At 45.0% G+C, this 57,671-nt stretch carries 56 protein-coding genes and 1 other RNA gene (1 of these 57 running past the window's edge); 14 read left to right on the top strand and 43 right to left on the bottom strand.

Features of this window, described 5'->3' with window-relative positions; all coding sequences use genetic code 11:
• The 5 genes from L0991_00285 to L0991_00265 all read right to left on the bottom strand — a co-directional run.
• A protein-coding gene (locus L0991_00285) for an aspartate kinase (GenBank protein XGB63825.1) crosses the window boundary here: on the bottom strand, window positions 1-18 show its 5' end (the start). 1,164 nt of this gene lie to the left of the window's left edge; 18 of the gene's 1,182 nt are visible here — the first part of the coding sequence; its start codon is at window positions 16-18; the stop codon falls past the left edge of the window.
• Window positions 19-238: 220 nt separating this feature from the next.
• Entirely contained in the window at window positions 239-2,821 is a 2,583-nt protein-coding gene (gene alaS, locus L0991_00280) for an alanine--tRNA ligase (GenBank protein XGB62534.1), read from the bottom strand.
• Window positions 2,822-3,062: 241 nt separating this feature from the next.
• The gene (locus tag L0991_00275) at window positions 3,063-3,551 is read right to left on the bottom strand and encodes a hypothetical protein (GenBank protein XGB62533.1); all 489 of its coding nucleotides are present in this window, start codon (window positions 3,549-3,551) and stop codon (window positions 3,063-3,065) included.
• Window positions 3,552-3,734: 183 nt separating this feature from the next.
• Window positions 3,735-4,241, bottom strand: a complete 507-nt coding sequence (gene tpx, locus L0991_00270; protein XGB62532.1) for a thiol peroxidase — start codon at window positions 4,239-4,241, stop codon at window positions 3,735-3,737.
• A gap of 164 nt (window positions 4,242-4,405) precedes the next feature.
• Window positions 4,406-4,684 carry a hypothetical protein gene (locus L0991_00265; protein XGB62531.1) on the bottom strand — a complete coding sequence of 93 codons (279 nt, stop codon included), beginning with the start codon at window positions 4,682-4,684 and terminating at the stop codon, window positions 4,406-4,408.
• A 239-nt stretch (window positions 4,685-4,923) separates the two neighbouring features.
• Between L0991_00265 and L0991_00260 the strand changes: the two genes are divergently transcribed.
• Window positions 4,924-5,802: a winged helix-turn-helix domain-containing protein gene (locus L0991_00260; protein ID XGB62530.1), complete on the top strand. Its 879-nt coding sequence runs from the start codon at window positions 4,924-4,926 to the stop codon at window positions 5,800-5,802.
• 159 nt (window positions 5,803-5,961) lie between these two features.
• Here the strand turns inward: L0991_00260 and recA are convergent, their stop codons facing one another.
• Entirely contained in the window at window positions 5,962-7,002 is a 1,041-nt protein-coding gene (recA, locus tag L0991_00255) for a recombinase RecA (protein XGB62529.1), read from the bottom strand.
• 141 nt (window positions 7,003-7,143) lie between these two features.
• Window positions 7,144-7,638 carry a nicotinamide-nucleotide amidase gene (pncC, locus tag L0991_00250; protein ID XGB62528.1) on the bottom strand — a complete coding sequence of 165 codons (495 nt, stop codon included), beginning with the start codon at window positions 7,636-7,638 and terminating at the stop codon, window positions 7,144-7,146.
• 124 nt (window positions 7,639-7,762) lie between these two features.
• Between pncC and mutS the strand changes: the two genes are divergently transcribed.
• Window positions 7,763-10,324, top strand: a complete 2,562-nt coding sequence (gene mutS, locus L0991_00245; GenBank protein ID XGB62527.1) for a DNA mismatch repair protein MutS — start codon at window positions 7,763-7,765, stop codon at window positions 10,322-10,324.
• Window positions 10,325-10,411: 87 nt separating this feature from the next.
• On the opposite strand, the gene rpoS is transcribed toward mutS, so the two are convergent.
• From rpoS to rlmD, 13 genes are all read right to left on the bottom strand, one after another.
• Entirely contained in the window at window positions 10,412-11,392 is a 981-nt protein-coding gene (gene rpoS / locus L0991_00240; GenBank protein XGB62526.1) for an RNA polymerase sigma factor RpoS, read from the bottom strand.
• 98 nt (window positions 11,393-11,490) lie between these two features.
• On the bottom strand, window positions 11,491-12,393 hold the full coding sequence (gene nlpD, locus L0991_00235) for a murein hydrolase activator NlpD (GenBank protein ID XGB62525.1): 903 nt from the start codon (window positions 12,391-12,393) through the stop codon (window positions 11,491-11,493).
• A 34-nt stretch (window positions 12,394-12,427) separates the two neighbouring features.
• A complete protein-coding gene (locus L0991_00230) occupies window positions 12,428-13,054 on the bottom strand; it encodes a protein-L-isoaspartate(D-aspartate) O-methyltransferase (protein XGB62524.1) in 627 nt (208 codons plus the stop codon).
• Complete coding sequence (surE, locus tag L0991_00225; GenBank protein ID XGB62523.1) at window positions 13,055-13,798, bottom strand: 5'/3'-nucleotidase SurE; 744 nt, start codon at window positions 13,796-13,798, stop codon at window positions 13,055-13,057. It lies immediately after the preceding gene.
• 77 nt (window positions 13,799-13,875) lie between these two features.
• Complete coding sequence (truD, locus tag L0991_00220; protein XGB62522.1) at window positions 13,876-14,922, bottom strand: tRNA pseudouridine(13) synthase TruD; 1,047 nt, start codon at window positions 14,920-14,922, stop codon at window positions 13,876-13,878.
• A gap of 22 nt (window positions 14,923-14,944) precedes the next feature.
• The gene (gene ispF / locus L0991_00215; protein XGB63824.1) at window positions 14,945-15,424 is read right to left on the bottom strand and encodes a 2-C-methyl-D-erythritol 2,4-cyclodiphosphate synthase; all 480 of its coding nucleotides are present in this window, start codon (window positions 15,422-15,424) and stop codon (window positions 14,945-14,947) included.
• 2 nt (window positions 15,425-15,426) lie between these two features.
• Window positions 15,427-16,128 (bottom strand): 2-C-methyl-D-erythritol 4-phosphate cytidylyltransferase, encoded by a 702-nt coding sequence (gene ispD / locus L0991_00210; protein XGB62521.1) that lies wholly within the window; start codon window positions 16,126-16,128, stop codon window positions 15,427-15,429.
• Window positions 16,128-16,409 (bottom strand): cell division protein FtsB, encoded by a 282-nt coding sequence (gene ftsB / locus L0991_00205; protein ID XGB62520.1) that lies wholly within the window; start codon window positions 16,407-16,409, stop codon window positions 16,128-16,130. Before ftsB ends, ispD begins: the two co-directional genes overlap by 1 nt.
• A gap of 484 nt (window positions 16,410-16,893) precedes the next feature.
• Complete coding sequence (gene eno, locus L0991_00200) at window positions 16,894-18,192, bottom strand: phosphopyruvate hydratase (protein XGB62519.1); 1,299 nt, start codon at window positions 18,190-18,192, stop codon at window positions 16,894-16,896.
• 80 nt (window positions 18,193-18,272) lie between these two features.
• A complete protein-coding gene (locus L0991_00195) occupies window positions 18,273-19,913 on the bottom strand; it encodes a CTP synthase (protein XGB62518.1) in 1,641 nt (546 codons plus the stop codon).
• A 150-nt stretch (window positions 19,914-20,063) separates the two neighbouring features.
• Entirely contained in the window at window positions 20,064-20,861 is a 798-nt protein-coding gene (gene mazG, locus L0991_00190; protein ID XGB63823.1) for a nucleoside triphosphate pyrophosphohydrolase, read from the bottom strand.
• A 228-nt stretch (window positions 20,862-21,089) separates the two neighbouring features.
• Window positions 21,090-23,312: a GTP diphosphokinase gene (gene relA, locus L0991_00185; protein XGB62517.1), complete on the bottom strand. Its 2,223-nt coding sequence runs from the start codon at window positions 23,310-23,312 to the stop codon at window positions 21,090-21,092.
• A gap of 135 nt (window positions 23,313-23,447) precedes the next feature.
• Window positions 23,448-24,767, bottom strand: a complete 1,320-nt coding sequence (rlmD, locus tag L0991_00180) for a 23S rRNA (uracil(1939)-C(5))-methyltransferase RlmD (GenBank protein XGB62516.1) — start codon at window positions 24,765-24,767, stop codon at window positions 23,448-23,450.
• A 165-nt stretch (window positions 24,768-24,932) separates the two neighbouring features.
• Between rlmD and barA the strand changes: the two genes are divergently transcribed.
• Window positions 24,933-27,746 carry a two-component sensor histidine kinase BarA gene (gene barA, locus L0991_00175; GenBank protein ID XGB62515.1) on the top strand — a complete coding sequence of 938 codons (2,814 nt, stop codon included), beginning with the start codon at window positions 24,933-24,935 and terminating at the stop codon, window positions 27,744-27,746.
• A 110-nt stretch (window positions 27,747-27,856) separates the two neighbouring features.
• Here the strand turns inward: barA and acpS are convergent, their stop codons facing one another.
• From acpS to rpoE, 11 genes are all read right to left on the bottom strand, one after another.
• On the bottom strand, window positions 27,857-28,237 hold the full coding sequence (gene acpS, locus L0991_00170; GenBank protein ID XGB62514.1) for a holo-ACP synthase: 381 nt from the start codon (window positions 28,235-28,237) through the stop codon (window positions 27,857-27,859).
• 57 nt (window positions 28,238-28,294) lie between these two features.
• The gene (gene pdxJ, locus L0991_00165) at window positions 28,295-29,032 is read right to left on the bottom strand and encodes a pyridoxine 5'-phosphate synthase (protein XGB62513.1); all 738 of its coding nucleotides are present in this window, start codon (window positions 29,030-29,032) and stop codon (window positions 28,295-28,297) included.
• Window positions 29,029-29,757, bottom strand: a complete 729-nt coding sequence (recO, locus tag L0991_00160) for a DNA repair protein RecO (GenBank protein ID XGB62512.1) — start codon at window positions 29,755-29,757, stop codon at window positions 29,029-29,031. The genes pdxJ and recO overlap by 4 nt, the downstream gene beginning before the upstream one ends.
• A gap of 104 nt (window positions 29,758-29,861) precedes the next feature.
• Window positions 29,862-30,833 carry a GTPase Era gene (gene era / locus L0991_00155; protein ID XGB62511.1) on the bottom strand — a complete coding sequence of 324 codons (972 nt, stop codon included), beginning with the start codon at window positions 30,831-30,833 and terminating at the stop codon, window positions 29,862-29,864.
• Window positions 30,826-31,503, bottom strand: a complete 678-nt coding sequence (rnc, locus tag L0991_00150) for a ribonuclease III (protein XGB62510.1) — start codon at window positions 31,501-31,503, stop codon at window positions 30,826-30,828. The genes era and rnc overlap by 8 nt, the downstream gene beginning before the upstream one ends.
• A 26-nt stretch (window positions 31,504-31,529) precedes the next feature.
• Entirely contained in the window at window positions 31,530-32,426 is an 897-nt protein-coding gene (gene lepB, locus L0991_00145; GenBank protein XGB62509.1) for a signal peptidase I, read from the bottom strand.
• Between the two features lie 245 nt (window positions 32,427-32,671).
• Complete coding sequence (gene lepA, locus L0991_00140; protein ID XGB62508.1) at window positions 32,672-34,465, bottom strand: translation elongation factor 4; 1,794 nt, start codon at window positions 34,463-34,465, stop codon at window positions 32,672-32,674.
• Window positions 34,466-34,597: 132 nt separating this feature from the next.
• Window positions 34,598-35,068: a SoxR reducing system RseC family protein gene (locus tag L0991_00135; GenBank protein XGB62507.1), complete on the bottom strand. Its 471-nt coding sequence runs from the start codon at window positions 35,066-35,068 to the stop codon at window positions 34,598-34,600.
• Window positions 35,065-36,027 (bottom strand): sigma-E factor regulatory protein RseB, encoded by a 963-nt coding sequence (gene rseB, locus L0991_00130; GenBank protein ID XGB62506.1) that lies wholly within the window; start codon window positions 36,025-36,027, stop codon window positions 35,065-35,067. Before rseB ends, L0991_00135 begins: the two co-directional genes overlap by 4 nt.
• Window positions 36,024-36,647 (bottom strand): anti-sigma E factor, encoded by a 624-nt coding sequence (locus L0991_00125; protein XGB62505.1) that lies wholly within the window; start codon window positions 36,645-36,647, stop codon window positions 36,024-36,026. Before L0991_00125 ends, rseB begins: the two co-directional genes overlap by 4 nt.
• A 26-nt stretch (window positions 36,648-36,673) precedes the next feature.
• Window positions 36,674-37,252 (bottom strand): RNA polymerase sigma factor RpoE, encoded by a 579-nt coding sequence (gene rpoE, locus L0991_00120; GenBank protein ID XGB62504.1) that lies wholly within the window; start codon window positions 37,250-37,252, stop codon window positions 36,674-36,676.
• Window positions 37,253-37,641: 389 nt separating this feature from the next.
• Here rpoE and nadB point away from each other — a divergent pair, with 389 nt between their 5' ends.
• The gene (gene nadB, locus L0991_00115) at window positions 37,642-39,258 is read left to right on the top strand and encodes an L-aspartate oxidase (GenBank protein ID XGB62503.1); all 1,617 of its coding nucleotides are present in this window, start codon (window positions 37,642-37,644) and stop codon (window positions 39,256-39,258) included.
• Window positions 39,259-39,346: 88 nt separating this feature from the next.
• Here nadB and L0991_00110 read toward each other — a convergent pair whose 3' ends face one another.
• Both L0991_00110 and L0991_00105 read right to left on the bottom strand, forming a co-directional pair.
• The gene (locus L0991_00110) at window positions 39,347-39,661 is read right to left on the bottom strand and encodes a hypothetical protein (GenBank protein XGB62502.1); all 315 of its coding nucleotides are present in this window, start codon (window positions 39,659-39,661) and stop codon (window positions 39,347-39,349) included.
• 61 nt (window positions 39,662-39,722) lie between these two features.
• Entirely contained in the window at window positions 39,723-39,983 is a 261-nt protein-coding gene (locus L0991_00105) for a succinate dehydrogenase assembly factor 2 (protein XGB62501.1), read from the bottom strand.
• Window positions 39,984-40,150: 167 nt separating this feature from the next.
• On the opposite strand from L0991_00105, the gene ygfZ reads away from it, so the two are divergent.
• The 3 genes from ygfZ to L0991_00090 all read left to right on the top strand — a co-directional run bounded on the left by ygfZ (window position 40,151) and on the right by L0991_00090 (window position 42,357).
• Window positions 40,151-41,122, top strand: coding sequence for a tRNA-modifying protein YgfZ (gene ygfZ / locus L0991_00100; protein XGB62500.1), 972 nt, complete (start codon window positions 40,151-40,153; stop codon window positions 41,120-41,122).
• A gap of 4 nt (window positions 41,123-41,126) precedes the next feature.
• Complete coding sequence (locus L0991_00095; GenBank protein ID XGB62499.1) at window positions 41,127-41,588, top strand: YbaK/EbsC family protein; 462 nt, start codon at window positions 41,127-41,129, stop codon at window positions 41,586-41,588.
• Window positions 41,589-42,150: 562 nt separating this feature from the next.
• Window positions 42,151-42,357 carry a DUF1107 domain-containing protein gene (locus tag L0991_00090; protein XGB62498.1) on the top strand — a complete coding sequence of 69 codons (207 nt, stop codon included), beginning with the start codon at window positions 42,151-42,153 and terminating at the stop codon, window positions 42,355-42,357.
• Window positions 42,358-42,465: 108 nt separating this feature from the next.
• Here the strand turns inward: L0991_00090 and L0991_00085 are convergent, their stop codons facing one another.
• Genes L0991_00085 through L0991_00075 form a run of 3 tightly spaced genes read right to left on the bottom strand, consistent with a single transcriptional unit; the run spans window position 42,466 to window position 45,479 of the window.
• Window positions 42,466-43,689: an FAD-dependent 2-octaprenylphenol hydroxylase gene (locus L0991_00085; GenBank protein ID XGB62497.1), complete on the bottom strand. Its 1,224-nt coding sequence runs from the start codon at window positions 43,687-43,689 to the stop codon at window positions 42,466-42,468.
• A 12-nt stretch (window positions 43,690-43,701) separates the two neighbouring features.
• Complete coding sequence (gene ubiH / locus L0991_00080; GenBank protein XGB63822.1) at window positions 43,702-44,880, bottom strand: 2-octaprenyl-6-methoxyphenyl hydroxylase; 1,179 nt, start codon at window positions 44,878-44,880, stop codon at window positions 43,702-43,704.
• Window positions 44,881-44,903: 23 nt separating this feature from the next.
• Window positions 44,904-45,479, bottom strand: a complete 576-nt coding sequence (locus tag L0991_00075; GenBank protein XGB62496.1) for a YecA family protein — start codon at window positions 45,477-45,479, stop codon at window positions 44,904-44,906.
• A 307-nt stretch (window positions 45,480-45,786) separates the two neighbouring features.
• Between L0991_00075 and zapA the strand changes: the two genes are divergently transcribed.
• From zapA to serA, 5 genes are all read left to right on the top strand, one after another.
• On the top strand, window positions 45,787-46,095 hold the full coding sequence (gene zapA / locus L0991_00070; GenBank protein ID XGB62495.1) for a cell division protein ZapA: 309 nt from the start codon (window positions 45,787-45,789) through the stop codon (window positions 46,093-46,095).
• An 11-nt stretch (window positions 46,096-46,106) separates the two neighbouring features.
• Window positions 46,107-46,290, top strand: a non-coding RNA gene (gene ssrS / locus L0991_00065) — 6S RNA.
• A gap of 6 nt (window positions 46,291-46,296) precedes the next feature.
• Window positions 46,297-46,896, top strand: coding sequence for a 5-formyltetrahydrofolate cyclo-ligase (locus L0991_00060; GenBank protein XGB62494.1), 600 nt, complete (start codon window positions 46,297-46,299; stop codon window positions 46,894-46,896).
• 101 nt (window positions 46,897-46,997) lie between these two features.
• Window positions 46,998-47,654, top strand: coding sequence for a ribose-5-phosphate isomerase RpiA (gene rpiA, locus L0991_00055; protein ID XGB62493.1), 657 nt, complete (start codon window positions 46,998-47,000; stop codon window positions 47,652-47,654).
• 260 nt (window positions 47,655-47,914) lie between these two features.
• Window positions 47,915-49,144, top strand: coding sequence for a phosphoglycerate dehydrogenase (gene serA / locus L0991_00050; GenBank protein ID XGB62492.1), 1,230 nt, complete (start codon window positions 47,915-47,917; stop codon window positions 49,142-49,144).
• 96 nt (window positions 49,145-49,240) lie between these two features.
• On the opposite strand, the gene L0991_00045 is transcribed toward serA, so the two are convergent.
• A complete protein-coding gene (locus L0991_00045) occupies window positions 49,241-49,954 on the bottom strand; it encodes an oxidative stress defense protein (GenBank protein XGB62491.1) in 714 nt (237 codons plus the stop codon).
• Between the two features lie 111 nt (window positions 49,955-50,065).
• Window positions 50,066-50,962: a LysR family transcriptional regulator ArgP gene (locus tag L0991_00040; protein ID XGB62490.1), complete on the bottom strand. Its 897-nt coding sequence runs from the start codon at window positions 50,960-50,962 to the stop codon at window positions 50,066-50,068.
• 142 nt (window positions 50,963-51,104) lie between these two features.
• Here L0991_00040 and L0991_00035 point away from each other — a divergent pair, with 142 nt between their 5' ends.
• Window positions 51,105-51,734, top strand: a complete 630-nt coding sequence (locus L0991_00035; protein ID XGB62489.1) for a LysE/ArgO family amino acid transporter — start codon at window positions 51,105-51,107, stop codon at window positions 51,732-51,734.
• 81 nt (window positions 51,735-51,815) lie between these two features.
• On the opposite strand, the gene mscS is transcribed toward L0991_00035, so the two are convergent.
• The 4 genes from mscS to epd all read right to left on the bottom strand — a co-directional run bounded on the left by mscS (window position 51,816) and on the right by epd (window position 56,671).
• On the bottom strand, window positions 51,816-52,682 hold the full coding sequence (mscS, locus tag L0991_00030) for a small-conductance mechanosensitive channel MscS (GenBank protein ID XGB62488.1): 867 nt from the start codon (window positions 52,680-52,682) through the stop codon (window positions 51,816-51,818).
• Between the two features lie 378 nt (window positions 52,683-53,060).
• A complete protein-coding gene (gene fbaA, locus L0991_00025; protein ID XGB62487.1) occupies window positions 53,061-54,137 on the bottom strand; it encodes a class II fructose-bisphosphate aldolase in 1,077 nt (358 codons plus the stop codon).
• A gap of 155 nt (window positions 54,138-54,292) precedes the next feature.
• Window positions 54,293-55,456 carry a phosphoglycerate kinase gene (locus tag L0991_00020; GenBank protein ID XGB62486.1) on the bottom strand — a complete coding sequence of 388 codons (1,164 nt, stop codon included), beginning with the start codon at window positions 55,454-55,456 and terminating at the stop codon, window positions 54,293-54,295.
• Between the two features lie 165 nt (window positions 55,457-55,621).
• Entirely contained in the window at window positions 55,622-56,671 is a 1,050-nt protein-coding gene (gene epd / locus L0991_00015; GenBank protein XGB62485.1) for an erythrose-4-phosphate dehydrogenase, read from the bottom strand.
• A 203-nt stretch (window positions 56,672-56,874) separates the two neighbouring features.
• Here epd and L0991_00010 point away from each other — a divergent pair, with 203 nt between their 5' ends.
• Window positions 56,875-57,111 carry a hypothetical protein gene (locus tag L0991_00010; GenBank protein XGB62484.1) on the top strand — a complete coding sequence of 79 codons (237 nt, stop codon included), beginning with the start codon at window positions 56,875-56,877 and terminating at the stop codon, window positions 57,109-57,111.
• Between the two features lie 91 nt (window positions 57,112-57,202).
• On the opposite strand, the gene L0991_00005 is transcribed toward L0991_00010, so the two are convergent.
• Window positions 57,203-57,671, bottom strand: a 469-nt coding sequence (locus L0991_00005; GenBank protein XGB62483.1) for a transketolase, incomplete at its 5' end; no start/stop codon positions are given.

Genomic DNA, 57,671 nt, shown 5'->3' with positions numbered 1-57,671 from the left:
CTGCACGATAAGAGGCATTTTCACCCGTCCTCACCTTCCCAAGACCAATGTCTATATATGACAAAAAAACACACGCTCCGCGTCATGGCGAAGCAATAAAAAATTAACCAAGAAGTCTAACGTTGACATTAGACTTCTTGGTTAATCTCAATCAAACCTGGTTTAGACACTCTTCCAATAGGCAAAATAAAAGATGCCCAATCAACTGATTGGGCATCTTTGTATCAATTACTTAAGCTTAAAGACGCTCTTCTAGCCAAGTACGTACAGATTTAAGCGCTTCAGGTAGTGCTTCAACGTCAGTACCACCCGCTTGAGCCATATCTGGGCGACCGCCGCCTTTACCGCCAACTTGCTCAGCAACCATCTTAACTAGGTCACCCGCTTTTACTTTGCCGATAAGGTCTTTAGTAACACCAGCAATCAAGCCAACTTTACCGTCTGCTACGTTAGCGATTAGGATGATACCGCTACCTACTTGGTTTTTAGCGTTATCAACCATAGTACGTAGGTTCTTGTTGTCTGCACCTTCAATAGCAGCAACCAGTACCTTAGTACCTGAGATCTCCTCTACTTTGCCCATGATGTTTGCACTTTCAGCTGCAGCCATCTTTTCTTTAAGTAGTTGGATTTCTTTCTCTAGAGATTTCGCTTTCTTAGCTGACTCAGCCAGTTTCTCTTCGTAAGCGTTAGCTTGAGCTTCTACTGCATCTAGTGCAGCTTCACCCGTTACCGCTTCGATACGGCGAATACCCGCTGCGATACCACCTTCAGAAGTGATCTTGAACAGGCCAATGTCACCAGTGTTACTTGCGTGGATACCACCACAAAGCTCAGTAGAGAAATCGCCCATAGACAGAACGCGAACTTCATCATCGTACTTCTCGCCAAACAGTGCCATCGCACCTTTTTCTTTCGCTGACTCGATGTCCATGATGTGAGTTTCAATTACATGGTTCTTACGAACTTGTGCGTTAACCAAACGCTCTACTTCTTTAAGTTGTTCAGGTGTTACCGCTTCAAGGTTAGAGAAGTCAAAACGTAGGTTGTCAGGCTTAACCAAAGAACCTTTTTGAGCTACGTGCTCACCAAGAACTTCGCGCAGTGCAGCGTGAAGTAAGTGAGTTGCAGAGTGGTTAAGTGAGATAGCAGCACGACGCTCAGCGTCTACTGTAGCTTCTACTTTATCGCCCTTCGCGAACACACCTTCAACTAGCTCACCGTGGTGTGCAAATGCGTTACCTAGTTTTTGAGTGTCCTCAACTTTGAAAAGACCAGACGCAGTTTTTAGCGTACCTGTATCACCACATTGACCGCCTGATTCCGCGTAGAATGGCGTCTCTTCAAGGATGATGATTGCTTTATCGCCCGCAGACAGAGAAGCAACCTCTTCGCCTTCAACGAACAGTGCAGAGATCTCACCAGCACCTTCTGTACCTGTGTAACCACAGAACTCAGTGTTAGTTTCCACTTTGATCGTCGCGTTGTAGTCAGTGCCGAATTGGCCCGCTTCACGTGCACGCTGACGCTGAACTTCCATCGCCTTCTCGAAGCCTTCTTCATCAATGGTGAAGTCACGCTCACGAGCTACGTCGTTAGTTAAATCAGCTGGGAAGCCGTAGGTATCGTAAAGTTTGAATACTGTTTCACCATCTAGCTCTTTGCCTTCAAGTGCGTCTAGTGCTTCGTTCAGGATAACCATGCCGCGCTCTAGTGTGCGACCAAAGTTCTCTTCTTCGATACGAAGTACTTTTTCAACAAGCTCTTGTTGCTTCTTCAGCTCATCTGCTGCAGAGCCCATCACTTCAGCCAGAACACCCACAAGTTTGTGGAAGAATACGCCTTGTGCACCAAGCTTGTTGCCGTGACGAACTGCACGACGGATGATACGACGTAGAACGTAACCACGACCTTCGTTTGAAGGCATAACGCCGTCAGCGATCAGGAATGAACAAGAACGGATGTGGTCAGCAATAACGCGTAGCGACTGGTTTGATAGGTCTTCGTAACCGATCGTTTCAGCCGTTGCTTTGATTAGCTTTTGGAATACATCGATTTCGTAGTTTGAGTGTACGCCTTGCATGATTGCAGAGATACGCTCAATACCCATACCTGTATCAACAGCAGGCTTAGGTAGCGGTTCCATTGTGCCGTCTGCGTGACGGTTGAACTGCATGAATACGTTGTTCCAGATCTCGATGAAACGGTCACCATCTTCTTCAGGAGTACCTGGACGGCCGCCCCAAATGTGTTCACCGTGATCGTAGAAAATCTCAGTACATGGACCACAAGGACCTGTGTCACCCATTGTCCAGAAGTTGTCAGACTCGAACTGTTTACCGCCTTCTTTGTCGCCGATGCGAACGATACGGTCAGCAGGTACACCTACTTTCTTGTTCCAGATATCGAATGCTTCGTCATCTGTCTCGTATACCGTTACCAATAGACGATCTTTTGGCAGTTGTAGAGTTTCTGTTAGGAATTCCCAAGCAAACGCAATCGCGTCTTCTTTGAAGTAGTCACCAAAGCTGAAGTTACCAAGCATTTCAAAAAATGTGTGGTGACGAGCCGTGAAACCTACGTTTTCAAGGTCATTGTGTTTACCGCCAGCACGTACACAACGTTGAGCCGTAGTCGCTCGAGTGTAGGCACGCTTCTCGGCGCCTAAGAAACAATCTTTGAATTGGTTCATACCTGCGTTAGTGAATAGCAGGGTTGGATCGTTATGTGGAACTAACGATGAACTGTCTACGATTTGGTGTCCTTTGCTCTCAAAGAACTTAAGGAACGCGTTGCGAACCTCATCAGTGCTCATGTACATGCAGCTCTTCCTGAAAATAGTCGAGTTAAAATTTTGCCGTATTGTAGATCATGGTTAAGGCTTCGACTAGTTTTCTTGCAGAAAAGACGCCCTTGGATAGGATTTTAGTTGGAATTAGCGAAAATGAAGAATATTCCACTAGGTTGTAACTAGTAGATATAAAGAAAAACGGTAGGGTGAATGTTTATGGGAAAAGCTTAAATAAACTCTGATAAGTAGGGAAGTGGATGATTTGGGAAGACTAGCGCTTAGTACAGATATGATTGAACTCTTCGCTGTTATTAGCTGAGAACAGGTAAAGAAAATCACCATCCAATTCAATATCGTATTGAATCGTAAACCCCTTATACAGTGCCTGATTACGATTGATCATGTCATTCGGATGTTTATGTCTGAAGTTCACTTCATTAAACACCATCTCTAAATGGTTGTCTTGCAATGTGTATTTCCCGACAAACACAACCTCTGCCGTTTCGACCACCCCGTGCTGATTCAGAGTTTGAATCCTATCGCTGACAAAAAAATCTTCGTCAGAACTAAACGAGTACAGCATAAATTCATTCAACTCAGAGTACCGCGCATACGATGGCGTAACAAAGCCCAAATGTTTGAGGTTACACGCCCACTGGCTACCTCTTAAAGAGATAGGTTGAGTGAGTAATACAATTGCCAGAATCAATGCACCTAACGCTGAAATCATGACAAAAATTGCAGGCTTAGATTTTATCAATGCGTGACACCTTGTATCTTATTTAATTCTCTACTTACTTGCCTATCATCCACAGCAAGCATCGGAATTATAAGCGTAGACTGAAACCTGCTAAGGTTCAGCAAAATATTGTAATCCATAAAGTTTCGCGTAAATAACGGTGAAGCCTTGGTGACCAAAATTCACCAAGGCCTCTCGCTATGATTAAGCTTTTAGAGCTTCAACAATAGCGTTGTAGTTTGGCTCTTCAGTCACTTCCGAAACCAGTTCGCTGTGCAACACTACATTGTTCGAATCTAGTAGAATAACGGCACGAGCTGACAAGCCAGATAGTGCATGCTCTTCAAACTGTGTACCGAATGTTTTTAATAGCTCTGGATTTTTGAATACCGATAGCTGCTCCACACCTTCCACACCTTCGCTCTCTTGGTAACGAGCAAGCGCAAATGGTAGATCGGTTGAAACCGTGTATACATCTACTGACTCTGATTTTAGCTCTGCTAGTTCAGAGATCACCTTAGTACTGCTTGAACATACTGGTGTATCAACGCTTGGGAACAAGTAGATCAGTTTAAAATCAGCTTGTTTTTCTGAAATCGTTAGTGGTGCTAGCGATACCGATGTCATTGCTGGTGTAGTAAGTACTTCACCTTTTTGTGGGAAGTCACCTGCTAGTGCGATTTTATCGCCCATAAATGTCACTGTGTTCATGTTTATTCCTTTCAATGTAATTCTTAAAATGGCTGTTCTAGCTGACTGTGTTGCTGTTATCTAAAGACACTCAAATTGAACATCTCTTATCTATATGTCATTCGTAATTTGCACCTGCGAAGTCAGTAAAAACGTTTATTAACCCTCGGGTGCAAATTCAACGCTTAGGCAGCTTCGATTACTTTTCGTATTTGATTGAGGATAGGAACCGCATCGTCGAAACCAACAGAAAGAGAGAAATCAATTTCTTGATCAATATTCTGCTGAGCAACCTTTAGTAAGGTCACCTTGTCGCAGCGTTCAAGGCTCTTCTCTTTATCGGCAAAAATCTTAGTAAGAGACTGAATAACATCCAGTTGAAAGGACTCTATGGAAGTGACGTCCTTATACTCTTGCAACAGCTGATTCACCGATTGAGAGTTTTTCTGTTTAATTTCTGGCATCCTAATTACCTTTAAAACAACGATTAGAAGTCAAGCTATCACCCAAGCTCGAGGCGGCATTACGTTAGCAACCAGCCATCGCTTCCACCACAAACCATTGCCAAACAAAAACATAACCACATAGCTAAATGTAATCTTTATATAACCAATGAGATTTTACAGTTACAGACAGCCCTCCTATGCTTAAAGTACCGCCCGCCAAAATGAACTTCATTTAAATTACTAAGCCCATGAATCAAATGCGTAGTATCACCGATTCCGTCACTATTGATATTGAGATAAGGACACTGACTCACCATCCAGCGGATATCACGGTCAGCATGCGCCCTCTACCGTTCAAGGTTCTGTTGTACTTGTTAAAGCACCAAGATAGATGCGTTTCGCGAGAGGAGTTGTTTGAAGAGTGTTGGCAAGGTGTGTTGGTTACCGATCAGTCCCTAACCAACACCATTAGTTATATTCGAAAAGTATTCAAAAAATTAGACACTAACGAGCTAGAGCTCAAAACAATCAGTAAGCAAGGTTACTTATTGGTGATCTCACCAAAGCAACAAGATTTGCAGGTTGAAGAAGTTAAATCTATCGTTGAGGCGGAAGTGCAACTTGAATTGGCGGATGCAGAAACTCGCATTGATGACGAAAAGATAAGCCCTGATTTACAGCAACCAGTCAGTAATCAAACAACGAAAACCAAGTTTCCTCGTCAATTTACGTTAAATTTATGTGCCCTGTGGCTTGGCATCATATTGGTCGCCTACTACTCCATTCATTACAACAAAGAGCGAGCGCCATTCTTGGATAAAGACAACTACCAGTCCTACCCTTTTGGCAGCGCCACGCTTTATGTTCATGACCAATCAAATACAATCACTGATCCCGAAATGACCTCATACATCAATAACCTCGAGCTATCGCAGTGCAATGTAAAAAGTATCTACATTCGTATCACTAACTCAGCTTTCCGAGACAACATCATTTCAATGTATGCTTTTGTTTTTACGAACAATCGAAAGAGCCAAAATATCTTCAAACAGAAGCTAGACGGTCTCAATATTTACCCATCCATTATTACTCCCTTACTGGAGTCCTTTTACTGTAAAGGCAAACCACAGCAATAAATGCTCTTGTCGCTCAAGAAATCAGTGGCTTAGCTTTGAGGGAGGTTTAGAGAGCGACCACCGCAATAAGAAACTGAGGAAGTGCTGTGTGTCAGCCAATAAAAAAGCCCCGCATACAATGCAAGGCTTCAAGTTCTTAGCTAAGAGTAACGATTTAGATTAAAACTCTTCGTTCTCTTCTTCTTTTTCTACTTCTTTCTCATCAAGAACAGCAGGAGTCAGTAGTAGTTCACGAAGTTTAGTATCTAGCTCTAGAGCGATCTCTGGGTTTTCACGTAGGAACTTACAAGAGTTCGATTTACCTTGACCGATCTTATCGCCTTTGTAGCTGTACCAAGCGCCGGCTTTATCAACTAGCTTGTTCTTAACACCTAGGTCAATCAGCTCACCCTCACGGTTAAAGCCCTGGCCGTATAGGATTTGAGTTTCAGCTTGTTTAAACGGTGCAGCAATCTTGTTCTTAACAACTTTAATGCGCGTTTCGTTACCAACGATCTCGTCACCTTCTTTGATAGAACCAGTACGACGAATATCAAGACGAACAGATGCGTAGAACTTAAGTGCGTTACCACCAGTTGTTGTTTCTGGGTTACCAAACATTACACCAATCTTCATACGGATTTGGTTAATGAAGATACACATACAGTTAGACTGCTTAAGGTTACCAGTCAGCTTACGCATTGCTTGAGAAAGCATACGAGCTTGAAGACCCATGTGGCTGTCGCCCATTTCGCCTTCGATTTCAGCTTTTGGTGTTAGTGCTGCTACTGAATCGACAACCAATACGTCGATAGCACCAGAACGCGCTAGAGCATCACAGATTTCTAGAGCTTGTTCACCAGTGTCAGGTTGAGAAACAAGAAGTGCATCGATATCAACACCAAGCTTTTGAGCGTAAATAGGGTCTAGTGCGTGCTCAGCATCAACGAAAGCACAAGTTTTACCTACTTTTTGTGCAGCAGCAATCAGCTCAAGTGTTAGCGTTGTTTTACCTGAAGATTCTGGACCGTAGATTTCAACGATACGACCCATCGGTAGACCACCAGCACCTAGTGCGATATCTAGAGATAGAGAACCAGTAGAAATCGTTTCTACATCCATTGTACGGTTGTCACCAAGACGCATGATAGAGCCTTTACCAAATTGTTTTTCAATCTGACCAAGGGCTGCGGCTAACGCTTTTTGTTTATTCTCGTCCATTACTATCTCCAGGTAATCGGTTGTCGTGAAACAAGCGATTTAGAATCTATTTCTAACCCACATAGGGGTGACTAATTGGCTTTCATTATACTGTTGATTCATACAGTGTCTATACCTGTATGAAAATAATTTGTACAAATGTTACTTGTCTTCCATTGATAGGTAATCATAAATAACTTGCAGGGCATGGTGGGTGGCTTGTTGGCGTACTTGTGATCTGTCACCATCAAATACATGCGTTTCCACTTTATTCCAACCACTTAGCGCTTTCCAAGCAAAGCATACTGTACCAACGGGCTTGTCTTCAGTACCGCCGCCAGGGCCTGCAATACCACTAATTGACACAGCGATGGTTCCGTTCGAATGCTCTAGTGCACCTTTAGCCATTTCGATGACGACAGGTTCACTGACCGCACCAAATTCCACTAAGGTTTCTAGCTGCACGCCAATCATCTCTTGTTTTGCTTCATTGCTATAAGTGACAAAAGCGCGGTCAAACCAAGCCGAACTGCCCGCGATATCAGTCACCGCACTTGCTACACCGCCACCAGTACAAGATTCGGCAGTCACCAACACCTGATTGTGCTCTGCAAGCAACAGTCCGAGTTTTTCACTAAGATCTTGAGTCATCTGCATTGTCAGCTTCCCTTTATTTACCATTAGAACATTTGGATGCGCATCTTTTCGCTTCAGCCGCTTTTCGCACGAAACGCTTTCACGTATCCTAAGCCGCAATAGAAATAAACGAAAGAAGTTAACTGTGAAAGCCGATCAAAAACATACTCCCATGATGCAGCAGTACCTAAAACTGAAGGCAGAAAACCCAGAAATTCTGCTATTCTACCGCATGGGCGATTTCTACGAGCTTTTCTACGATGACGCAAAAAAAGCGTCTCAACTCCTCGATATTTCACTGACTAAACGCGGCTCTTCAAATGGTGAGCCAATCCCAATGGCCGGCGTCCCATACCATGCCGTTGAGGGATACCTAGCTAAGTTAGTGCAACTCGGCGAATCCGTAGCAATTTGTGAACAGATTGGTAATCCAGCACTTTCAAAAGGCCCTGTAGAGCGAGCGGTAGTACGTATCGTGACACCGGGTACCGTAACCGATGAAGCACTGCTTTCTGAACGCGTCGACAACTTAATCGCCGCTATTTACCACCACAACGGTAAGTTTGGTTACGCGACGTTAGACATTACCTCTGGCCGATTCCAACTGTGTGAACCTGAAACCGAAGAAGCAATGGCAGCAGAACTGCAGAGAACCTCTCCGCGTGAGTTGTTGTTCCCTGAAGATTTCGAACCCGTTGAATTAATGGCAAGCCGCACAGGCAATCGTCGTCGTCCAGTATGGGAATTTGAATTAGATACCGCTAAGCAGCAGTTGAACCAACAGTTTGGCACTCGTGACCTTGTTGGTTTTGGCGTTGAAGGCGCAAAACTTGGCTTGTGTGCAGCCGGCTGCCTTATTCAATATGTAAAAGATACTCAACGTACTGCGCTTCCGCATATTCGTTCACTGACAATGGACAAGCAAGATCACTCGGTAATCCTTGATGCTGCGACTCGCCGTAACCTAGAGATCACGCAAAACCTTGGCGGTGGCACTGACAACACTCTCGCTGAAGTGCTGGACCACACTGCAACCGCAATGGGTAGTCGTATGCTTAAGCGTTGGTTACATCAACCAATGCGTAATATCTCAGCACTCGATCAACGCCTAGACGCGATTGGTGAGATGAAAGATTTGGCGCTATTCACTGAGCTGCAGCCAACACTGAAACAGATTGGTGATATTGAACGTATTTTGGCTCGATTGGCACTTCGCTCGGCTCGCCCACGTGATATGGCGCGACTTCGTCAAGCGATGGAATACCTACCAGAACTTGCAGAAACGCTAACCCAACTTAAGCATCCATACCTGACTCAACTTGCTCAGTATGCTTCTCCTTTGGATGAAGTATCGGAGCTACTAGAGCGCGCCATCAAAGAGAACCCACCTGTGGTTATCCGCGATGGTGGTGTTATCGCTGAAGGCTACAATGCCGAACTAGACGAATGGCGTAACCTAGCTGCTGGTGCAACTGAATTCCTTGATCAATTGGAGCAAGAAGAGCGTGAGCGCCATGGTATCGACACACTTAAGGTTGGCTACAACAACGTACACGGTTTCTTTATTCAGGTAAGCCGCGGGCAAAGCCACCTTGTGCCGCCACACTATGTTCGCCGTCAAACACTAAAGAACGCTGAGCGCTACATTATTCCTGAGCTAAAAGAGCACGAAGACAAAGTTCTAAACTCTAAGTCGAAAGCTCTGGCTATCGAGAAGCAATTATGGGAAGAGCTGTTTGATTTGCTACTGCCACATTTAGAGCGACTACAAAACATCGCCTCTTCTGTGTCTCAGCTTGATGTACTGCAGAACTTAGCTGAGCGCGCTGATACTCTTGATTACTGCCGTCCGACTATGACGGAATCTGCTGGCGTCCAAATCCAAGCAGGCCGTCACCCTGTGGTTGAGCAAGTGATGGATGAACCATTCATTGCTAACCCAATTGACCTTAACGACAAGCGTAAAATGCTGATCATCACAGGTCCAAACATGGGTGGTAAATCGACTTACATGCGTCAAACAGCACTTATCGCGCTAATGGCACATATCGGTTGTTATGTTCCAGCAGAGAGCGCAACCATTGGCTCTATCGACCGCATCTTTACTCGAATTGGTGCATCGGATGATCTCGCGTCTGGTCGTTCAACCTTCATGGTTGAGATGACAGAAACGGCTAACATTCTGCATAACGCGACGCCAAACAGCCTGGTACTGATGGATGAAATCGGTCGAGGTACTAGTACTTACGATGGTCTATCTCTAGCTTGGGCAAGTGCAGAGTGGTTAGCGAATCAAATCAATGCGATGACACTGTTTGCGACGCACTACTTTGAGCTAACCGAACTACCAAACCAGATTCCAACACTGGCCAACGTTCACTTAGACGCAGTAGAGCACGGTGACAGCATCGCCTTCATGCACGCAGTTCAAGAAGGCGCAGCAAGTAAGTCTTACGGCCTAGCGGTTGCTGGGTTAGCTGGCGTACCAAAGGCAGTGATCAAGAATGCTCGTGCGAAGCTGACACAACTTGAAGCGTTGAGCATTGAGTCTCCTACATCGAAGCCAAGCGGCGTTGATATTGCGAACCAACTTAGCCTTATCCCTGAGCCAAGTGAAGTAGAACAGGCATTAGCGAACGTTGATCCTGATGATCTGACGCCACGCCAAGCACTGGAAGAGTTGTACCGCTTGAAGAAACTTCTCTAATCAAAGGCAAGTATCTTTAAGCCCGATAAAAACAAAAACGCTGACATTAAGTCAGCGTTTTTTTGATGCGATATAAATGGATATCGTTTAGTCGTTTTCAACGTTGAACAGGTTTTCCATGTTCAAACCTTGCTTGATAAGGATCTCACGTAGACGACGAAGACCTTCAACTTGGATTTGACGAACGCGTTCACGAGTCAGGCTGATTTCACGACCAACTTCTTCTAGCGTTGACGGTTCATAGCCTAGTAGACCAAATCGACGTGCAAGCACCTCTTTCTGCTTAGGATTCAGCTCATCAAGCCAGAAGATCAGTGAGTTTTTGATATCGCTATCTTGAGTCGAAACCTCAGGATCTGAGTTGTTCACATCTGGAATAATGTCCAGTAGTGCTTTCTCACCATCACCGCCAATTGGCGTATCTACCGAGCTCACTCTTTCGTTTAGACGAAGCATCTTACTTACGTCACCAACAGGTTTATCAAGCTTAGAAGCAATCTCTTCCGCTGTTGGTTCATGGTCAAGTTTCTGTGATAGTTCTCTTGCAGTACGCAGGTAGATATTCAGCTCTTTCACAACATGAATTGGCAAACGGATAGTGCGAGTCTGATTCATCAAAGCACGCTCAATGGTCTGACGAATCCACCATGTCGCGTAGGTAGAAAAACGGAAGCCACGCTCTGGGTCAAACTTCTCTACGGCGCGAATCAAACCTAGGTTACCTTCTTCGATTAGATCAAGAAGTGCTAGACCACGGTTGCTATAACGACGAGAAATTTTAACGACCAAACGCAGGTTACTTTCGATCATGCGTTTGCGTGCTGCTTCATCACCGCGTAGAGCTCGACGCGCATATAGCACCTCTTCTTCTGCGGTTAGTAGTGGTGAGAAACCGATTTCGCCTAGATACAGTTGCGTCGCATCTAAACTCTTGGAAGTAACTTCTGTTTCTTCTTTAACTTCGGCTTTCTTAGTAGCAGTTCGCTTCTCTTGTTCAAGTGTTTCCGATTCCGTGGTTACTTGGTCAAGATCGAACTCTTCTTTGATTACTGCATTGCTTATACTCATAACGCCTCCCCCTGGCGAAATTAGCATGACATTACAACTTCATATGTCGCTAAATGACTGTGTCACTCAATACAATACGTGATTAGTTGGTATTGTATTTAAGGTAAATATCGTTTTGGATTGACGGATTTACCTTGGTAACGAATCTCAAAGTGCAGCCTAACACTGCTGGCTCCGGAGCTTCCCATTGTTGCAATCTTCTGCCCTGGTTTCACACTTTGCCCTTCAGATACTAATAGTCGGTCGTTATGCGCGTATGCACTTAAGTAATTATCATTATGCTTCACAATCACTAGATTGCCGTAGCCTCGTAATGCATTACCCGAATAAACAACCGTTCCCCCTGCAGTAGATACTATTGGCTGACCTCGCTGTCCTGCTATGTCTATGCCTTTATTTCCTTGTTCGCCTACAGAGAAATTCTTAATTACTCTCCCTTTTGTTGGCCATAACCATTTGGATATTTTATCACTTGTTGGTTTGGTGGACGGTGTAACATTCTGTTTACCTTTAGACCCAACATACTCCTTTGATTTGGATTGTTCAACCTTCTTTGGTGGATCTTTTTTCGCCACTTTGGCTGTAGTTTGAGCTGGCGCAGGTTTAGAGTTTTTGCTCTGTTGCGGGGTAGCTTTAGGTTTACTTGCAGTCGACGCAGCAACAGGGGCGGCAACTGCTGCAGCTGCAACCGTTGTCTTACCATAGGCTGGTGCATTATAGCTAGGACGCCACAACTTAAGCTTCTGTCCAGGGTGGATGGTATAAGGGGCTGCAAGTTTGTTATAGCTAATCAGATCTTGTACATCTTTATTGGTGACATACGCGATGAAATAAAGCGTATCGCCTTTTTTCACTTCGTAGTAACTGCCGCGATAGCTACCGCGATCAATCGATGAGTAGTTTTTACTTAGGCTTGAAACTGGCGCAGGCGAATTCGCTGCACACCCAACAAGTGCACAGCTAAGCAGTAAGGAGCTTCCTTTTAACAACTTCGAACGCATCGACTCTCTATCCACCTACACCATAAGTCTTTTATTAAGCTAGCTCACCAGGAACCAGAGGTACAAATCGCACCATCTCGATGACACTCGATAAAAACTCATCACCATGACGCACGATCTTCAATAACTGTTGTTCGTCATCACCAACCGGAATCAATAGACGACCGCCATCTTTCAGCTGTTGCAAAAGAGCTTGAGGAATAGACTCTGCAGCAGCGGTTACGATGATCGCATCAAAAGGCCCTTTAGAGGACCAACCTTGCCAGCCATCACCATGTTTGGTTGAAATATTATAAAAATCGAGCTGCTTTAGCCGACGCTTTGCGTCCCATTGTAGCGACTTTATTCTTTCAACCGAATAAACATGATCAACAAGTTGAGCTAAAACAGCAGTTTGGTAGCCAGAACCAGTTCCGATTTCCAAAACTCGGCTATCTTGTTGCAGCTCGAGTAACTCGGTCATTTTAGCAACAATATACGGCTGTGATATGGTCTGCCCTTGCCCGATAGGCAGTGCATTATTGTCATAAGCCTGATGATACATAGCCTGAGACAAAAAACTCTCTCTTGGAAGTTGGTAAATCGCATCCAGTACTTTTTGGTCTCGGATGCCATTTTCAATCAGAAAAGTAATTAAGCGTTCTGCTTGTGGGTTACTCACTTACTTCTCCCCTAACCATGTTGTCATAGCGCCTAAAGACTCATGTGCTGTCAGATCGACCTGCAATGGCGTTACCGACACAAAGCCATGCTCAATCGCATAGAAATCGGTACCTTCGCCCGCATCTTGCTCTTTACCTGGAGGGCCAAGCCAATAAATATCATGACCACGAGGGTCTTTTTGCTTAATCATATCTTCAGCATGGTGACGTGCGCCAAGGCGAGTGACCTGAGTCCCTGATAGCTGTTCTAAAGAGAGATCCGGCACATTGACGTTTAAAAGGCGGTTGGTTGGGATTGGTTTTGCTAAATGTTGTTCGACAATACGACGAGCAATCGCTGCCGCTGTCTTAAAATGTTTTTTACCAACCAGAGAAAATGCCACCGATTGAACACCGAGAAAGTGTCCTTCCATTGCTGCTGCGACTGTACCTGAGTACAACACGTCATCACCTAGGTTTGCACCATGGTTAATGCCCGTTAACACTAGGTCAGGCATATCATCCTTTAGCAGCTCATTTAATGCGAAATGCACACAATCGGTCGGTGTTCCCTGTACCGAATAGGTCTTTTCAGCAATCTCTTGAACACGTAAAGGCTGTTCTAAAGTTAATGAATTTGAAGCGCCTGAACGATTACGGTCAGGTGCTACAATGATAACTTCAGCAAGATCACGTAGTTCATCTGCTAGCTCATGAATACCTTGAGCATGCACACCATCATCGTTGCTGAGTAAAATCTTCATTCTGTATCCTTTCTTCATATTCCAGTGCTAAGTGACTTAAATACCAATATTAAGTCACTTAGTGCCAAGCAGAATCATTACTGCTCGTAGCTTCTCTCTACGTGTACTTCTTCGACTAATTCACGAACGATAGCTGTCGCAAAGCAGCCAGCATCAAGAGAGAACTTCAGAGTGACATTATCTTCACTCACTTCCCACGTTAGATCAGTCGGTTTCAGAGACGCTTCACGGCGGTCATGGCGCATACGGTTACCACGAATCAGAGCCATCAGATCCGGTTCAGCATCAAGGTGTTTCTGCTCTAAAGCTTGAGACTCATCAGTCGTTGGCAAAGCGTTATCACCGGCCAAAGCAACCGTCACAAATGCAGTACCATTCGCAACATCTTGGCTTACAGCTTCAAGATTGTCAGCCGTCACCGTTAGTTGAGCGCCATCTTTAACCACGATATCGCCAACCAATACCGATGCAAACACATCTTGCTCAATACGGTCAGAAAGGATTAAGTTGTAAATCCATGAACGAGCAGCCGAAAGATACAAGCTACGTTTATTCTGATTACGAGTACGAACATTATCACGACCCCAACGACGAGCTTCAGACAAGTTATTACCTTCGTTACCAAAACGCTGAGCACCAAAGTAGTTTGGTACACCCACTTGAGCGACTTTTTCTAGACGTTTTACGACATCATCGCAGTCTGTTACTTCAGACAAGGTCAACTCGAATTGGTTGCCAACTAAATCACCCGGACGCAATTTTTTGTTGTGTCGTGCTGTCGCAAGAATTTCGATGCTTGGGTACTGTGCTAAGAACGCTGAAAAGTCAGGCTCACCTTTAGGTAGGTGTACACTCAACCACTGCTCGGTCACTGCGTGACGGTCTTTCAAGCCAGCCCAGCTTACGTCTTTCGACTTAACGCCACAGGCTTTAGCCAACTCATTGGCTACGAAACTCGTGTTTTCACCTGTTTTACGAATGCGCACCATTAAGTGTTCGCCTTCACCCGTAAACTCAAAACCCAAGTCTTCGATAACGACAAAGTGTTCAGCTTTCGCTTTTAGTTTTGCTTTCGCAGTTGGTTTACCGTTTAGATAAGCCAATGAAGATAAAATATCTGACATGCTGTTCTTTTCGTGTTGGTGCTTATGCACTTTTGGTAATTAGGACCACCGCTTCACATGCGATGCCCTCTTTGCGACCCGTAAAGCCTAAACGCTCGGTTGTCGTTGCTTTTACGTTCACATTGCTGATGCTGGTTTCTAAATCTTGTGCAATGGCTTGGCACATAGAGTCTATATGAGGCGCCATTTTAGGCGCTTGCGCCATGATAGTAATATCGGCATTGCCAATCACATAGCCTTGCTCTTTTACTCGGCGGTACACGTCTTTCAATAACTCACGGCTATCCGCGCCTTTCCACTCATCGTCAGTATCAGGGAAATGACGACCGATATCGCCTGCGGCGATCGCCCCTAACAGCGCGTCACACAACGCATGAAGGGCAACATCACCGTCTGAGTGTGCGATAAGACCTTGTTCATAGGGGATGCTCACACCACCGATAATTACCGGGCCTTCACCACCAAACTTATGTACATCAAAGCCATGGCCAATACGAATCATCATTATTCCTTATTCTGACTTAAATAGAACTCAGCGAGCGCTAAATCTTCAGGCTGAGTAATCTTAAAATTATCTGAACGCCCGGCGACTAAAGCGGGCGAGAAGCCTTTCCATTCAAAAGCAGAGGCTTCATCGGTAATCGAAACGCCTTGTTGCAGCGCTTCGCTCAATACATTCCACAGAGGTTCCGCTCTGAACATTTGTGGTGTGAGGGCGTGCCACAAATCGGCTCGCTCGACAGTATGATCAATTTGCCCTTGAGCGCCTCGCTTCATCGTGTCTCGTACTGGGGCTGCTAAGATTGCCCCAACATCATGGCTCATCGCCCTCGATATTAACTTGTCGATATCACTTAGCTGAACACAAGGCCTTGCTGCATCATGCACCATCACCCAATCACCGAGCTGTTGCTTCTCGATATAATCTAAAGCAGAAAGAACGGAATCCGCTCTTTCACCTCCACCGACGACTCGAATCACTTGTGAATTCTGAGTAAGGGGTAGCTCTGGGTAGTATGGGTCATCATCACTGATTGCGACGACAATTTGAGAGACTTGAGGGTGAGCTAGGAGCTTCTCAACAGTATGCTCTAAAATCGTTTTACCATTGATCTCAAGATATTGCTTCGGACGGTCAGCCTTCATTCGGCTACCAACGCCCGCCGCAGGAACAACGGCAATCACGCTTTGAGGTTGAGTCAACATTAATGGGATTCCTCACCAATGATGCGATAAAACGTTTCGCCTTCTTTAACCATGCCAAGCTCATGACGTGCGCGTTCTTCTATCGCATCTAAGCCTTGGCGTAGGTCGTCGATTTCCGCAAACATCTCAGCGTTTCGAACTTTTAATTTTTCGTTAACTTGTTGCTGAACTTGGATTTCATTGTTCACACCGTAGTAATCAGAGATACCATTTTTACCGAGCCACAGTGTGTGTTGTAGCCAGCCAAACACTATGAGCAGTACTAAAGCAAAAATTCGCATAACACCTTTCGCCGGTTGAAAAAGAAGGAACTAGAATAAGGCACATATATACCATAATGAGCTTATTGGTGCGAGATATGTGGTGTCAGGGAATCAATAAGTCGGGGAATTATTGTCGTTAGGAACCAGTGATGAGATTCCTGATCCACGTCATTCCCAAGAACGAAGAGCCAATAAGTTGAGAACCTATCGCAGGGAACGCAAATAAGAGATTCCCTACTCCTTCCTTCGTCAGTCTAGGGAATGACGAATTTTAGGCAAAAAAACGCCCTACCGAAGTAGAGCGTTTCAAAAGCTTTAAGTTAACAATTCGCTAGGAATTATTGACCTTTAACGTTTTAAAGACCGCTTTCGTTGTAAAAAGGGGGGAGCTTTAGAACCTAGAGCTTCTTCCCGCCAATTTCTACAGACAAAAAAATGCCCCGCATTAGCGAGGCATTCAAAGCTTAGATTAACAATTCCTTTGGTTTAAAAACCAGAGAGATTATTGACCTTTAACTTCTTTAAGACCGTTGAAAGGAGCTTTAGAACCTAGAGCTTCTTCGATACGGATTAGTTGGTTGTACTTAGCAACACGGTCAGAACGGCTCATAGAACCAGTCTTGATTTGACCTGCAGCAGTACCTACCGCTAGGTCAGCGATAGTTGCGTCTTCAGTTTCGCCAGAACGGTGAGAGATTACAGCTGTGTAACCTGCGTCTTTAGCCATCTTGATTGCAGCTAGAGTCTCAGTTAGAGAACCGATTTGGTTGAACTTGATAAGGATAGAGTTAGCTACGCCTTTCTCGATACCTTCAGCAAGGATCTTAGTGTTAGTAACGAATAGATCGTCACCTACTAGTTGAAGCTTGTCACCTAGTAGTTCAGTTTGGTGCTTGAAGCCAGCCCAATCAGACTCGTCTAGACCGTCTTCGATAGAAACGATTGGGAATTGGTTAGCTAGCTCAGCTAGGTAGTGGTTGAACTCTTCAGAAGAGAAAGTCTTACCTTCGCCTTTCATGTTGTAGATGCCAGCTTCTTTGTCGAAGAACTCAGATGCAGCACAGTCCATAGCTAGAGTAACGTCTTTACCTAGTTCGTAACCAGCAGCTGCAACAGCTTCTGCGATAACTTCTAGAGCTTCAGCGTTAGACTTAAGGTTAGGAGCGAAGCCACCTTCGTCACCAACTGCAGTGCTGTAGCCTTTAGACTTAAGAACTTTAGCTAGGTTGTGGAATACTTCAGCACCGATACGTAGACCTTCTTTAAGAGTCTTAGCACCAACTGGTTGGATCATGAACTCTTGGATGTCAACGTTGTTATCAGCGTGCTCACCACCGTTGATGATGTTCATCATTGGTAGAGGCATAGAGAACTGACCAGCAGTACCGTTTAGCTCAGCGATGTGCTCGTATAGAGGCATGCCTTTAGCTGCAGCAGCAGCTTTAGCGTTCGCAAGAGAAACAGCTAGGATAGCGTTCGCGCCGAACTGAGATTTGTTCTCAGTACCGTCAAGGTCGATCATGATTTGGTCAACGTCAGCTTGAGCTTTAGCGTCTTTACCAACTAGAGCTTCAGCGATTGGGCCGTTTACAGCTTCAATTGCTTTAAGAACACCTTTACCTAGGAAACGTGATTTGTCGCCGTCACGTAGCTCAAGAGCTTCGCGAGAACCAGTAGATGCGCCAGATGGAGCAGCAGCCATACCTACGAAACCGCCTTCTAGGTGTACTTCAGCTTCTACAGTTGGGTTACCACGTGAATCGATGATTTCACGACCTAGAACTTTAACGATCTTAGACATTGAATGTTTCCTTCTCGTTGAATATATAAATGTCAAATTTAAAGGTAGCAGCACAACTTACGCTGCTACCTGTATTCCTTTTACTTCTCTAACTCGCCGCGCTGGAACTCACCAGCCGCTTTAACGAAACCTGCAAACAATGGGTGACCATCGCGAGGTGTTGAAGTGAACTCTGGGTGGAATTGAGCTGCAACGAACCATGGGTGGTTCGGGTTCTCAATAACTTCAACCAGTTTCTTGTCCGCAGATAGACCCGATACTTTTAGGCCCGCTTTTTCGATTTGTGGACGAAGATTGTTGTTCACTTCGTAACGGTGACGGTGACGTTCATGGATCGTCGCGCTACCGTATAGTTCGTAAGCTTTCGTACCTTTCGCTAGGTGACAAAGCTGTGAACCTAGACGCATTGTGCCGCCTAGATCAGATGTCTCTGTACGCTCTTCAACTTTACCTTCGCCGTCTACCCACTCAGTGATTAGGCCAACAACTGGGTATTTAGTCTCAGAACAGAACTCAGAAGAGTGTGCGCCTTCCATTTTCGCAACATTACGAGCGTACTCGATAAGTGCTACTTGCATGCCTAGACAGATACCTAGGTACGGTACTTTGTTTTCACGTGCGTATTGAGCAGCAAGAATCTTACCTTCAACACCACGGTCACCGAAGCCACCAGGTACTAGAATTGCGTCTAGGCCTTCTAGAATTTCTACGCCACGAGACTCAACGTCTTGTGAATCTACGTATTTAATATTAACGCTTAGGCGATTTTTCAAGCCTGCATGTTTTAGCGCTTCATTTACTGATTTGTATGCGTCTGGTAGTTCAATGTACTTACCAACCATACCAATCGTCACTTCACCCGTTGGGTTAGCTTCTTCGTAAATTACTTGTTCCCATTCAGACAGATCTGCTTCTGGAGCTGTAATGCCGAAACGCTTACATACAAGATCATCAGTGCCTTGAGCTTTAATAAGCTGAGGGATCTTGTAGATAGAGTCAACATCGCGCATAGAAATAACTGCATTTTCTTGCACATTACAGAACAGAGCAATTTTCTTACGCTCATTCGAAGGAATGTTGCGGTCAGAACGACAAACTAGGATGTCAGGCTGAATACCAATAGACAGTAGCTCTTTTACAGAGTGCTGAGTCGGCTTAGTTTTCACTTCGCCCGCAGCTGCTAGGTAAGGTACTAGCGTTAGGTGCATGAACATTGCGCGTTCACGGCCTAGTTCTACTGCTAGCTGACGAATCGCTTCCATGAATGGTAGAGATTCGATATCACCAACCGTACCACCAACTTCAACGATCGCGATATCGTGGCCTTCAGCGCCAGAAATAACACGCTCTTTGATAGAGTTAGTGATATGTGGGATAACCTGAATAGTTGCACCTAGGTAATCACCGCGACGCTCTTTTGCTAGTACGTCTGAGTAAACACGACCTGCAGTGAAGTTGTTACGCTTAGTCATCTTGGTGCGAATGAATCGCTCATAGTGACCAAGGTCAAGGTCTGTTTCAGCGCCATCTTCCGTAACGAACACTTCACCGTGCTGAGTCGGGCTCATAGTGCCTGGATCAACGTTGATGTAAGGGTCAAGCTTCATCATAGTCACTTTAAGACCACGAGCTTCTAAAATAGCCGCAAGAGATGCTGCAGCAATACCTTTACCTAGAGAGGATACAACCCCGCCAGTAACAAAAATGTAATTTGTCGTCATGTTTAACCTGAAATTGGTTGAATGAGGGAAATGGACTACTTCTGGACGGGATGAAAATATACCAGAAGCCCCTTATCGCCACAACGTGAAATCTATCACACTGCTATTTTTTATTTTTTGCTTCAAATCAATTCATGATAAAAGCTTTGGTTATCTTTTCTCCGCTACTTTTACCTCATCCCACATGGAATCAAGCTGTTGTAGTGAAAAATCGGTCAAACTTTTATCTTGTTGACGCACTTTTTCTTCCACCCCTTTAAAGCGACGTGAAAACTTCAAGTTGGCCTTATTGAGAGCTGATTCAGGATTTTTACCTAAATGTCGCACCAAATTCACCGTTGCAAACAGCAAATCACCCAACTCTTCTTCAACCAAATCTTCGTTTGGTGTCACTTGAAGCGCCTCTTCCAGCACCTCATCCATTTCCTCTATTACCTTGTTGGCAACTGGGCCAATTGAGTCCCAATCAAAGCCATATTTCGCTACCTGCTTTTGAATTTTTGTAGCACGTGAAAGCGCAGGTAGAGAGTTTGGTATTGAGTCTAGAATACTTTCTTGAGTTTTGCCTGCTTGTGCCTTTTCTTTGGCTTTTTCCGCTTCCCAGTTCGCATTGATTTCTTCGTCGCTAGCAAACTCGGCATCCGAGAACACATGAGGGTGACGGCGTGTTAGCTTCTCATTGATGCCATCAACCACATCAGAAAACTCAAACAGCCCCTGCTCTTTCGCCAACTGACTGTAAAAAATCACCTGAAACAGTAAATCGCCAAGCTCTTCTTGCAGATTCGACCAGTCTTTGTTGTGGATCGCATCCACCACCTCATAGGTCTCTTCGATAGTATGCGGGACAATTGTTTCAAAATTTTGTTTTAAATCCCAAGGACAGCCACCTTCTGGATCGCGCAGCTTAGTCATGATCTGTTCAAGTTGTTCAATCGGGTGATTCATCGTTTTCTTCCTATTACTGTCTTTGATTTTTAAATTTATAACGTCTTCTAAAACTAAAAAAGGCGAGCAGCCAAAACCACTCACCTTTCTTGATACTGTCTAATTCTCTAAATAATTGAAGCTGTGGCTAGGCGACAAGCAAGCGAGACTCCTGAGCATAGCTTGCCTATGTGATTGAGCGAGTGCGCGCAGTCAACAACGCCATCAGCTTCAAGTATGACGAGAATTTTAGCCCAAGCGTTTGACGCTCATAACATCTTTGATCTGCTCGACTCGGCTCGTCACTCGACTCAGAATCTCAATATTCGTCACTTCTAAATCGAAGTCCATTACCGATAATTGACGTTTGTAGTCGATACGACTCTTCATTGTCGTCACGCTGATCTTCTCGTTAGAGAACAGTGAGGTGATGTCTTTCAATAAACCATTGCGCTCTAGCGCTTCAACACGCAGCGTTAGGATGTAAGAACCGACAAAGCCATTGCCCCAAACGGTATCAATGATACGCTCTGGTGCGTGCAGGCTTAGTTCACTCAACTGCTCACAGTCAGCACGGTGAACCGAGATACCGCGACCTTGAGTGATGTAGCCTTTAATCACATCACCAGGAATCGGCTGACAACAGCGAGCAAGGTGCGTCATTAGATTATCAACGCCTTCTACTACCACTGCGTCTTTCTTAGGACGACTCTGCTGTGCTGGCTTGCTTTCCGACTCAAGCAACTTCTCTAATGCTTTCTTGTCTTCTTCTTCCGCCGTTGGCTTGTTGACTAACGCATTGATGTGATTAACCACTTGGTTAATACGCAAGTCGCCACTACCAATACCTGCGTAAAGCTCGTCTGGCGTATTCACGTTAAAGCGTCTTAGTGCGTATTGGTCGGCATCTTTTAGGGTTGCGCCTACTTTCGCTAGCTCAACTTCCAGGATGTCACGACCCGCTTCTAGGTTTTTCTCACGGCTCTGCGCGCGGAACCAAGCATTGATTTTCGCTCGAGCACGACCAGAGTGAACGAAGCCTGTGGTTGGGTTTAACCAGTCACGAGATGGGTTCGGCTCTTTCTGCGTGATGATCTCAACTTGGTCACCCATCGATAGTTTATGAGTGAACGGTACAATACGGCCCGCTACTTTGGCACCGATACAGCGGTGTCCGACCATCGAGTGGATGTGGTAAGCGAAGTCCAACGGGGTTGCGCCCATTGGTAAGTCGACCACGTCACCACGTGGAGTAAATGCGTATACACGGTCGTCGAAGACTTGGCTACGCACTTCATCCAGCATCTCGCCAGAGTCCGACATCTCTTCTTGCCAGTCGATAAGTTTACGCAACCAAGTGATTTTCTCATCGTAGCCACTACGCCCACCAGAAGAGCCTTCTTTGTACTTCCAGTGCGCCGCCACACCAAGCTCAGAATCTTCGTGCATCTGCTTAGTACGGATCTGAATCTCAATAGTCTTGCCTTCAGGGCCAAGGACTACGGTATGAATCGACTGGTAACCATTTGGCTTAGGGTTCGCCACATAGTCATCAAATTCGCTCGGTAGGTGTTTGTATTTGGTGTGTACTACCCCAAGACCGGCGTAGCAGTCTTGTAGCTGGTCAGCGATGATACGTACCGCTCGCACGTCAAAAAGCTCATCAAAGGCCAAGCCTTTCTTCTGCATTTTGCGCCAGATACTGTAGATGTGTTTTGGTCGACCGCTTACTTCAGCGTTGATGTTAGAACGCTGCATTTCTGCGGTTAAGTCATCAACGAAATCTGTGATGTATTGTTCACGAACGATACGGCGCTCAGACAGCTGTTTGGCAATCTGCTTATAAGTGTCTGGCTGCTGGTAGCGGAAGGCGTAATCTTCGATTTCCCACTTAAGTTGACCGATACCTAAACGGTTGGCCAGTGGTGCGTAGATGTTAGAACACTCTTTTGCTGCCGCTCGGCGCACAGCATCAGGGGCCTTTTTCACCTCGATGAGGTTACAGATTCGCTCCGCAAGTTTGATAACTACGCAGCGGAAATCGTCAACCATGGCCAATAGCATGCGTCGAACGTTATCCACCTGACCCGAGGCAGCACTGCCTTCAAGGGTTACGTTTAGCTGCCCTAAGGCCGCCATTTCTTCAACGCCGTCAATCAGCTTAACAATTTCTTTGCCGTAGCTTTCTTCGAAGGCTTCGCGCTCAAAAACGCCACTTGATACCACTGGGAAGAGTTGTGCTGCGACTAATGTTGCACGATCCATCGACAACGTGACCAAGATTTCAATCATCTCACGTCCACGCCATAGCAAGAGTGATGCTTGCTCGTGATCTTTTAATAGCTCTTCACAGTGAAGATAAACTTTATTCAGTTTATTTGAGGTTTTTGCGTCTTGCTTTAATGACGCAATCCAACTTTCTAGCTCAAACTGTTCGCTTGGGTTTAAATGTGCGCTTCGTACCGCAACCATCGTGCCTTCCTAGTTATTCTGTTTTATACCCAATTCAATATGACTAACTGGTTCCAAGTTAGTTCGACCATATTGATATCAGCGCAAGTATCCCTGCGCCTTTGTCATTCATTTTTAAGCCTTATTTACGGGCCTTTAAGCCTTGATAAAGAGAGCCATCGATTCGAGATGGCTGGTGTGTGGGAACATATCCAACATACCAAGTTTGGCTAATTGGTAGCCTTGCTTTTCTAAGCTCTCTGAATCTCTAGCTAGAGTAGCAGGATTACACGAAACATAAACCACACGCTTCGCTCCTAATGCTGAAATTTGATCAACAACACCACTCGCTCCAGCACGAGCTGGGTCCAGTAAGATTTTATCAAATTTCTCTTTTGCCCAAGCTTGTGCAGATAGGTCTTCTTCAAGGTTCGCTTGGTAAAATTCGGTGTTGCTCAACTGGTTCAATTTAGCATTCGATGAGGCTTGCTGAACCATCTCATCGACACCTTCAACACCAACCACAAAAGCTGACTGTTGAGCGATAGGCAGACTGAAGTTACCTAAGCCACAAAACAGATCCAGCACTCGCTCATCCGCTTTAGGTTCTAACCATTCAATCGCTTGAGCCACCATCTGCTGGTTGACCTTCTGGTTCACCTGAATGAAGTGGTTTGGCTCGAAAGGTAAGGTGACGCCTGTTTCGCTGTAGCTAGGTGCATCACCAACCAAACGGACCAACTTGTCGGTTTCTGGCATTGAGTACAGTATCGCGCCTTCTTCTTTCGCCAACGCAATCAATGCTTGCTCATCTCTTTCAATCAAAGGCTTGAGGTGGCGTAGCACCATTACCGGGCCAGTATCACCCAATACCAATTCAACGTGTCCTAAAGACGTAAGGTTGCTGAAAGTGTTGAGTAAATTTTTCAGCTTTGGCAGCAATACATTTAGGCGAGGATCAAGCACGGCACAATCTGTGATGTTTTCTATCTGCTTGCTCTGCTTCTTACGAAAACCGAACTGAAGCTTGTGCGTTTTCTTATCAACAAACAAGCTGATACGCGCACGACGACGGTAACCGGTTTCATCACCAACAATCGGTTGAGCCATCTCTGTCTCATCCGTCTTATATTGGTTCATCAAGTGCGTAAGAGATTGTGCCTTGTGTTCTACCTGAGATTGGTAACCAAGGTGCTGAAGGTGACAACCGCCACACTGATTAAAGTGTTTACAAAAAGGCTTTAGACGTTGCTCGCTTGGCTTCAGCAATTTGATGAGTTTCGCGCGTGCAAACTTACTTTTACTCTCAGTAAGCTGAATAACCACCTGTTCACCAGGCAATGCGCCGTCAATGAAAACCGGTTTGTTTTTCTGATAAGCGATGCCAGCGCCATTGTGATCCATTCGTTCAACCAAAACCGATTGATGCTTGGTCTCGAGTTGAGTTTTCTTTTTTGGTTGGAAAAAACGTGCCATTGCTTGTGCCTAATGTATCTTTTAATAAGTAATTGGTATCCAGGACTCACTATTCTGTCTTGGAATCATTGTCGAACGTCACGGCTTTGATTAAGCTTACCGTTCACTTAACCGCCATTGTGTGCGTTATTTTCCCATATCCAGACCTCGATGTAATTAAAGAACATGACCAGATATGGCTTAAGAGCCCGTGTAATTACCTTAACTCTAGCTCCAACCCTGATTATTGGGCTGCTATTGAGTGCATTTTTCTCATTTAACCGCTATCAAGACCTTGAAGGTCAGGTGGTCAACACAGGTACTAGCATCATTGAACCACTGGCAATTGCGAGTGAATCTGGCATGCAACTCGAAAGTCGAGAGTCTGTTCGTCAGCTAATTAGCTATGCACATCGAAAGAACTCTAAGCTGGTACGCAGTATCGCGGTGTTCGATGAACGCCATGAGTTATTTGTAACCTCAAACTTCCACCCTGATTTCGAAAGCCTGACTTATCCAAAAGATAAACCAATTCCGCATTTAAGCTCTTCTGACCTACTCGATAACACACTGATTCTTCGAACCCCGATTATTGCAGAAGGCCAGTACATCAACTCGGCTAACGGCCAGTCTCAAGCCAACCAAGCGATTGGTTATATTGCGATTGAATTGGACCTTTCTTCACTTCGTTTGCAGCAATATCAAGAAGTCTTCTCTGCCTTCTTAGTGTTGATTCTTGGATTGGGTCTTTCTGGTGTTTTTGCTTTCCGATTGATGCACGATGTAACTCAACCGATCACACACATGAAAAACATGGTGGACCGAATTCGCCGTGGTCACTTGGATGTCCGTATCGAAGGCAAAATGCACGGTGAGTTAGACTCGCTGAAAAACGGTATCAACGCGATGGCGGTATCGCTGTCGGAATATCACGTCGAGATGCAGCACAGTATCGACCAAGCCACTTCGGACCTGCGCGAAACTCTTGAGCAACTAGAGATTCAAAACGTTGAGTTAGACATCGCGAAAAAACGTGCACAAGAAGCGGCACGTGTTAAGTCTGAGTTCTTGGCAAATATGTCTCACGAACTAAGAACACCACTTAACGGTGTGATTGGCTTTACTCGCCAGATGCTTAAGACTCACCTGTCGAACAGTCAGACGGACTACCTACAGACCATTGAACGCTCTGCGAATAACCTACTCAGTATCATCAACGATATCTTGGACTTCTCGAAACTTGAAGCCGGTAAACTGGCGCTAGAAAACATTCCATTTGAGTTCCAAGCAAGCCTAGAAGAAGTTGTGAACCTTCAAGCGACCAACGCTCATGAGAAAGGTCTAGAGCTTACACTTAAGATTGATCCAAAAGTACCGGCAGGCGTTGTTGGTGATCCACTGCGTATCCAACAAATCCTGACCAACCTAGTGGGTAACTCAATCAAGTTTACCGAGCGTGGTAACATCGATATTAGCGTTGAGTTACGTTCACAAAGCGAAGACAACATCGAACTACAGTTCATGGTTCGTGATACGGGTATTGGTATCTCTGAGCGTCAGCAAGCGCAACTATTCCAAGCCTTCAGCCAAGCAGATGCAAGTATCTCTCGTCGCTATGGTGGTACAGGCCTAGGTCTGGTTATCACCCAGAAACTTGTGAGCCAAATGGGCGGTGAGATCAGCCTAACCAGTCGCCTACACCAAGGTTCAACTTTCTGGTTTACGCTAAGGCTATCAACCACCGATATGCCGATGACAGAGCTAATTGAGACTCAATGTCTGCAAGACAAGCAACTGCTGCTGATCGAGCCAAACATGCAAGCGGCTTCGATTACTCAACAAATCCTGACCCAAGAAGGCTTAGTCGTTACCTACCGTTCGGTGATGCCTGACGAATCAACCTCGTACGACTACGTACTGCTGAACCTCGCAGCTAACCAAGATTATCAATTTGATACGGTCAGCGGCTGGGCAATTGGCGCGAAGAAGATTGCTCAGAACGTGATCATTGGTACACCGAGTACCGAGCTCGCACTTGGTGAACAATTGATGAAAGAAGTCGATGTTCAATGCATCACCAAACCTCTTTCTCGTAAGAAGCTCCTGCAAACTCTGGTGTCGAACCAAGCGCCAACCTTGATTGCACCAGCAATTGAAACCCATTCAGAAGAGAAGCTACCACTGACTGTAATGGCTGTGGATGACAACCCAGCTAACCTGAAGCTTATCACCGCGCTACTCAAAGAACGTGTGGAAACAGTCATCAGTTGCACCAGTGGTCAGCAGGCTATCGACAAAGCCACTGAGACTCAATTTGATATCATCTTCATGGATATTCAGATGCCACAGATGGATGGTGTCACCGCTTGTCAAAACATCAAGAAGCTCGCCAACAACGCCAACACACCTGTGATTGCTGTTACCGCACACGCCATGACGGGCGAGCGCGATAGACTGCTAGAAGCAGGCATGGATGACTACCTGACCAAACCAATTGAAGAGCATGTGTTACAGCAAGTATTGATTCACTGGAGCCCAACCTCTGAGGTTGAGCACATCGAAAAGATCAATCCAGATCACCCTGCAGTATCAGCCGAGGTCGACAACAGCCAGGTGTCTGAAAGTAATGTTAGCGTGCATAAGAACATCATCATTGATTGGCAAGCTGCGATGAAGCAGGCCGCCAATAAAGAAGATCTCGCACGTGATATGCTGCAAATGCTGGTCGACTTTATCCCTGAGGTCTATGACGCGGCTGAGAAAGCGATCGAAGACACGGATTACCCTGTGGATCAGCTGATACACATCATCCACAAGATGCATGGCAGCAGCTCATACAGTGGCGTCCCAAGGCTTAAATCAGTCTGTGCCACGATAGAGAAAGAGCTGCGCTCAGGTACTTCAATTGAAGATATCGAGCCAGAACTTTTTGAACTTCAAGACGAGCTCGATAAGGTACAAGCGACCGCTGTTCACTACCTAAAACCAACCAGTGATTAAATCGGCTTAGCCTCGAATTCAAGGCAATAAAAAAAGCAGAGCATATAAGCTCTGCTTTTTTGTTTATGCTATTTACTCAGTAACGAGCGAACACCAGGATGAGTTAGAGATTACGACTCAAAGAGTACCGTCGCTACCGCATAATGACGCTCATCTGAAATAGTCAGGTGAATCGAAGTTGTGCCACTCGCTTGCGCAATTTCTCGAGCTTTATTGTGCAAGCTCAGCACTGGCTTGCCATGCTCGTCGTTCGAGATTTCGAAGTCATGAAAAGTAACACCCAATGCGATGCCTGTACCTAGCGCTTTTGATGCAGCTTCTTTAGCTGCAAAGCGCTTAGCGAGATAACGACCTTTTTGCTTTAGCTGTTGAAACACTTCAAATTCAGAGTCCGTCAGAATACGCTGAGCAAATGCCTCACCACTGCGTGATAATGCTTTTTCAACACGTTCAATTTCCGCGATATCTGTCCCAAGCCCTACAACAGCCATAATTACCCTTTAACTACTTATTGATGATGCCACTTAACAAACTAGATATTTAACAAACTAAATGTTGTTACGAGCGTTTTCCATTACAGCTTTCATGTCAGCGACGGCTTTGTTCAAACCATCAAAGACTGCACGTCCCATGATTGAGTGACCGATGTTTAGCTCGTAGATTTCTGGCAGTGCCGCAATTGGCGCCACGTTGTGGTACGTCAGACCGTGACCGGCATTCACCGTAATACCTAGATCATCTGCGTAGCTTGCGCCAGCCGCAATCTTTTTCAGCTCATCTTGTTGGTCTTCTTCTGTTTTCGCATCAGCGTAGTGACCCGTGTGAAGCTCAATGAACGGTGCACCACACGCTTTTGCTGCATCAATCTGTTCGCGGTCAGCATCGATAAACAGCGACACTTTAATACCAGCTGCAGATAGCTTTTGCGTAGCCGCTTTTACTTTCTCAAGCTGGCCAACCACGTCCAAGCCACCTTCAGTAGTTAGCTCTTCACGCTTTTCAGGAACAAGACAAACAAATTCAGGCTTAGTATCTAGTGCAATCTGAACCATCTCATCCGTCACTGCCATTTCTAAGTTCATGCGAGTTTGGATAGTTTCAGCCAGAATACGTACATCGCGATCAACGATGTGACGACGGTCTTCACGCAGGTGAATGGTGATGCCGTCAGCACCAGCGCGCTCAGCAATTTCAGCTGCGTGTACTGGATCCGGGTATTTAGTACCACGTGCATTACGTAGTGTTGCAATATGGTCGATATTAACGCCTAAAAGGATTGAGCTCATTTTCCAATACTCCGTGCTCTAGAAAGACCTGCTCTTGGCAAAAACAGTTCTCTACTTTTTAATGGTTTGCCGCCAAGATACGGCTTTAAGGCTATGCGTGTAAAGCGTTTTGCCGCTTTTAACTGCTCTTTAGTGATAAACCTACGTTCGCTGATCGCAATAAGTTCATCACCCATAAAAGTCAGGTTGTCTCGTCGCACTGAAGCAATGAAACCTTTCTGCTCTCGATAGCGATAAGTCATTGTTGGATCAATCGGTTCACCGGTACCTGCACAGTGTAAAAAGTCGACGCCATACCCCATAGCAGATAGCAGTGCCAACTCAAAACGACGCAGTGCTGGCTCTGGATTTTCATTATGCGCCAGCTCTGTTAAAGCATGAAGATAGTCGTGAAAAAGAGCAGGCATTGGCACTTCAGCCATCAGAACTCGACCAATCAGCTCGTTCACATACATTGCGGAATAGAGGTTAATGCCAGTGAGAGGCAAACCTAAACTGATAGGCTCAGCTTGACGCAGTGTTTTCATTGAGCTGTTCCCCGACCACTTGAGTAGTAGAGGCGTAAAAGGCTGCAACGCTCCTTTTAAGTTGGAACGCTTGCTACGAGCACCTTTCGACATCAACGTAACACGGCCAAACTCTTCACTGAAAATATCCAGTATTAAGCTCGACTCGCTATATGGTCTACGGTGCAATACAAAGCATCGCTGTAACCCTTCGCTCAATGATTTATCCTTCTTACAGATACAAAAAGAGAGAGTTCGCACTCTCTCTTCAACTCACTATTTTGATTTCACATCCAGTTAAGGAAAGTGAAGTTCAATCTAGATTATAGATCGTCGATGTAGCCTAGTGAACGAAGTGCACGTTCATCATCAGCCCAACCAGATTTAACCTTAACCCAAGTCTCTAGGTAAACCTTACGACCGAATAGCTCTTCCATATCGATACGTGCTTCGCGACCAATCGTTTTGATCTTCTCGCCCGCTTTACCAATCACCATTTTCTTCTGACCAGTACGTTCAACAAGAATTAGTGCGTTGATGTGGAAACCATCGTTGTCTGGGTTGTAGTCGAAACGTTCGATCTCAACCGTTACCGAGTAAGGTAGTTCATCACCCGTAAAGCGCATCAGCTTTTCACGGATAATTTCAGACGCCATAAAACGCTGCGAGCGATCCGTCACATACTCTTCTGGGAAGTGGTGTGTCGCTTTAGGTAAGTGTGCACGTACGTGCTTACGCAGTACATCAATGTTCTTACCTTGCTTCGCCGAGATAGGCACAACATCAATGAAGTCCATCTTCTTAGAGACTTCCATCATGTGCTGCATCACATTGGTACGGTCTTGAACGTTATCTACTTTGTTGATGCAAAGTACAACTGGGAAGTCAGTCTTCTTCAGCTTGTTCAGAACCATCTCATCGTCTTCAGTCCAGTGAGTACCGTCAACAAGGAAGAATACTAGGTTCACATCACTCAGTGAGCTGTTTGCCGCACGGTTCATCAAGCGGTTGATTGCACGCTTTTCTTCAATGTGAAGTCCAGGAGTATCAACGAAGATCGCTTGGTAATCACCTTCAGTTTCCACGCCCATAATACGGTGACGTGTCGTCTGTGGTTTACGTGATGTAATAGAAATCTTCTGTCCCAGAATATGGTTCAGAAGCGTCGACTTACCTACGTTTGGGCGACCTACAATAGCGATGAAGCCACAGTGTTGGTTTTCCGGTAGGCTAGGTTGTTTGCTATCAGATGAAAAGAATGCATCGATATCGAATTCTTGGTTGTTATCAGACATTGCTTAGTTGCTCTAATGCTGTTTCAGCAGCCGCTTGTTCTGCCTTGCGGCGGCTAGTGCCTTTACCGATAACAGGTTTATCCACACCTGCCACTTCACACTCAACCGTAAACTCTTGGTTGTGTGCTTCACCTTTAATATTAGTCACTGTGTAGACAGGTAGAGGATTTCTTCGACCTTGTAAGAACTCTTGAAGACGAGTTTTAGGGTCTTTTTGAGATACTCCAGGCTGAATAGCTTCTAGGCGAGATTGGTACCAGCTTAAAATAATGCCACGAACCGTCTCGGTATCACTATCTAAATAGATAGCGCCGATGATCGCTTCTACAGCATCCGCTAGAATAGAATCACGACGGAAACCGCCACTCTTCAACTCACCTGGACCTAATTTTAAGTAATCTCCTAGTTCGAATTCACGACCTAGTTCTGCCAATGTATGACCACGTACTAATGTTGCGCGCATGCGGCTCATATCACCTTCGTTTATCTTAGGAAAACGATGGTATAGATCATCAGCGATAACAAAACTTAAAATTGAATCGCCCAGAAACTCAAGACGTTCGTTATGCTTACCAGCGGCGCTGCGGTGAGTCAGCGCCAAGTGGATAAGATCGGCATCATTGAACTGATAGCCAATCTTTCTCTCTAGTTTATCAATTGGAGAATTCATGCTCTCTCGATGTGTTAATTGATCGATTAATGAATCCCACCGATGCGATTAAAACGCACACCAGTAGGAATCCATGTTGGAAGTACACTGTCTGAACCACGTTCGAATTCGAAACTAATCCAAATAGCAACGGCCTTACCAACAAGGTTTGCTTCAGGGACAAAGCCCCAGTAACGGCTATCAGCACTGTTGTCACGGTTATCACCCATCACAAAGTATTGGCCTTCTGGAACGACCCATTCGTTAACACCGTTACGAGGTTGATATGCTTGCACACGGTCACGACGCAGTGGGTTAACTAAGATTTGGTGCTCTACATCTCCAAGCTGTTCATTCAGCTGAATCAGAGGCACACCATCTTGAATAAATTGGCTCTCTTCAACGTTACTTAGTTTCACTGGTTCACAGCTACTTGTACCTTTCGCCTGGATACAGATTTCTTTACGACTGCTATAACGAATAGTATCACCTGGCAAACCGACAACACGCTTGATGTAGTCAATGTTTGGCTGAGGCGGGTACTTAAATACGATTGAATCACCACGTTCTGGCTTGCCTGTTTCTACCAATTGAGTGCGCCATACTGGGTCTTTAAGACCGTACGCGTACTTCTCTACCAAGATGAAATCACCAACTAAAAGCGTTGGCATCATCGAGCCAGATGGGATTTGAAACGGTTCATAAATAAATGAACGCAAGATCAAAACAAATGCAATTACCGGGAAAATGGACACACTGTTCTCAACCCACCAAGGCTGAGCCGTAACTTTTGCGCTGGTTTCAGCGTCTAGGCCATTCGTTTGTGCTTCCACATCAGCAAGCTTCTGCTGGCGTTTCTTCGCCCACACAAACTTTTCCAATGCCCATACAATGCCGGTCACTAGAGTTACGATCACTAAGATAAGCGAAAATGTATTAGCCATTGATATCCCTTAAATTTCATTTCTTTAAAAATAACGAAAGTGAAAGAGTATAACTCTTTCACTCTGCTTAATATTTCTAATTTTTATCAATCACACTGACTAGATGCTTAAAATATTACGCAGGAAAAATCGCTTAGTTCGAGGCGCAAAGTGCAGTGACTAGTGGGCCTAATTACAAAACTTTGCAACAAAGAAATAAGCGATTTTAACCAGTAATATTTAGCAGTTAGTTAGTACGATTGATACTAGTCTTTGCCAACGTGAAGAATTGCTAAGAATGCTTCTTGAGGCAGTTCTACGTTACCGATCTGCTTCATACGCTTCTTACCTTCTTTCTGTTTCTTCAGAAGCTTCTTCTTACGACTCACGTCACCACCGTAACATTTCGCGATTACGTTCTTACGCAGTTGTTTAACTGTCGAACGAGCGATGATGTGGTTACCGATAGCCGCTTGAATCGCGATATCAAACATTTGACGAGGGATGAACTCTTTCATCTTCTCTACAAGCTGACGACCACGAGTTTGCGATTGATCTTTGTGTGTAATCATCGCTAGTGCATCAACCGTGTCACCGTTTAGAAGTACGTCTACACGAACCATGCTTGATGCTTCAAAACGTTGGAAGTTGTAATCCAGTGATGCGTAACCACGAGACGTTGATTTCAGACGGTCGAAGAAGTCCAGTACTACTTCAGCCATTGGAATATCGTACACAACCGCTACTTGGTTGCCGTGATAAATCATATCAACCTGAACACCACGCTTCTCAACACACAGTGTGATTACGTTACCTAGGTAGTCAGAAGGTACTAAGATATTACAACGTGCAATCGGCTCACGAATCTCGTTGATATCATTGATAGCAGGCAGCTTAGCTGGGCTATCAACATACAGTTGAGTGCCGTCTGTTTTTTCAACTTCGTATACTACGGTTGGTGCAGTTGTGATTAGGTCTAGGTCGTATTCACGCTCTAGACGTTCTTGGATGATCTCCATGTGAAGCATACCCAAGAAACCACAACGGAAACCGAAACCAAGTGCTGCTGAGTTCTCTGGTTCGTAGAATAGAGAAGCATCGTTCAGGCTTAGTTTACCTAGTGCATCACGGAAGTTTTCGTAATCATCAGATGATACTGGGAACAGACCCGCGTATACCTGTGGTTTTACTTTCTTAAAGCCAGGTAGCGCTTTTTCACAGCCGTTTTTAGCCAGTGTTAGCGTATCACCAACCGGTGCACCTAGGATGTCTTTAATACCACAAACAACCCAACCTACTTCACCAGTGTTTAGCTCTGTAGTATCGATTTGCTTAGGCGTGAAGATACCTAGACGGTCTACACCCCAAACTTGGCCGGTGCTCATTACTTTGATCTTGTCGTTCTTCTTCAGAGAACCGTTCTTGATACGAACAAGAGAAACAACACCAAGGTAGTTATCGAACCAAGAGTCGATGATTAGTGCTTGTAGTGGCGCTTCAGGATCGCCTTCTGGAGCAGGAATTGCTGAAACAATGTTTTCTAGAACATCGTCTACACCGATACCTGTTTTCGCAGAACAGCGCGTTGCTTCCATCGCGTCGATACCTACGATCTCTTCAATCTCTTCAGATACGCGCTCTGGATCAGCTGCTGGAAGGTCAATCTTATTTAGGATTGGCACAACTTCCAGATCCATTTCGATCGCTGTGTAACAGTTTGCTAGAGTCTGAGCTTCTACACCTTGACCAGCATCGACAACCAATAGTGCGCCTTCACAAGCTGCAAGAGAACGTGATACTTCGTATGCGAAGTCAACGTGTCCCGGAGTATCGATGAAGTTAAGTTGGTAAGTTTCACCATCTTTTGCGGTGTAGTTTAGTGTCACACTCTGAGATTTGATGGTGATGCCACGTTCACGCTCAAGATCCATCGAATCAAGGACTTGTGCAGCCATTTCACGATCGCTTAATCCTCCACAAACTTGGATTAGACGGTCAGATAGGGTCGACTTACCATGGTCGATGTGGGCGATAATCGAAAAGTTACGAATGTGCTTCATAATTTGGTGTGACAAACTCTTTAAATTAGGACGGTAAGAAAGCCGCAAAACTATTTAAAAATAGCTAACGGTGGCGGCATTTCAATCAAGTTGGCAGATTCTACCCAATTTAACAGCAAGACGCATCATAAATTAGACTAGCGGCTCACCGAGGATTCGAATCAATACGACTTCTTGCTTGGATTTGTCTTCCATCGGTTTAGCGAGTCGCTTCGCTAAAGCAATACCACCAGCAGTAAATAGGGCTGCGCTCAGTATAACAATCCCCTCGCCCCCTTGAAGTAAGGGTTGTAACAAGAGTTGTCCAATGCCAGCACCAATCATCAACATGAAAAGTGGGATAAGGTAAACAATAGCTGCAGACTGAAGTAGGCTTTTTTCAGGAAAGCCGATTTCTACAATCTGACCCGCTTTCACAAGGCTTTTGGTTTTTAATTGCCAAAACAAAGATTTGTTGCCAACCGCTTTGGTGACAATACCAGTACCGCAGCTTTTTTGTGAAGAGCAGCTGCTGCAACTGGTTTGTTGTTCGCAGCTCAATTGAACAAAGTATTGCTTACCTTTTTGTTCAACTGAGCTAACGGTAGCCAGCGCGGTCATCATTGCGCTGACACCTGATTATTGAAAGTAACTGATTGAGCGATACGCTTGGCCGTGGCTGGCGGGATATCACCTACGACAGACACTTCTCTGTCACCAATCACTAAACTGTGCAAAGTTCTACGCCCTTGACGTACCAACTGGCCTTTCAATGAGTGTTCGTCTTTGTCGGCGATATATACCGAAAAGCTAAATAATCCATCGCTGAAAAGCTGACTCTCGACCATTTTATCGGTCGCAGCCATTTGGTAACGGCTCAATTCTTTTGACTTAAACCCTTCTGGCACCCATGAAGCTTGCCAGTCGGTCTCACTCACCAAACCCTCAGGTAATGATAAAACCTTCGGCAGTTGCGCTTGGTTTAAGCCGCCCATAGCTTCCGCGATTTTATCGTTCACGACATAAGAGATAGTTCGGTACTGTTCCAGTATTTCACCATCACGGTCTAATAGGTCGGCACGTAGAGGAAGACTGGTTTTCTCGTCTACCCAAACCACGTATGAGTAGCGAAGGCCATCTTTTGGCACTACGCGTAATACTTGAGTCGTGCTGCCCGCTTCACGAGAACGCCCAACTTTTACAAAGTCGTAGTACTGGTTCAGAGATTCAATATCTCGATTGATCATCGGAATAACAGGCGCAACCATGCTGCCTGACTGGATCGTAAACGGCTCTGTACCCGGTTCGATGTAGCTCACTTCATTACCGCGACGAATCACTTCACGAACAGGGCCACTTAGATAAACAAGGTGTGCGAGTTGTTGGTCGTCGTTAACCGCATGGCGATAAACAAGAGGTTCAATACTGCTCTTCTTGATCAGTATGTAAGAGAGTTCGTAATTTAGATGCTGACTGGCCTCGTTCATTTGATGCAACAAGGCCTTTGCAGTTGTTTCCTCTGCAAAGGCTGTTGGAGACATCAAGCTGAACAGTGTCAGTGCACTGACCAGGATTTTCTTCATTCAATGTCCGATTCTAGATGTGCATCTTCCATAGGCGACGCATCACTGTTTAATCTTAGTTGTAGCTCATAATCTTCTAGCATTGCATGAACACGTTTACGCTGCTCTTGCAAATTTGCTTCAGACGCGGGTCTCTCTACCGACTCGCGGGTTAAGCTTACTGGCTCAGCGGATCCCGCAAATGGAATCGTCTGAAGTACAGGTAACTGTTCTGGTGTCGCTGGATCGCTGCCACCATATTGTTGAACACCTAATACAACCGCTAAAGAAACACACGCTGCCACAGCAACTTGTCCAAACTGTTGTAACCACGCTGGAAGCTGACGCTTCGCTTGCTGAGGTTTTGGTTGCTCTTCAATTGGAGCAACAGTAGGTTCAACATTCACTTGGTGCAGGTTTGGCATCGCACTGTGTGCAGGCTCATCTTCAAGCGCTGCTGCCACACTATCCGCAATGTTCCAATTTTTAGTTTCTGGCGCATCCCCACGCATAACGTCACCGATTAAGTGGTAACTCTGCCAGGTATTCATGCTTTCTTGATCAGACTCTAGATCTACAATGAGAGCTTTATCGATCGTTTCACCATCCATGAGTGCCGAAAGCTTTTCTTTATCAGCCATTATTTTCACCATAATTATTACAAGTTCTAGCGCTGCAAAAGAGGTTTAATTTTCTTTTCCACCGCTTCACGAGCTCGGAAGATACGCGAACGTACGGTTCCTACAGGGCAATCCATTACTTCTGCAATCTCTTCGTAGCTCAAACCTTCAAGCTCACGCAGCGTCATTGCAGTTTTTAAGTCTTCTGGCAGCGCTTCAATCGCTCCAAAAACGACTTGTTTCAATTCTTTTGACAGCGTTAAGTTCTCAGGGTTCGATATTTCTTTTAACGCGCTGCCTGTTTCGTAATATTCAGCATCTTCTGCATCTACATCCGTTGCGGGCGGTCTACGTCCCTGGGCAACGATATGATTCTTTGCGGTGTTCACGGCAATTCGGTACAACCATGTATAGAAGGCACTCTCGCCACGAAAATTAGGTATCGCGCGGTAAGCTTTAATAAAAGCTTCTTGTGCTACATCAGGTACATCACCGGAATTATTCACGTATCGAGAGATAAGGTTACAAACTTTGTTTTGATACTTAACCACTAGTAAGTTAAATGCTTGCTTATCTCCACTCTGAACTCGCTCAATCAACACTTGATCGGTTAGCTGCTCGTTCATTCGAGCGGGTACTCCTATTGTTATAACCCTCACCTTCACAGATATGGGTACTAATTATGCGAAATGTAGTATTGACACCACCGTCTACAAGAGCACTATTGTGACTAAGCCAAATACCGAAAGTTCCAACTTTCTTAAAATTATTTGCCATTATTGTTTCACAATGTGATGTAATAAAAATAGCTATCCCTATCAATTTGGGGAAACTAGAGCAAAAGCAATGGTATTGAGCAATTAAATATTTCTAGATAGCTGTCTATATCTTGATTTTGCATGGCGTTTTAGGACGACTCTGAGGGGATTATAACAGTCTTACCGCAACTCCTAAAACAAGACAAAGTCAATTGAGAGTAGACAACTCGACTATAGCCCGGGATTTAATAAGTTTTATGAACGCAAACCGTGAACATCAATGTGATGTATTAGTGGTAGGAAGTGGTGCGGCAGGCTTGTCATTAGCCTTACGCGTAGCAGAACATGCAAAAGTAATTGTATTAAGCAAAGGACCACGCAGCGAAGGATCGACGTATTACGCACAAGGCGGTATCGCTGCGGTGTTCGATGAGTCGGACAGTATTGAGTCTCACGTTGAAGATACTCAAATTGCCGGGGCTGGGTTATGTGAAGAAGATACAGTTCAATTCATTGCTGAGAATGCTAAAGAGTGTGTGCAATGGCTGATTGATGGCGGCGTTCCATTTGATAAAGATGAGAACAGCACTGATGGTCAACCTAAGTATCACCTAACTCGTGAAGGTGGACACAGCCACCGCAGAATCCTGCACGCTGCCGATGCAACTGGCATGGCGATGCAGACCTCACTGCAAGATAACGTCAAGAATCACCCAAACATCGAGATCTTCGAGCGCCACAACGCGCTGGACCTGATCACTGAAGATAAGATTGGTGGATCGAAAGACAAGGTGATCGGTGCCTACATCTGGAACCGCAACCAAGAACACGTAGAAACCGTACGAGCTAAATTTGTTGTGCTTGCTACTGGCGGCGCATCAAAAGTGTACCAATACACTTCTAACCCAGATGTCTCTTCTGGTGATGGCATTGCTATCGCTTGGCGTGCGGGTTGTCGTGTAGCAAACCTAGAGTTCAACCAATTCCACCCGACTTGCTTGTTCCACCCAGAAGCACGCAACTTCCTACTAACGGAAGCACTTCGTGGCGAAGGCGCTTACTTGCGTCGTCCGGATGGTACACGCTTCATGAAAGACTTCGATGAGCGTGGTGAATTGGCGCCTCGTGATGTCGTTGCTCGCGCAATCGACTTCGAAATGAAGCGATTAGGTGCAGACTGCATGTACGTCGACATCAGCCACAAGCCTGAAGAGTTCATTACTGCGCACTTCCCAATGATCCATACTCGTTTGATGGACTTGGGTATCGATATGACCAAAGAGCCGATCCCGATTGTACCGGCTGCGCACTACACCTGTGGTGGTGTGATGGTCAATAAAGATGGTCAAACGGATCTGCAAAACCTCTACGCAATTGGTGAAGTAAGCTACACCGGTCTTCACGGTGCGAACCGTATGGCATCAAACTCACTACTAGAATGTGTGGTTTACGCATGGTCGGCAGCAAAACACATCGTAGAGAACATTGAACAGTCTCAATTGTGTGCGGAGCTTCCTGCATGGGATGAAAGCCAAGTCACCAACAGTGATGAAGAAGTTATTATCCAGCACAACTGGCATGAACTTCGTCTATTCATGTGGGATTACATGGGTATCGTACGTACAGACAAGCGACTTGAGCGTGCAATGCGTCGTATTCAGATGTTGCAGCAAGAGACTCACGAGTATTACAGCAACTTTAAGGTGTCGAACAACCTTTTGGAGCTGCGTAACCTACTTCAAGTCGCTGAGCTAATGGTTCGCTGTGCAATGCAACGCAAAGAGAGCCGCGGCCTGCACTACACATTGGATTACCCAGAGCTGGCTGAAGACAGTGGCCCAACGATTCTGACACCAGAGAAACGTCAATCGTAACTTGGCGCATTCGTCATTCACGAAAAGTAATCAAACGAAAGGGAGCCTAGTGCTCCCTTTTCTTTTAACTCATGACTTGTCGATTACTTTAGCTTAGCGAGCGCATTCGTTGTAAGTTCGCCAAAAAGTGCCGATACTCTTGCTCTTGGCAACTGTCTCGCCATAGTAGTACCGAGTGACCACATTCAAATTGTAATTTTACGAAGAATTGCGCCCAAATCTGATCGACCGACTTTAAGCTGTATGTACTGCCATTCAAACGCACTTCACCATCATCCTTATAATCAAGACATCCTTGAGCGCTGGTGATAAGCATGTGATTGGCACGAAACAGATTGAAGGTTAAGTACAGACAATAAAGGCTGACTGCCAGTGGAATAGAAGAGACAACGATAAAAAACAAAAGGCACCCGAAAACAGTGCCTTTTGTTAATAATGCGAAATACGAAGGGTTAAGCTGAAGCTTAACGAACCTTGCTGAGGTTGTGTGCGACAATTTTATCAACCATTGAAGCGTGACCTAGGTTTTCACTACGGCCGTGGCCCATCACCCAAGTAAACAGGTCTGGATCATCACACTCTAGTAAAGAAACAAACTCGCGCTGTTCCTGCTCTTGCAATGAATCAAAACACTCTTCGAAAAATGGCATGATGACTACATCAAGTTCTAACATGCCGCGACGGCAACCCCATTTAATTCGTGCTTTCTGCTCTGCAGTGTACATTGGCTATCCTCACCTATAATTTTTCTTTCTTGGAGTGTAACAAGTCATACGCTCTGCAACTACTATGTGGGTCACAGTCCCTATCTCCGCTCACAAAAAAACCTAGGCTGACAAAGAAACAGAACAGGATTAACATAGAGCCAAATAAAATTCTTAGGAAAGATAAAATGGATTGGAAAAACACCTTTCAGCCGCACGCTCATACGCAAAACGATTCGCTTCCAGAACTGATGATGACACACGTGTCAGACTGGAGTGCAATTACCATGGTAGGCGATGACAAAAAATCGTACCTACAAGGTCAAGTAACGTGCGACGTCGTGACTCTTCCTAATGATGAATCCACATTAGGCGCCCACTGTGATGCAAAAGGAAAGGTATGGAGTATCTTCCGCCTATTCCACCACAACGGTGGTTACGCGCTTATGCAGCCTAAGTCTGCGATTGAAGTTGAGCTCGTAGAAATCAAAAAATACGCAGTCTTCTCTAAGGTCGATATTGAGCAAACCAGCGATGTGGTTATCGGTGTGATGGGCGCTGCTGCGGATCAGTACATCGACTCTATCTCAGAGAGCCAAGGTAAAGTTCGTGCGATTTCAGGCGGTACAGCCGTTCAAGTTGCTGACAACCGCTGGGCTCTGCTTGTGACAGAACAAGCTGCAGAAGCATTGGTGACTAACAGCTCTGCGGAGAAAGTCTCAGAGGCGCTATGGCAGTATCATGAAATTATCGATGCTCAGCCTAATCTAACCAAAGCAGAGCAAAATGAGCATATCCCTCAGGCGCTTAACCTACAAGCGATTGGTGGCATCAGCTTCACCAAGGGTTGTTACACAGGTCAAGAAACAGTAGCTCGCGCTAAATACCGTGGCATGAACAAACGTGAAATGCGCATTGTTTCGGGCCCAACAGCGGAAGTGCTAACACTAGAAAGCCCTATTGAGCTAGAGCGCAGCGTTGGTGAAAACTGGCGTGGAGCGGGTCAACTGATCAACGTATATCAATTTGCTGACAACCAAGCAATTGGCCTAATGGTGCTACCGAACAACCTGGATGACGATGTTCAGCTGCGTTTGACAGCACAACCCGATCAAATCTGGAGTATCCAGCCACTGCCTTACAGCCTTGACGACGAGTAATTACGTGGAAACAGTGATTACACAATGGCTGGACCAACAGCAGGTGAGCTATCGCCTGCTGTTACAAAGTAAGCCAACCACCAGCATCGAAGAAACCGCGCAAGAACGAGGCATCGACCCATCTCAAATGGTGAAATGTATTCTGCTCAAAGACATGGGCAATCAATACGCGCTAGCGTGCACCGCTGGTGATCGCTCCGTCGATCCGAAGAAAGTGCGCTCAATTCTAAATTGCCGCCGCATGACCTGTGTCTCGTTAAGCGATGTAGAGTCTATTACAGGCTTTAAGCCCGGTTGTGTTGGCCCGCTTGCATTAAAGAGGCACATGCCGATCATCTTTGATCCTTCGATCCAGAACAATGCAACGGTGACCATCAGCTCTGGGGATCGAATGGCAGGTATCGCTTTGGATCCCAATGATCTCATGACGCTATGTACGCCGATCATCGCTGAGATCAGTCGATGATCGGATCAATACAGTGATTGATCGCAAACTCTTCCCCTAGTTTTCACTGGATACATATTTAGTGTGAAGCTCGTCATAAGATAACTAGATTAAAGTTAAATATTTAATCAAAATTAAAGCATAAGTAGTCACAGGTAAAAATCTGCGTTATTGTGAATTTACTGACTAGCCCCTAGGCAAATCAGTACAAGTGAATCCACTGAGTAACATCAGTATCCACTTTTGTGTAATGCATCTGTGACTATTCGCCCGTTTTAGACGGGCTTTTTTTTGTCTTAATTTTACAATTTGATTACACAAACAAAAAAATCCCGCCTATTCTTATACTTGTCACATTTAAGCTGCTTAATACCGAACAGGAAAGTTCACGGCAGTTCACTACTCAGTATTATTTTGGGGAGGAGCTCACGTAAAAATAGATATTTACTGTAGAAAGTGCTTAGAACAGCACAAATATCTAATTAACGTCAACGCTACTGCATATTACTCCATGCTTATCACAATTATTATCTCGGAGTTTTTCTATAATGTGCAGGCTAGGTAAATATAAGGATAATTAAAAATGAGACTGTTTAAGCGCTATACACCGAGTATGATTGCTAAACATGTAAGTCGACTTTTCAAAGGACGAATCTACATTTACGGCGTAGGGAAATTTGAGTTCGATAACGGCAAGCTAGTGCTGCCAGACCGAGCAGAGAAACGCCACTTTGAAACAGTGAAAGAAATAAATAGTGAAATTATGAAGCTGCGCTGTGCTTACGCATAATCAAATTATCTAGAGAATTCAAAACAAAAAGGGTTGGCTAACGCCAACCCTTTTTTCGTACCAATGATTCGAACGAAACTTTGGTGCGAAACATTAGAAACAAAGTCACTATCGATGAATCACAGGGGGCTTCGCTAAGTCAGGAAGGTTACCCGCTAGACCTAACGCTCGCTTCATGATTTCATCTTTCGCACAAGGAAGTTGACCTGCGAGCTTCATACCGATACCACGAATCAGCTTCTTCGCCGGATTATCGCCTTCAAATAGGTCTTTAAAGCCCTGCATCGATGCAATCATCTTCGCGGCTTCTGCTTTTCTCCAGCGCTCATAACCACGTAAGTTACGTTTGGTACCGATGTCCTCGCCCGCAGCCCAGAGCTTTAACAGCTCTTGCGCTAGGCTGGCAGCATCTAGCAAACCAAGGTTAACGCCCTGCCCTGCAAGCGGGTGAATGGTATGCGCAGCATCACCCACCAAAGCCACGCGCTCTATGGCGAAGTCTCTCGCGTATCGCATGCGCAGTGGGAACGCAAAACGCTCGCCAACCACTTCACACAAGCCTAGTTTAGAGTCGAACTCAGCTGTTAGCTGTTTATTAAACTCCGCATCCGACATAGATACGAGCTTCTCGGCACGATTTGGCTCAGTAGACCAAACGATAGAACTCATATTGCTCGGCTGCATTGGTAAGAATGCCAACGGGCCCTGTGGTGTAAATATTTGACGAGCCACACTATGGTGCGGTTCAGCAGTTTTAACGTTCGCAACAATTGCACTATGCCCGTAGTCCCAATGTGTTAGAGGGATATCTTGCTGCTTGCGAACCCAAGAATTAGCACCATCTGCGCCAACGACAAGCTTAGCCGTCAGTGCTTGACCGTTATCTAAAGTCAGCCATGCTTCGCTTTCACCAATTGCCATTGTTTTGCACGTCGCTGGCATGTATAGACTGACGTTTTCTTGCTTTTTAACCTGCTCAAGCAACGCCAATTGAATCACACGGTTCTCAACAATATGACCTAAATTAGGCTGCGCTAAACGCGTTGAGTCAAATTCAATGCGAGCGAAGCTATCTTGTTCCCACACTTCCATCGCTTGATAAGGTGCAGCACGTCTTTGCTCAATTCCCTGCCACGCACCTAGATTACGCAAAATCACTTCACTAGAACGGCTCAATGCAGAAACACGTACGTCAGGCAGTTCATTAAGCCCTTCGCTTGGTGCCTTACCTTCAATTACAGCCACTCTCAGATCACTGTCTTTCAAAGCTGCAGCAAGGGCTAAGCCAACCATGCCTCCACCAACAATTGCGATATCAACACTTTGCATCATTATTTTTCTACCTTATCTTTCTACTAGGCCAAGCGTATGACGCAAAAGTGGACCTTTAAGTGGTGGAAGGTTATCCATAACAGCTAACCCAAGGTTACGCCCGATACGAGCGGTTAAAAAGTCATTTGAGAATAGATGTACTAGGCTCGATGTCAGTGTAATCGTCGCCCCTCTATCCTGTTCTCTACGTTTTCTAAAGTTAACAAGACCAGTGTATCGACCAACATCATCCAACTGAGTACACAACTCTTCGGCTAAAGAAGCCACATCACGAATACCGAGGTTAAAGCCCTGACCCGCGATCGGATGAAGAGTTTGAGCGGCATTGCCGACAATCGCAAATCGATGAGAGATATTTTGCTGACGATGACGAAGAATCAGAGGATAGCTCGCACGCTTACCCACCTTATCTAAACGGCCTAATCGCCAACCAAAATCATTCTGCAGCTGTTCAAGGAACTGGCTGTCGTTTAAAGCCATGACTTTATCAGCTTGTTGTGGCGGTAAGCACCACACTAGCGATAGACGGTTGTCCGTCATCGGTAATAAAGCAACTGGCCCATGATGGGTAAAACGCTCAAAGGCGCGACCTTGATGAGGCTCGCTCGCCACAATGTTGGCAATGACAGCCACTTGCTCAAAGTCATGCTCACTCAACGAAATATTCAGTTGTTGGCAGCAGGTAGAGATCGCTCCGTCAGCTGCAACCAACAACTTAGTAGTAATGGTTTGCCCGCTGTTAAGGTCAATGGTCGTCAGTAAATCACTACGCTCAATTTTCGCTACTGAATCAGGGCACAACATCGTAATTGCCTCTTCTGACTCCAGCTTTTGCTGATAGATTCGACCGACATCCGCCAACTCGACCACATAACCAAGCGCATCAACCGCAAGATCTTCGCTGTAGATATCAGTCATTCCTGCATGCCCACGATCCGAGACATGAATATCTTTAATCGGGGTTGCTACTGGAGCGATCGATTGCCACAACTGCAATGAATCAAGGATCTGCACTGTGCCATAAGACAAAGCAATAGAACGAGAATCAAACCCAGGATGAGCTTGATGATCAACCTGATAAGGTTCCACTACCGCAATCGATAGCGAGCCTTGGCTTAGGTGATTCAAGGCAAGCGCCAAAGTCGCCCCTGCCATCGCACCACCAGCAATTACAACATCATACTGAGCCATCATAACCTCAAACTGGCAAACGATTAGTGAATGGTTGGAGCTACATCTTCAGATGGGCGTGCACCAAACTCAGCATGAATGGTTAATGCACACGCTTTTACGTGCTCAATAACGTGCTCTAGAAGTTGCGCTTGCTCTTCCAGATCATCATCTTCATCAATACCTAGCTTTGCCATCTCTTCAAGATCAGCCAGCGCTTCTTTAGTGCCTTCCGACGCCTTATTTAACTGAGCGCCAACTAGCCCTAAACCAGAGATAAAGTGGTTGATCCAATCAGACACACCGTCAGCTAAATCAAACAGGCTCGCACTTGCGTCTTCGTCAGGCAATAGCATAGACAATTCCATGCCTGAACCCGTGATCTCACTAGTGGTTACTTTCAATGTTGCTTCCGCTAACGTTAATGCGCGATCCGGCCAACCCATGCCTTCGTTGGTGTAATCAAAGATCAGTGGTTGCCAGCTCTTATCTGCTAGGCTTAAGCCTCCGCTTAACATACCCGTTAATAAGCCATGCATCTCAGCAGGGGTTACGGCTAGACTTGCCGATTGAAGTTCAGTCGCAACCGTTAGGTAGTCAGGTAAAGTAGTTTCGCTCATCAGATAGCTCGCTCAGTTATTCTTTATATCGATAGTATAATCGTACCACTTCACCCCAATTCTGGTAAGCATCGATCCCTAGCAATTGAAGGATGACTGACTACCAATTGTTCAATTTGCTGAATTACTGTGTGCTCAAGCTCTCATTTACAAACAGTCACTCTGAAAAGCTTGAATCTTAATAGCGGTTTACCTATAGTTTCTCCCTCAGAGGAGATTGCTTCCTCATCGGTACTTGCACTTTTTGTTTCAAGAAAATAACGAAGAGCAACAGCCTTAAAATAGCGCGTTAAAGAGTTCATCCATCATGAGTAATCAAGCGGTAGACGTTGAAATATTAGGAAAACTGACTCGAGTAAATTGTCCAGCAGGGCAAGAGGAGTCATTGATTGCAGCGGCGGCCGATCTTGATAATCGATTGAAAGAGATGGCTGAACGTACTAAGGTAACCAATGAAGTGAAGCTGCTGACTATCGCAGCTCTGAACATTTGCTATGAATTACAAACTAAGAAGTTTGAAGCAAATGACGAACAAAACGCACTGACCGAGCGAATGGAACAGCTCACAACATCGCTTTCAGATGTTCTCAGTAAGGTTAAGCACGGACAGCAATAGCGTACACAAAATTTACCCTGGAGTGTTTGTCAGAGGATTCACGTCCCCGAGCCGATAAGCAATCCCTAAGGGTTAGTACTTGAGTGCTATTGAGCATGCTCGGCCCGACCGAGAAGCCTACGGTAATCATTGCTGATCCGCCTTGAACTCGCTGGTTCAAGGGCCATCTATTCTCAACGGCACTTTGGGGTATCCCTTCTTATGAAGACGCTCACACGCAGCGAATTTCGCAAACAGATCCGCATCAAACGCAATTCCCTATCTAGCGAACAACAAACTCAATCCGGCATAGACCTAGTTAAGCAGTGCGCTCAACTTGATGACATTCAGTCTGCCCAACATATCGCACTTTATATCTCTATCGATGGTGAACTTGATACCCAACCTTTAATTGAATGGTTGTGGGCGCAAGGTAAGCAGACCTATTTACCTGTATTACATCCTTTCTCTGACGGGCATCTGTTGTTTTTGCACTATTCTCCGACAACCCCAACGGTATTAAATAAATACGGCATCGTTGAACCACAGCTTAATCAAACGTTGGTGAAACCTTGTCATCAACTCGACCTGATTCTTACCCCGCTGGTTGGTTTTGACTCTCATGGTCACCGGTTAGGCATGGGTGGTGGCTATTACGATCGTACTCTGGCGAAATGGTTCGAGACAGGACAAGGGGCTACACCAATTGGTTTGGCTCACGATTGCCAACATGTCGATACCCTACCAATTGAAGAGTGGGATGTTCCGTTACCTAAAATCGTGACTCCAAGTAAAACTTGGCAATGGGAAAACAACCATTAAAGCGCTATAATCGCGCCGCAAACGTTAACCTCGATACTCAAACGTTAACTTAATACGCGAAAGACTAATTCAAAGCGCAAGATCTTATTCAGGAGAATGGCATGACTCAAGATGAAATGAAAAAAGCAGCTGGTTGGGCAGCACTTAAATATGTTGAAGAAGGCAGCATTGTAGGTGTTGGTACTGGCTCTACGGTAAATCACTTCATCGACGCACTAGGCACAATGAAAGACAAAATCAAAGGTGCAGTTTCAAGCTCTGTTGCTTCAACGCAACGCCTAGAAGAGCTAGAAATCAAAGTGTATGAGTGTAATGATGTTGCTAAGTTAGACATCTATGTTGATGGCGCAGACGAGATCAACCCAACTCGCGATATGATCAAGGGCGGCGGTGCAGCTCTAACTCGTGAAAAAATTGTAGCGGCTATCTCTGATAAATTTGTATGTATTGTTGATGGCACGAAAGCTGTTGATGTACTGGGTAAATTCCCTTTACCGGTAGAAGTTATCCCAATGGCACGTTCATACGTTGCGCGTGAGCTAGTTAAGCTTGGTGGTGACCCGGTTTACCGTGAAGGTTGTACAACGGATAACGGCAACGTGATCCTAGATGTTTACGGCATGGCGATTGAGAACCCGAAACAACTAGAAGATATCATCAATGGTATCGCTGGTGTGGTAACAGTTGGCCTATTCGCACACCGTGGTGCAGATGTGGTTATCACAGGTACACCTGAAGGTGCAAAAATCGAAGAATAAATAATAGAAGATTGAGTTTTTCTGTTACTTCATTACATACGGTGCCCAAGGGCGCCGTTTTTTTGCTTTGTACCTGTAAAATTATGTCTTATTCCGTAATTTTCTTACCCAAAACATTTTTTTTTTGTTACTTTATTGTTCAGAAGACGCACAGGGAAAACGTTTGTCTCCTAACAAAGTGGTGAATTTGTTCCCCTTTCAGCCATTTTGTAGCACGTGCGCCGCATTTGCCCAACCTTTCCATTTTAAGGACGAGAACAATGGCCAAAGTTTCACTGGAAAAAGAAAAAATAAAAATTCTACTTCTAGAAGGTCTCCACCCTTCTTCAGTAGAAGTACTTCAAGCCGCTGGTTACACAAATATTGAGTACCACAAAGGCTCACTACCTGAAGATGAACTACTTGAAGCAGTTAAAGATGCTCACTTCATCGGTATTCGTTCTCGCACAAACCTTTCCCAAGAAGTGATTGATGCTGCTGAAAAATTGGTTGCTATCGGTTGTTTCTGTATCGGTACTAACCAAGTAAACCTTGAAGCCGCTGCAAAGCGTGGTGTACCTGTCTTCAACGCACCATTCTCAAACACTCGAAGCGTTGCTGAGCTGGTTCTTGGTCAGGTTCTATTGCTACTACGTGGCATCCCAGAAAAGAACGCTCTTGCGCACCGTGGCATCTGGAAAAAGAGTGCAGACAACTCTTACGAAGCTCGTGGTAAGCGTTTAGGTATTATCGGTTACGGTCACATTGGTACTCAGCTGGGTATTATTGCGGAAAACCTAGGTATGCGTGTTTACTTCTACGATATTGAAAACAAGCTTTCACTGGGCAACGCAACGCAAGTTCACACCATGACGGAACTGTTGAACAAGTGTGACGTGATCTCACTACATGTTCCAGAGACAAACGAAACCAAGAACATGATGGGTAAAGAAGAGTTCGATCGTATGAAGCCGGGCGCAATCTTTATCAACGCGGCGCGTGGTACTGTGGTAGATATCCCTGCACTGTGCGGTGCGCTTGATTCAGGTCACTTAGGTGGTGCGGCGATTGACGTATTCCCAACCGAACCAAAAACCAATGCTGACCCATTTGAGTCACCATTAATGCAGTTCGATAACGTAATTCTAACGCCACACGTTGGTGGTTCTACTCAAGAAGCTCAAGAGAACATCGGTGTAGAAGTGGCAGGTAAACTTGCGAAATACTCTGATAACGGTTCAACGCTATCAAGTGTTAACTTCCCGGAGGTATCGCTGCCATTGCATACGGGCACATCTCGCCTATTGCACATTCACCAGAACCGTCCAGGTATCCTAACTCAGATCAACACAATCTTCGCTGAAGAAGGCATCAACATCGCAGGTCAGTACCTACAGACTGCCGCTGATATGGGTTACGTAGTGATCGATGTTGAGGCAGACCGCTCTGAAGAAGCACTGCTGAAACTGAAAGAGATCGAAGGCACGATCCGTGCTCGTCTACTTCACTAATCATCGAATTCGATATTAGAAAAACAAAAAGGCTCTCATTGTGAGAGCCTTTTTAGTATTTGGCCTATGGTAGGCAATTAGATCATGATGATCTAATTACTCTTCAAGCTGATAGATCACATTCACACGATCACGAATGGTGATCGTTGAGTCTTCATAAGAGTTAGACTCCGTTCTCGCATCCATCGCCATAGAACGCATTAATACTGGCTGGGAAGACTGTGCGTTGTAATCAACACGCCACACGTCTCCAAGCTCACGCTCAAAACCAGTCGCTAATGATTTAGCTTTTGCTCTTGCGTCTTTGATTGCTTCTAAACGCGCTTGCTCCTGATATTTCGCTTGGTCACGCACTTGTAATTGGATGTTATCTATCTGGTTAATCCCTTGAGCAATGGCAATATCCATATACTCATTAAGATTTGATAAGTCCTTAACTTCAACCGTCACATTACGTGAAGCTCGGTAACCGACTAGCTCCGGCTTGCCGTCTTTCGGGTAGTGATATTGAGGTGCTAGGTACAGGTTAGAGCTATGAACACTCGCCTCATCAACCCCAGCTTTATGCAGCTTATTAAGGAAGCTCGTCACCACTTTATCAACGGTGAGCTTTGCTTGCTCTGCGGTCATCGTTGACTCTACAACTCTGACTGAAAATGTCGCCATATCTGGCGTCGCCACCACTTCACCGTAACCGGTTGTCGAAATGTGTGGAAAAGATGGCGAATTAGCCAGTGCGGAAAAACTTACAGCACTCAGTGCAGCTGTAAGAGTAAGAGAGGTTGCTAACATCTTTGGTACAAACTTCATGGGGGGAGACCTATGCTAAACAAATGTCTTTTCATCATAGAGTAATTTGCCGTTTATCCAATCTAGGCACCGCACTTCTAACAGAACTTTGACGCTGAAAAAACCACCAGCTTACTGTGGTAAGTGTTCATGAGCAAAACTCAAAATCGCTTGCGAGATCTCTTTAAGTACCCCACTTTCAAGCTGCCAATGATGCCAATAAATCCGATAAGACAATAAAAAACCGGGCGTAATATCAATCAACGAACCTGATTCTAGCTCCTCGATGATCTGTAACCTTGGAATCAAACAGTAGGCAACACCCGACAAGGCCAAACGCACAAACGCTTCAGAGCTACCAACTGTATGGTTGATCACGCTGTCTCTAGGCACATTAAAATGATCATGCAGAAACTTCTTGTGGAGGTCATCGTATTGATCATAAGACACAGCTGGAGCCTTTCTCAATGTGGTGTAGTTGACCCCTTCCGAGAAGTAACGCTGATGAAAGTCTGGACTTGCCACACACACATAATCCATGCGACCAAGGTAGTCGGCACTGCAACCAGGAATCGCTTGAGACTCCAAACTAATTGCACCAGCAACTTCACCACTTTTGATCTTCTCTATGGTTCTCGATTCGCCATGAATAGCGAGGTTCAATTCCACTTGGCGCGACTTCATCACGTCCGACAAAGCTGGCAGTAACCAAGTTGCTAAGCTATCCGCGTTAGTAGCAATGGATATTGATAGAGGCTGATTCCCATCTTCATTCATCAGCTCGGGAACCAGTTCATGCTCCAACAAACGGACTCGACGATATAAGCCTAGTAACTTTTTACCAGCCGGGGTTGGCCTAGGTGGGTTTTCCCTTACCAAGGCAGGTTGAGCGAGCCACTTTTCTAGCTGTTTAATGCGTTGAGACACCGCAGACTGGGAGATATATAACTGCTCTGCAGCCCTTTCGAAGCTACGTTGTTTCACCACAGCATCCAGCGCTTCTATCCACTTATAATCCAATCCACGCATCAATTTACTTCCTTTTTAAGCTAACTCAACCCCACATTAGCAACTCTAATAATAGATTAAAATCATTAATTATACTTATTTTAAGGGTCGGAGTATCTTCGCCATATAGCACGTAAATATCGTTAAATAAGTGGAGATTAAAATGAGTTTTTGGGTTTTATTACAAGGTTTTGGTCTAGGGGCAAGCATGATTATCCCTATTGGCGCTCAGAATGCGTACGTCCTAAATCAAGGGATAAAACGCAATCACCATTTAACCACAGCAACAATTTGTAGCTTGCTCGACACCCTATTTATCTCGCTAGGCATTTTTGGTGGTGGCGCTATCTTGTCGCAAAATGAAGTCCTGCTCACTTCAGTGACACTAGGTGGTATCGCTTTCCTGACTGTCTATGGTTTGTTGTCACTGCGGAGTGCTTTTAAAGCACCATCAGACAAGGAATCAAAAGGTGAAATATTGGCTCGTGGTAAACGTACTGTCATCCTAGGAGCATTAGCAGTTACAGTATTAAACCCACACCTCTATTTGGATACTGTGGTAATTCTTGGTTCCATCGGTGGGCAATTTGAAGGCAATGATAGAATCGCGTTTGCTATCGGAACTATCTTGGCATCATTTGTTTGGTTCTATTCGCTCTCACTTGGCGCTGCAAAACTTGGCCCAACACTATCTAAACCAAGTGTTAAGAAAGGCATTGATATCGCTGTTGCAACCATGATGTTTGCTATCGCAGCAGTACTCGCTAATGGACTTATTGAGCAGTATTGGTAGAAATAGCCTGAAAATATAGCTCCAAAAAAAAGGCGGATAACCTAAGTTATCCGCCTTTTTATTAAACTTGTCGAAGCTTTATTAGCCCTCAACTTTGTTCATGTGAACATCCATTTGTGGGAATGGGATTTCGATACCTTCTTTATCCAAGCCTTCTTTGATTGCTTGCATTAGGTCGAAGTAAACATTCCAGTACTCAGCAGTGCTAACCCATGGGCGAACCACGAAGTTAACTGAAGAGTCAGCTAGCGTGTGAACACCAACTTGAACACCAGGTTCTTTCAATACACGCTCGTCAGATTCACAGATCTTAGTCAAAAGCTCTTTGGTCTTTTGTAGATCTGCACCGTAAGAAACACCGATCATTAGGTCGATACGACGTGTCGCATGACGAGAGTAGTTAGTGATTGGGCTGCCGATAACGCTGCCGTTTGGTACGACAACCATTTTGTTATCAGGCGTTGTTAGAACCGTTTGGAAGATTTGAATCGAATCAACTGAACCAGCAACACCGCCAATTTCTACGTAATCACCAGATTTAAATGGACGGAATGCAACGATAAGTACACCTGCTGCAAAGTTCGATAGTGAGCCTTGTAGTGCAAGACCAACGGCTAAACCAGCGGCACCAATTACCGCAACGACAGACGCAGTTTGAACACCAAGGCGACCAAGAGCTGCAATCAGAACGATAACAAACAACAAGTAACGAACTAAACCATGGATGAACTCAACAACCGCTCGGTCCATCTTCTTCTTCTGAAGAACCTTAGCCACACTGTTCGCTACAGCTTTTACGATTAGGTTACCAATAAACAGAATAACCAGCGCAGATATAATGTTTACCCCGTACTGAATAAACAAATCTGAGTTATCCGTTAACCACTGTTCTGCGTTTGAAAGACCATCCACAAGCGGGGTCTCAATCGCTGTAGAACTCTCAGCCATAATGTGCATCCTCTATGTAATATGCTATGAGCTAAACTGCCTTAAACCAAGTCTTACTATTTAACCGCCACCTTTAATTTATGCAATTAAATCATAACGTTAACGTAAAAACTTGCTAAGTCCTTTTTACGAAACAGAGTGTCTACCCCTGTTTTTCGGCACGATATCCTATCTTTGACAGATTGCAAAGTCATATTTATGTAAGCCTTTGAATAAAGGAAACTTACGCATAAACACAAATACCGATAACTAAAAGACTACGAAATTTATTCACCACGCGCTAGGTTTTTCACATAAATAATACAACTTTTTATCAGACATAAAAAACCCGCTCAATGAGCGGGTTTTTAAAACTTAGAGACTACTTAATTCAAAGAATTATAGTACGTCTACAGCGTTAAGGTCAGCGAATGCTTTCTCAAGACGAGTAACCATAGAAGCTTGACCAGCACGTAGCCATACGCGTGGATCGTAGTACTTCTTGTTTGGTGCATCTTCACCAGTTGGGTTACCGATTTGACCTTGTAGGTAGTCACGGTTTTCCGCTTCGTATGCACGGATACCATCCCATGTAGCCCACTGAGTATCAGTATCGATGTTCATTTTGATAACACCGTAGCCGATAGACTCTTGGATTTCTGCTTCAGTAGAACCAGAACCACCGTGGAATACGAAGTTTAGAGCGTTAGGTGCGATACCGAACTTCTCTGCACAGTATGCTTGAGAGTCACGTAGGATAGTTGGAGTTAGAACAACGTTACCTGGCTTGTATACACCGTGTACGTTACCGAAAGATGCTGCGATAGTGAAACGTGGGCTAACAGCGCTTAGTTTCTCGTATGCGTAAGCAACGTCTTCTGGAGAAGTGTAAAGCTCAGATGCGTCCATATCAGAGTTATCAACGCCATCTTCTTCACCACCAGTACAACCAAGTTCGATCTCAATTGTCATGTTCATTTTAGCCATGCGCTCTAGGTACTTAGCACATGTTTCGATGTTCTCTTCTAGAGACTCTTCAGAAAGGTCTAGCATGTGAGAAGAGAATAGAGGCTTACCAGTTTGAGCGAAGAACTCTTCACCAGCGTCTAGTAGACCGTCGATCCATGGAAGTAGTTTCTTAGCAGCGTGGTCAGTGTGTAGAATAACTGGAACACCGTAAGCTTCAGCTACAGCGTGTACGTATTTAGCACCAGCTACAGCACCAAGGATTTGTGCACCTTGACCTTCAAGTTTAACGCCTTTACCTGCGAAGAATGCAGCGCCACCGTTAGAGAACTGAACAACTACTGGAGATTTAACTTTAGCAGCTGCTTCTAGTACTGCGTTTACAGAGTCGGTACCAACAACGTTTACAGCAGGAAGAGCAAATTTGTTTTCTTTTGCTACTTCAAATACTTTCTGTACGTCATCGCCAGAAATCACACCAGGTTTTACAAAATCGAAGATCTTAGACATGGAAATAGTCCTATTTATTCTATCGTTTTAAGATTAAAAAACTTAAGTTTAAAAACTTGCAATCGTTTGCTCACAACTTATGCCATTCTAGCAAAAAAGTGTGATATGCAGCAAACGTTAAAAGGCGAGATTCGCATCTCGCCTTTCTAAATCAATTATGCTTTAGCACGCTCTTCAAGCATTGCTACTGCAGGAAGTACTTTACCTTCAACGAACTCAAGGAAAGCGCCGCCGCCAGTAGAGATGTAAGAAACGTCAGCTTTGATACCGAACTTGTCGATAGCTGCTAGCGTGTCACCACCACCTGCTACAGAGAAACCTGCAGACTCAGCGATTGCTTTAGAAATACCAGCAGTACCCGCTTCGAAATTCTTGAATTCGAATACGCCTACAGGGCCGTTCCAAAGGATAGTTTTTGCGTTGCCGATGATTTCAGCTAGAGCAGCAGTTGAATCTGGACCTAGGTCGAAGATCATGTCGTCGTCTGCAACTTCAGAAACGTGCTTGATTTCAGCTTCTGCGTTCTCGTCGAATGCTTTCGCACATGCAACGTCAGTTGCTACTGGAATAGCACACTCTTTCATTAGTTTTTGAGCTGTTTCAACTAGGTCTGCTTCGTATAGAGACTTACCTACGTTGTGGCCTTCAGCAGCGATGAACGTGTTCGCGATACCACCACCAACAACAAGTTGGTCAGCAACTTTAGATAGAGACTCAAGAACAGTCAGTTTAGTAGAAACTTTAGAACCACCAACGATAGCAACTAGTGGACGCTCTGGGTTGTCCATTGCTTTACCTAGTGCTTCTAGCTCAGCAGCAAGAAGAGGACCAGCACATGCTACAGGAGCGTGAGTACCAACACCGTGAGTAGATGCTTGTGCACGGTGAGCCGTACCGAATGCATCCATTACGAAGATGTCACATAGAGATGCGTATGCTTTAGATAGCTCTTCTTCGTTCTTCTTTTCGCCTTTGTTGAAGCGAACGTTTTCTAGAACAACTAGTTCACCAGCGTTTAGCTCTAGGCCGTTTAGGTAGTCTTTAGCTAGTTTAACTTCGCAGTCTAGTGCGTCGTTTAGGTAGTTAACTACAGGAGCTAGAGAGAACTCTTCGTTGTACTCGCCTTCAGTAGGGCGACCAAGGTGAGAAGTAACCATTACTTTTGCACCAGCTTCTAGACAAAGCTTGATAGTTGGTAGAGATGCTAGGATACGTGCATCTGAAGTTACTTTACCGTCTTTTACTGGTACGTTTAGGTCAGCACGGATAAATACGCGTTTACCTGCAAGTTCCAGGTCAGTCATCTTGATCACAGACATGATTTGTCCTCTCAAATTTAAATAAAAATAAAGTTTGGAAACTCAGCAACCCTGCCAAGCCTATAAATTATTCAACTGGTAGTTCTTTAACTACTAGTAATATGTGGACTCTCGTTATTTATTTCAAGCTAAAAAATAAATAATCCGCACATTTGCTTCTAGGTCTTACTTCTTGCCTTCAGAAGCTTGCATTGCAAGAACCGTATCTAGCATTCGGTTCGCAAAGCCCCATTCGTTATCACACCACACTAGCATTTTCACTAAGTGGCCATTGCTCACTCGAGTTTGTGAACCATCAACAATTGCGCTATGGGGATCGTGATTAAAGTCGATGGAAACAAGCGGCGCTTCAGTATAGTCAACTATATTGTGTAATGTACACTGGGATGCATTAACAATGGTTTGATTTACGTCATTAACTTTCACATTTGTATTAATTGTGACACTTAAATCCATCGCTGTTACGTTTACCGTCGGTACACGCACAGATATTGCTTCGAACTTGTTAGAAAATTTCGGGAAGATTCTTTCAATACCTTTATGCAGTTTGGTATCGACAGGAATAATGGATTGGCTTGCTGCACGAGTACGACGAAGATCGCTGTGGTAAGCATCAATAACTTGCTGATCATTCATTGAAGAGTGAATGGTCGTGATGGTGCCTGACTCAATGCCAAAGGCTTCATCAAGAACCTTTATAATAGGAACGATACAGTTAGTAGTACATGAACCGTTAGAAACGATTCTGTGGTCGGCTTCGATAGTATCGTGATTCACACCGTAGATAATGGTGTTGTCTAAGTCGTTAGCACCAGGGTGTGAAAACAGCACCTTTTTAGCGCCAGCCGCAATATGTGCTAGACCATCAGCTCGACAGCCGTAAACACCGGTACAATCGAGAACGATGTCCACTTCTAGGTCGCGCCAAGGCAACAACTCGATATCAGCAAGGTGTAAAATACGAATCGTATCGAAGTCACCTTTGTCTTCCGCACCGAGGCCATGATGGACATAGATGTGTTCTTGGTCGTTAGAGATCTTCTTACCGAAGCGACCGTGACTGGTGTCGTATTGTAATAGGTGAGCCATAGCGTCAGGCTGAGCCAGCTCATTGACAGCTACTACTTTGATTTGTTGGCTTTTGCCACTTTCATAAACAGCGCGTAATACATTACGCCCTATTCGTCCAAATCCGTTTATCGCGACTTTTAGCATAGTTCCGTACATCTAACCAAAATTTCGTGCAACAGATAATAACTGAATCCTACCCAAAAGGCATTAGTTGAGTGACCTAACTCGACAAAAGCAATATATAAGCATTGAGCATCATTCCAGACTAATGTAGTTATTACAATAATGAGTGTTACCTAGTTCTACGGCTGTTTCTAACCCAATTTTCTCAACCAAAGGAAAAGGTTATGTCTGGATACCCAGCGACTCATTTTTGCAAGACATGTAATAAAGAAACACCACATAGTGAAATTCTTGTTCGCCAGACAAGCAGTTACGATACCGACAAAAGTTTACTCGGTAGAATTAAGCTTTTTGCTAACTCAATTATCAATGGCGGCCACTACTACAACATGGATCGGTACGTGACATGCAAAGTATGTGGTACTAAAGAGTTGGATAACTGGGGGAATGAATTCGAATAGCCTAAAGTTTGTATATCACTAAAAAAACCGAGCTCAACGCTCGGTTTTTTTTCTTTCATTACACTGTTAGCACAAGCCTAGCAATCAATGATTAAGCAAGAAGCTCTTTTGCTGTGTTTACTACGTTTTCAGTAGTGAAACCGAACATCTTGAATAGCTCACCTGCAGGTGCAGATTCACCGAACGTTGTCATACCGATGATCTTGCCACCGAAACCAACGTACTTGTACCAGAAGTCAGCGATGCCAGCTTCTACAGCGATACGAGCTGTTACGTCAGATGGAAGTACAGATTCACGGTACTCAGCATCTTGCTTGTCGAATGCGTCAGTTGCAGGCATAGATACTACGCGTACCTTCTTACCTTCAGCTGTCAGTTCAGCAGCAGCGTTAACCGCTAGTTCAACTTCAGAACCAGTAGCGATAAGGATTAGCTCTGGCTTACCTTCACAATCTTTCAGGATGTAACCACCCTTCGCGATGTTCGCTACTTGCTCTTCGTTACGCTCTTGCTGTGCAAGGTTTTGACGAGAGAAGATTAGAGACGTTGGGCCGTCTTTT

The organism is Vibrio chagasii (assembly GCA_041879415.1).
In the GTDB taxonomy this organism is placed as follows: domain Bacteria; phylum Pseudomonadota; class Gammaproteobacteria; order Enterobacterales; family Vibrionaceae; genus Vibrio.
Note: the sequence above shows the minus strand (reverse complement) of the source record. Positions and strands in the feature narration are given on the sequence as shown.

What these genes read in the sequence shown, in the direction of transcription:
- alaS (XGB62534.1), bottom strand. Translation starts at nt 2,821, where the DNA reads ATGTACATGAGCACTGATGAGGTTCGCAACGCGTTCCTTAAGTTCTTT.
- tpx (XGB62532.1), bottom strand. Translation starts at nt 4,241, where the DNA reads ATGAACACAGTGACATTTATGGGCGATAAAATCGCACTAGCAGGTGAC.
- L0991_00265 (XGB62531.1), bottom strand. Translation starts at nt 4,684, where the DNA reads ATGCCAGAAATTAAACAGAAAAACTCTCAATCGGTGAATCAGCTGTTG.
- L0991_00260 (XGB62530.1), top strand. Translation starts at nt 4,924, where the DNA reads ATGCGTAGTATCACCGATTCCGTCACTATTGATATTGAGATAAGGACA.
- recA (XGB62529.1), bottom strand. Translation starts at nt 7,002, where the DNA reads ATGGACGAGAATAAACAAAAAGCGTTAGCCGCAGCCCTTGGTCAGATT.
- pncC (XGB62528.1), bottom strand. Translation starts at nt 7,638, where the DNA reads ATGCAGATGACTCAAGATCTTAGTGAAAAACTCGGACTGTTGCTTGCA.
- rpoS (XGB62526.1), bottom strand. Translation starts at nt 11,392, where the DNA reads ATGAGTATAAGCAATGCAGTAATCAAAGAAGAGTTCGATCTTGACCAA.
- nlpD (XGB62525.1), bottom strand. Translation starts at nt 12,393, where the DNA reads ATGCGTTCGAAGTTGTTAAAAGGAAGCTCCTTACTGCTTAGCTGTGCA.
- surE (XGB62523.1), bottom strand. Translation starts at nt 13,798, where the DNA reads ATGAAGATTTTACTCAGCAACGATGATGGTGTGCATGCTCAAGGTATT.
- truD (XGB62522.1), bottom strand. Translation starts at nt 14,922, where the DNA reads ATGTCAGATATTTTATCTTCATTGGCTTATCTAAACGGTAAACCAACT.
- ispF (XGB63824.1), bottom strand. Translation starts at nt 15,424, where the DNA reads ATGATTCGTATTGGCCATGGCTTTGATGTACATAAGTTTGGTGGTGAA.
- ispD (XGB62521.1), bottom strand. Translation starts at nt 16,128, where the DNA reads ATGTTGACTCAACCTCAAAGCGTGATTGCCGTTGTTCCTGCGGCGGGC.
- ftsB (XGB62520.1), bottom strand. Translation starts at nt 16,409, where the DNA reads ATGCGAATTTTTGCTTTAGTACTGCTCATAGTGTTTGGCTGGCTACAA.
- eno (XGB62519.1), bottom strand. Translation starts at nt 18,192, where the DNA reads ATGTCTAAGATCGTTAAAGTTCTAGGTCGTGAAATCATCGATTCACGT.
- L0991_00195 (XGB62518.1), bottom strand. Translation starts at nt 19,913, where the DNA reads ATGACGACAAATTACATTTTTGTTACTGGCGGGGTTGTATCCTCTCTA.
- mazG (XGB63823.1), bottom strand. Translation starts at nt 20,861, where the DNA reads ATGAATCACCCGATTGAACAACTTGAACAGATCATGACTAAGCTGCGC.
- relA (XGB62517.1), bottom strand. Translation starts at nt 23,312, where the DNA reads ATGGTTGCGGTACGAAGCGCACATTTAAACCCAAGCGAACAGTTTGAG.
- rlmD (XGB62516.1), bottom strand. Translation starts at nt 24,767, where the DNA reads ATGGCACGTTTTTTCCAACCAAAAAAGAAAACTCAACTCGAGACCAAG.
- barA (XGB62515.1), top strand. Translation starts at nt 24,933, where the DNA reads ATGACCAGATATGGCTTAAGAGCCCGTGTAATTACCTTAACTCTAGCT.
- acpS (XGB62514.1), bottom strand. Translation starts at nt 28,237, where the DNA reads ATGGCTGTTGTAGGGCTTGGGACAGATATCGCGGAAATTGAACGTGTT.
- pdxJ (XGB62513.1), bottom strand. Translation starts at nt 29,032, where the DNA reads ATGAGCTCAATCCTTTTAGGCGTTAATATCGACCATATTGCAACACTA.
- era (XGB62511.1), bottom strand. Translation starts at nt 30,833, where the DNA reads ATGTCTGATAACAACCAAGAATTCGATATCGATGCATTCTTTTCATCT.
- rnc (XGB62510.1), bottom strand. Translation starts at nt 31,503, where the DNA reads ATGAATTCTCCAATTGATAAACTAGAGAGAAAGATTGGCTATCAGTTC.
- lepB (XGB62509.1), bottom strand. Translation starts at nt 32,426, where the DNA reads ATGGCTAATACATTTTCGCTTATCTTAGTGATCGTAACTCTAGTGACC.
- lepA (XGB62508.1), bottom strand. Translation starts at nt 34,465, where the DNA reads ATGAAGCACATTCGTAACTTTTCGATTATCGCCCACATCGACCATGGT.
- L0991_00135 (XGB62507.1), bottom strand. Translation starts at nt 35,068, where the DNA reads ATGATGACCGCGCTGGCTACCGTTAGCTCAGTTGAACAAAAAGGTAAG.
- rseB (XGB62506.1), bottom strand. Translation starts at nt 36,027, where the DNA reads ATGAAGAAAATCCTGGTCAGTGCACTGACACTGTTCAGCTTGATGTCT.
- L0991_00125 (XGB62505.1), bottom strand. Translation starts at nt 36,647, where the DNA reads ATGGCTGATAAAGAAAAGCTTTCGGCACTCATGGATGGTGAAACGATC.
- rpoE (XGB62504.1), bottom strand. Translation starts at nt 37,252, where the DNA reads ATGAACGAGCAGCTAACCGATCAAGTGTTGATTGAGCGAGTTCAGAGT.
- nadB (XGB62503.1), top strand. Translation starts at nt 37,642, where the DNA reads ATGAACGCAAACCGTGAACATCAATGTGATGTATTAGTGGTAGGAAGT.
- L0991_00105 (XGB62501.1), bottom strand. Translation starts at nt 39,983, where the DNA reads ATGTACACTGCAGAGCAGAAAGCACGAATTAAATGGGGTTGCCGTCGC.
- ygfZ (XGB62500.1), top strand. Translation starts at nt 40,151, where the DNA reads ATGGATTGGAAAAACACCTTTCAGCCGCACGCTCATACGCAAAACGAT.
- L0991_00090 (XGB62498.1), top strand. Translation starts at nt 42,151, where the DNA reads ATGAGACTGTTTAAGCGCTATACACCGAGTATGATTGCTAAACATGTA.
- L0991_00085 (XGB62497.1), bottom strand. Translation starts at nt 43,689, where the DNA reads ATGATGCAAAGTGTTGATATCGCAATTGTTGGTGGAGGCATGGTTGGC.
- ubiH (XGB63822.1), bottom strand. Translation starts at nt 44,880, where the DNA reads ATGGCTCAGTATGATGTTGTAATTGCTGGTGGTGCGATGGCAGGGGCG.
- L0991_00075 (XGB62496.1), bottom strand. Translation starts at nt 45,479, where the DNA reads ATGAGCGAAACTACTTTACCTGACTACCTAACGGTTGCGACTGAACTT.
- zapA (XGB62495.1), top strand. Translation starts at nt 45,787, where the DNA reads ATGAGTAATCAAGCGGTAGACGTTGAAATATTAGGAAAACTGACTCGA.
- L0991_00060 (XGB62494.1), top strand. Translation starts at nt 46,297, where the DNA reads ATGAAGACGCTCACACGCAGCGAATTTCGCAAACAGATCCGCATCAAA.
- rpiA (XGB62493.1), top strand. Translation starts at nt 46,998, where the DNA reads ATGACTCAAGATGAAATGAAAAAAGCAGCTGGTTGGGCAGCACTTAAA.
- serA (XGB62492.1), top strand. Translation starts at nt 47,915, where the DNA reads ATGGCCAAAGTTTCACTGGAAAAAGAAAAAATAAAAATTCTACTTCTA.
- L0991_00045 (XGB62491.1), bottom strand. Translation starts at nt 49,954, where the DNA reads ATGAAGTTTGTACCAAAGATGTTAGCAACCTCTCTTACTCTTACAGCT.
- L0991_00040 (XGB62490.1), bottom strand. Translation starts at nt 50,962, where the DNA reads ATGCGTGGATTGGATTATAAGTGGATAGAAGCGCTGGATGCTGTGGTG.
- L0991_00035 (XGB62489.1), top strand. Translation starts at nt 51,105, where the DNA reads ATGAGTTTTTGGGTTTTATTACAAGGTTTTGGTCTAGGGGCAAGCATG.
- mscS (XGB62488.1), bottom strand. Translation starts at nt 52,682, where the DNA reads ATGGCTGAGAGTTCTACAGCGATTGAGACCCCGCTTGTGGATGGTCTT.
- fbaA (XGB62487.1), bottom strand. Translation starts at nt 54,137, where the DNA reads ATGTCTAAGATCTTCGATTTTGTAAAACCTGGTGTGATTTCTGGCGAT.
- L0991_00020 (XGB62486.1), bottom strand. Translation starts at nt 55,456, where the DNA reads ATGTCTGTGATCAAGATGACTGACCTGGAACTTGCAGGTAAACGCGTA.
- epd (XGB62485.1), bottom strand. Translation starts at nt 56,671, where the DNA reads ATGCTAAAAGTCGCGATAAACGGATTTGGACGAATAGGGCGTAATGTA.
- L0991_00010 (XGB62484.1), top strand. Translation starts at nt 56,875, where the DNA reads ATGTCTGGATACCCAGCGACTCATTTTTGCAAGACATGTAATAAAGAA.